Source organism: Neptunomonas concharum (assembly GCF_008630635.1).
Lineage (GTDB): Bacteria > Pseudomonadota > Gammaproteobacteria > Pseudomonadales > Balneatricaceae > Neptunomonas > Neptunomonas concharum.
In genome coordinates this window covers 2852501-2909207 of record NZ_CP043869.1, presented here as the reverse complement: position 1 = coordinate 2909207, position 56707 = coordinate 2852501, and the positions used below count along the sequence as shown (strand labels likewise).

The following is a 56707-nucleotide window of genomic DNA, read 5'->3' as shown; positions in this document are numbered from 1 at the left end:
GTAGCGCAAGTACCACATCTTGCCTTTTACTTCACGGTTCTCTACTTCAAGGTCTGAGATGGCGGTATGTAATTTTGGATCCCAGTTAACTAAACGCTTACCACGATATATGAGGCCGTCATCATAGAGGCGGATAAAGACTTCCTGTACCGCGTGGTAAAAGCCTGAGTCCATTGTAAAGCGTTCGCTTGGCCAGTCGACGGAGTTACCTAGACGGCGCATCTGACTAGTGATGGTACCGCCAGATTCTTCTTTCCACTCCCAGATTTTCTCGATGAATGCCTCACGTCCTAAGTCGTGGCGAGTTTGCTGCGTTTCAGCGGCTAGCTTACGCTCTACGACCATTTGAGTAGCGATACCTGCGTGGTCTGTACCTACCTGCCATAATGTGTTTTTCCCCTGCATACGTTTGTAGCGGGTCAGGGCGTCCATAATGGTGTGCTGGAAAGCATGGCCCATGTGCAAACTGCCGGTGACATTTGGCGGCGGAATCATAATGCAGTAAGCATCGCCTTCACCGGAGGGGGCAAAGTAGTTATTCTCTTCCCAGGTTTTGTACCAGGATTTCTCAATGTCATGGGGCTGGTAGGTAGTTTCCATCGTATTCTGTATCTCTTGGCACGGTTAGATGAAGCGCAAAATCGTCTTTAGTGTGACGGCCAGTAAAAACTGTTAATTATACCCATTCAGGACGAGTCAAAGAAAGCTATCGGGCGGGTCTATTGCGCATATCGTGCATGTTTGTGTGGTATCCAGCTGCTTGATAGGTTTTGAAGCGCTCGCGGGTAGTACGCAAGACCTCGGGATCTTGAGTAATGATCTCTGCGATTCGGTTAAACTCTTCAAGGGATGCGGGGGTGTTGAGCGATAAATTGATCAATAAGTCGGGCTGTTTAGGCGCGTGTGATGCTTGCCAACCTATCTGGATAGGCGCTTTGGATTCGGATGTTGTATTGGCTAAGTTATTTGGCAAAAAACTTTCTGACCCTGCTTGCCATAAGCGTTCGCTGATGGTTTCTGCGTTGTGCTCGTCAGTTGCAAGAATATAGAGGCGATGTCCCGCGCTAAGAGCGCGGGTTGCCAGTTTGCCGAGGAAACGGTAGCGGCTGTCTTCATCTGCACTGGGCAGAATATAAAAGTCGGCTTGGATCATTCTTCGTCGTCAACAATCTCATCAGCGGCTTGATTGAGCAGGTATTGGGTTAGCAAAGGTACGCAACGGCCTGTTGCTCCTTTCTCTTTACCGCCACTGATCCATGCCGTTCCTGCGATATCCAAGTGAGCCCAACGGTAGGATTTTGTGAAACGTGATAGGAAGCAAGCGGCAGTGATTGTGCCAGCCGCAGGGCCGCCGATGTTCGCCATATCTGCAAAGTTGCTATCCAGCAACTCTTGATAGTCATCCCATAGTGGTAAACGCCAAGCACGATCGTTAGCGTAATCGCCTGCCAGTGTCAGTTCGCTGGCAAGCTCATCATCATTGGAGAGCATACCCGAAACCACACGTCCTAGCGCAACGATGCAAGCACCCGTTAAGGTGGCGATATCCACTACTGTTTTTGGCTTGAAGCGCTCAACGTAGGTAAGGGCGTCACAGAGCACTAGTCGGCCTTCGGCATCCGTGTTGAGTATTTCGACCGTTTGCCCAGATAGTGTGGTGACAATGTCCCCAGGTTTGGTTGCATTACCGCCAGGCATATTCTCAGCCGCGGCAATCACACCGATAACATTGATGGGTAGGTCCATTTCAGCAACAGCATTCATAGTGCCCACAACTGAGGCAGCGCCACACATGTCGTATTTCATTTCATCCATGTTGGCACCAGGTTTCAAAGAGATGCCACCGGTATCGAAGGTGATTCCTTTTCCTACTAATACATGAGGCTGAGCATCCGCTTCGCCACCGTTGTATTTGATAACGATTAATTGCGATGGTTGATCACTTCCTCGCCCGACCGACAGCAGGGAGCCCATACCTAGGTGCTCCATTGCATCTTCGTCCAGAATCTCGCAAGTGACTGAGTCATACTCGTTGGCTAATTCGCGAGCTTGCTGAGAAAGGTAGCTTGGCGTGCAGATATTACCTGGCAGGTTACCGAGGTCGCGGGCTACATTGACACCATTGGCGATGGCTGTGCCATCAACCAGTGCGCCTTCACCTTCTTCGGTAACGTCATCCGCTAAGTGGATCGCTAAGTTACTGATAGCATAAGGATCGGCTTTTTTGCTTTTAGTTTGGTCGTATTGGTAAAGCTCAGCGGTTGCGATCTCCACCATTTGTCGAACCTGTCGGTAAGTGTCAGCATGGTCTGATGCTAAGCCATCAAGAGCAATCGTGATATTTTTAAGGCCAAGGGCTTTGGTCGTACTCAGAATCGCTTTGATGATCTTGCTGTGGTTACGGTCATGGCGCTCATCTGATTTTCCAAGGCCCACAAGAAGAATGCGCTTAGCCGTAATACCATCGATGCGTTGCAGTAAAAGCGTTTCTGCGGTTTTGCCTTTAATGTCACCGGTCGCTACCAAATCATTGATATAACCTTGGCTTGCTTGATCCAGTGCTTGTGCAGAAGGGCTTAAAATAGCATCTGCTTCGATACCGACGACGAGACACTCTGTTTCCAGCGATGCAACTGCACCATTAACAATTTCAAAATCCATGATGGCTCCGAACAAGACATTAGAACTGGTTTAATAGATAATGCCGTGCGAAGTTATCGGCATCAATCGTTGTTGGCACTATAAACTATTTACACCTTTGATGCCTAAATCCTTATTGAATTTACAGGTTGGTCTGTTTTGATTATTTTTCGCTACCTGTCTCGCCAGATTTTGGCCAGTACTTTGGCAGTCAGCGCGGTATTGACCCTGATTATCGTCAGTGGGCGCTTTATCAAATTTTTATCCTATGCGGCCGCAGGCGAGCTGTCGCCAGAGTTTGTATTCCAGTCGGTTGCATACCGTATACCGGGTATGTTGGTCTTGATACTTCCCTTAGGTTTGTTTCTTGGGGTGTTGCTGGCTTATGGGCGTATGTACCTTGAAAGTGAAATGGCGGTATTAAAGGCCAGTGGTGTGAGTACCCGAAAGTTGGGCATGTTTGCACTAGGGCCTGCTGTGTTCATTGGTTTAATCATTGCTTTGCTGAGTTTTTATATCTCTCCGTTGTGTTGGAAGCAGGTGGAAGTGATCTATGCAAAGCAGGCTGAAAAGAGTGAATTCGATTCTCTAGCAGCTGGGCGTTTCCAAACGTTAGGTGGTCAGAGAACGACGTATACCAGTGGTGTTAAGCAAGGACAGGGAGAGTTGGATTTTATCTTTGTGTCTGAGCGGGATAAAAAAACTGGACAGCTTAGAGTCGTGATAGCTGAGTCTGGAAAGCAAGTGATTACTAACCCGCAAAGCGGCGAACGCTTTGTGGTACTTAAAGATGGATTTCGCTATGAGGGTATCCCTGGAGAAGCGAAATATCGAGAAGTTGCGTTTCGGGAGTATGGCTTTTTGATGCCTCATGCGTCAGCAAATCAGAGGCCGCCTGAAATTGAGGCTATGACGATCAAAGAGCTGTTAGCAGGAAACAAAGTGTGGCATCAAACCGAGTTACATTGGCGCCTATCCATGCCCTTGTTAGCGATTATTATGGTACTTATCGCAGTACCTATGAGTAAAACAAACCCTCGGCAAGGGCGTTACGCTAAGCTAATACCTTCGATTCTGCTTTACATGCTATATCTTATGCTGCTGACCGCTGCAAAGAGTGCCATTGATGATGGAAAGTTGAGTTTGGTCTTTTTATGGCTTATTCATGCAGCGTTTTTTATGTTGGCTATGAGCCTGATGTTTGCTGATCGGTTCTGGGACAAGTTATCTGACCTACTCCCTGCAATCTCTTGGAGGAAAAAGGCCTCGTGAATCGTATAGATCGTTACATTGCCGCACAGGTATTAAGCGCGGTGTTCGTTATTATGGTGATTGTCATTGGCTTAGATTTGATCTTTGAGTTTGTCTCAGAGACTGAAGACATGAGTGATAGTTATGGGCTAGGGAGTGTCATCTATTACTTACTGTTACGTGCTCCCAGTCGTGTATATGAGTTTTTACCGTTGGCTAGTTTAGTTGGCAGCTTAGTTGGTCTGGGTGTGTTGGCGAGTAATAGTGAACTAACGGTGATGCGAGCAGCGGGTATCTCGGTGCAACGCATTGTCGTGGCTGTGTTGAAGCCCGCTTTAATATTAGCGTTTGCTGCGCTACTGCTGGGAGAGTTTGTTGTGCCTGTGACAGAGCGTCTGGCTCAAAGCTCAAGGGCATTGGCGCAGTCTGATGGTGAGGCGCTGCGTTCGCGTCATGGTGTATGGCATCGAGAGGATGATCTGTTTATTCATATTAATGCGGTGGAGCCTAATGGAAAAATTCACGGCATTACCCGTTATCAATTTGATGAAAACCGTCAGATGATCGCCGCAAGTTTTGCGCAAAGTGGCAGTTATAATGGTGAAGGTTGGATTCTTGAGAATGTGCGTCGAACGCAATTTCTTGATGATCGAACCGAAGCCGTGCAGAAGGCCCAAGAGTTATGGGTTTCAGGGCTAACACCGACACTACTCTCTGTCATTGTGATTGAGCCGGTCAACCTCTCAATTAGTGGTCTTTGGTCCTATTCAACGTATCTTCATGAGCAAGGGTTGAATACTGCACAATACTTGTTGGCTTTCTGGAGTAAGCTGCTTCAGCCTGTCGCTATTTTAGCTTTGGTGCTTGTGGCTATTTCTTTTGTATTCGGCCCGCTACGTAGCGTAACCGTCGGGCAGCGTATTATTGCCGGTGTAATCGTTGGTTTAGTGTTTAAGTTTTCCCAAGACCTGTTGGGGCCTGCTAGTACAGTGATTGGCTTTACGCCGTTATTGGCAACGGCGATACCGATTATTATCTGTTTGGTGTTAGGGGGGTGGCTTTTACGGCGAGCAGGTTAATCTTTTTTTCGCTTTGGGAGCTGAACCACGCGAGTTGAAGAAACCATGTCATGCCAAGTCATTCTTTGGTCACTAAACAGCATCCACCAATAACCCAGCCCGCCTACAGCGATAGAGATAATCGCCATGAGAAAGCGTTTAAGTGCGTGCCCCCAGCTTAAGCTATAGCCCTCGATGGTCTGGACTCTTAGGCGCCAGGCCATCATTCCAATGGTTTGCCCAGAGCGGGTCCAGAAATATCCGTTAAAAAGGAAGACGGCAAGAAATAAGGCCGATTTATAAAGTGGGCCGTCCACTGCCTCGCCATCATTGATCGCAACACCGACAGCGCTGACAGCAAACAGCACGGCGATGACGACCATTAAGTCATATACGAATGCTGCTAGGCGCTTAAAAAGGCTAGCTTGCATCACATCTGTTTGATCATATATTTTTGGCATGGTAAATCCTTGCGACTGTCACAGTTTGGTCAGCCGGTCTAGCAACTGCTTCGAGCAGAAGTCTCATTGTTTAACTTGAACAGGGGGCGGATTCGAGTGCCGAGAATACTACCTGTGAAAGCAGCAATTAGCCATAACCAGCCATGTAGACTCCCAGATACGATACCGCCAAAGTATGCCCCTATGTTGCATCCAAAAGCGATGGTTGCTCCGTAGCCTAGCATCAGACCTCCAATGCTGGCCGCTAGCCAATGTTGCCAAGGCATTCTCCATTGTATAGAGAGTTTTCCTGCTAAAGCGGCGGCCAATATAGCCCCAATAATGATGCCGATGTTCATCAGGGAGGCGGCATCTGTCATAAGAGGTTCTGTTAATGCGCTCTCGCGACCAGGTTGCATCCAATAAGTCCAGAAATCCAGTTCCAGATCTACCCCTAGCCACTCTGCCCCTTTAGCTCCCCACAAGGGGTAAGCAACAGCAACTGCCCAAGGGCGGCCAATCATAGCTAATGTGATGAAATTAAGCAGAGCCAGTGCAACGGCACCCCAAATAAAAGGCCAAGGGCCTGTTAAAAAGTACCTATAAAGAGGAGCAGAGCGTGGGATAACATCTTTATCGATATTGCCATGTCGGCGCTTTTCTACCCAAAGTGTCGCTAGGGCAATCAAAGAAAATACTCCCAGATTTAACCCGATAGCCAAGAAGGTTCCAAATTCATCGATCATGGAGATCGGTGCAAACTGGGGTAAGTTGGTCCACCACTCATAATCTTTAGTGGCCCATAGTGCACCCATGGTGAAACCTACCATACTGGGTAAGGCGCGAAGTTGACCGCCACCGATATGGTACAGGTTGCCTGAAGCACAACCATTACCTAATTGCATACCAATACCGAAAATAAAGGCTCCAACGACAACAGACCACCCCAACGGACGTACAAAGCCAGCAACTTCATTGCCAAATAGTTCCCCAGCTGACAGCATAGGAAAGAACAAGCAGACAGCGACAGCGAGCATGACCATTTGGGCTCTCAGACCTTTCCCTCTGCCGTTGATAATAAAGTTGCGCCAGGCGGTCGTGAAGCCAAAAGCCGCATGATAAAGCGCTAAACCCAGAGCCGCACCTAAAATCAGTAAGTTGGCTTCATGCCAAGAGTATTTTTGGGATAGCCAGAGTATGAGAGAAATCATCCCTGCTAACACAGCCAATATGGGCAAAAGATAGCTTTTGTTAGAGAGCGACTTGTTAGGTGGTGAAACTGATAGCGTGGTCATCAAGTTAACTTCGGCAGCGTACCAAGAAAAGGCTGGCTAATATATCACCAGTTGCCAACAAGGTTAAGTCGTCAGAAGTAACCGGAATTAAAAAAGCCCCTCTCTGATAAGTGGGGCTTTATAGGGTGATCATGCTGATAAATATACTTATTACTGGTAAGGAGCGACGTAGATTTTTTTGTACTCAGAAGCCAGTGACTTAGCCTCTGCTATCTCTGAATCCTGTAATTTCATTAACAGCCGGCTTTCGATAGATGCTGCGGTGCCATTCCCGAGTGCTGCTGAGTTGTGCATCCACGCATAAGCGATGATATCCGATGTGTGGCTGGTATCTTGACCATAGCCGTTTGAATAAAGCGTGCCTAAATAGAACATTGCTTCAGTGTGGCCCTGCTTTGCGGCTATACGATACCAACGCTCAGCTTCTACGAAGTTTTGGTCTACACCTGTACCAAAATTGTAACAACGTCCTAAATTATGCTGAGCCGAAACTAAGCTCTGATCAGCTGCCTTTTGATAGAGCTCAAAAGCTTTTGCATAATTGCGCTCTGTGCCGTAACCAAACTCATACATTTGGGCCGCACGGTTTTGAGCTTGGGCGTCACCGGCTTCCACTTTGGGTAGCAGTGTGTCCAGCTCAATTTTGTATTCTTGGTTCTTAAGGTTACGCAGGCTATTTACACTGGCAATATGGCCTTGGCGAGCGCCTCGATCATAGAGTGACTTAGCTTTTTCAATATCTTTTTCGACACCCCAACCGTTTTCATAGAGCTGGCCCATTAAGTTGGTGGCATCTAAATTGCCATCTTTGGTTAGCTCTTTCAGGTCTTTCAAAGCGGTATCGTAGTCCTGCTTTTGGATTGCACTTTGTACAGCGCTGATGCTCGCGGCCATAACATTAAACGATTGCAGTCCAAAGAGAAGGCCTGCAGCGGCCAGTAATGTTTTCTTGCTCATCTTTGATCGTGCCCCAACGGGTTTATGGGATGAATAGTGATGCCATTATACAGGTGCGCTATCAGTATATGAAATCACTAAACGGGCGCATATTTGTTATAAGGATGCTTTATTAGTTGAATCTAATGTTTTGGCATTCTACTTCATGTGACATCGCACTGCAGCATGAAAGCGTCAGAAACTTGATATCGGTTAAGTGTTAGCACAATTTTTTTAACTAATCGGCTCTTTTGGGGCTTAATAGCTCAATTAAATAGCCGTCCGGGTCTTTAACGAATGCCAGAATGGTGCCGCTAGTGCTGTTTTTCATAGGACCCGCTGGGCGAACAACGTCCCCACCTTTTTGCTGAATATGCTCGCAAGCCTTGTAGATGTCATCTACTTCAATCGCAATATGCCCATAGGCAGTGCCTAAATCATATTGATTAGTATCCCAGTTATGGGTTAATTCCAGGGCAGTATGCTCTGATTCATCACCATATCCTAGAAACGCCAGCGTAAAGCGACCCTCCGGATAGTCCCGCTTACGCAACAACGTCATGCCTAAAACATCAGTATAGAAAGCAAGTGATTGATCCAAGTTGGTTACACGGAGCATGGTATGTAGCAAGCGCATTGATAGGTACCTACGTCATTTATATTGAAACTTGGTCTAGCTAAGGTTGCTGAAAGTTCAAGAGAATGCTTTATTATATCCCATGCACGGTATTTGTCTGTGCCGTATATGAAAGGATAAGCCTATGTTTCAAGATATGACGAAAAAAATGAGTGAGTCCATGGAGCCTTTTAAAGATTTGGTAAATATTCAGACGCGAATGTTGGAGGAGCTGACTCGCCAGCAGATGGAATGTACTAAATCATGTATTGAGGCAACGATCCAGCAGACCAAAGAGTTGCAGAAATGCCAAACACCGAATGACCTGCTGACTCTGCAACAAGCTTATGCAAAAGAGTTGGAGGAGACTCTTAAAGCAGCGAGTAATGAAAACTTGAAAGCATTGCATGACGCGCGGGATGAGATCGAAAAAATAACGAAAGGCGCATTTGATGCTTTCGCATCGAAGTAATAAGCGATAAGGACATAAAGAGCAGCTGAGTGCTGCTTTTTTTGTACCTGTTTTCCTAGTAGTTGGCCCTCTATAATGGTGTCAGATTTTTAGGGAGATGCTATGAAGCGAGTAGGCATTATTTTTGGTTCTACAACAGGTAATACGGCAAAGGTCGCTTCGATGATCGCGGAGCGCTTGGGCTCTCAGGCAATTGTTCACGATATTATCGATAAAGAGCTCGATGGTTTAGATGACTATGACATCTGCCTATTTGGTATTCCAACATGGGATTTTGGGGAACTTCAAGAAGATTGGGCAGACATATGGGACAGCGTCAAAGTGTTAGCGTTGCCCGGCAAGCCTTGTGCACTCTTTGGGTTGGGTGATCAGATTGGTTATGGCGAATGGTTTTTGGATGCAATGGGCTTATTGCATGCCGAGCTGAGCAGAGCTGGTGCCGATCTTGCCGGTTATTGGCCAATTGATGGGTATGACTTTGAGGCGTCCAAAGCGCTGACGCAAGATGGTAGCCATTTTGTCGGTTTGGCCTTAGATGAAGATAGTCAGTCTTCAGAAACTGAGGCCCGAATAGATCAGTGGCTGGATCAGCTGAAAAGAGACTTTGAGATGTCATAAACCAATGTTAGCATGTATTAGTATTACCTAATGTTTAGTAATGGTTCAAAGGATGACTGAAATGAAAAAACGTGTCGTATTGAGTGTAGCTGCTGCACTTCTCATGGGAAGTACTATCGTAGGTGCAGCTGATGCAGAAGAGTCTATTGAATATCGTCAAAATGTTTTCAGTGTCATGAAATGGCACTTTGGCCCCATGGGAGGCATGGTTAAAGGGAAAATCGACTTTGATGCTGAAGATTTTTCGCGCCGCGCTGCCTTAATTGCCGCTTTAGCTAAAATGCCTAAAGAGGGTTTTGCTGAAGGTACGGACATGGGTGAAACCCGCGCCAAGTCAGAAATCTGGGAAAACAAAGAAAAATTTGATGGTGGTATGGACGCGATGGTCGAGAAGGCTGATGCGTTGGCAGAAGTTGCTAAGTCGGGCGACTTAGATCAGATCAAACCCGCATTTGGCGCATTGGCTAAAACCTGCAAAGGGTGCCACGATAACTTCCGCGAAGAGAGCAAGTAATCATTATTTTTAGTGAAAAAAGCGGGGTAAAAGCCCCGCTTTTTTATGTCATATTAACTAAACCGTAAATTGATGCACCCACTAACCCGGCTGTTAACAGCATTTTATACCAGCTAAACTTCAGTCCAGCCGAAGGAGTTAGAGCTACATTTTTCTTCCCAGTGATCATGCTTTTTACTAGATCCTCTCCTTTAACAAAACGGTGATATAACACTGCAGCAATATGAAGACCGGCGCACAGTAATAAGAGATTGAAGTTGATTTCGTGTATTTCGGTGAGCAGGTAAGCGGTTGATTCATCTACTAAAGAAAAAAGGGGGCCTTCAGTGATGATGTCATCGGTTGCGAATAAACCCGTTGCTGCTTGGATGAACACAAGTGACATGAGTACAATCGCCATCCAGCCGCCCAAAGGATTGTGACTTAGATAGTGGGGCGACTCTCCTTTAAGAAAGTCTTTCGCATAGTTAAATGTTTTACCGGGGCTCTTTATAAAGTAGCTAAAACGAGCATAGGTGCTACCATAGATTCCCCATAGCAATCGATAGAGTATCAAGCCTAGCATTGTGTAACCAACGTACATATGCCATGTCATGATATTGCCGCCTTCTTCTCCTGAATACCAAAGAAAGCCGATCCCTGCGACCAAGGACCAGTGAAATATGCGCACGGAAATATCCCACACGGTCACAGCCTGTAGAGCTGAATTTGTTGGCTTATCAGACATGATTAAACTCCATTCATCCATAAGTGTGTCAAAATGCTAAGCGCATATCCCAGAGCGATAGCCCAGCTCCATTTGAGATGACTTAAGAAAGTGTAAGTTCCTTGCGCTTGCCCCATGAGAGCAATACCCGCAGCAGAGCCTATCGATAACAATGACCCACCGACACCGGTTGTTAATGTTACCAATAGCCACTCATTTGTGTTCATAGGCGGGTTCATCGTTAATACCGCAAACATCACAGGAATGTTATCGATAATGGCCGAGAGCGCACCGATAAATGTGTTTGCCCAGACAGTGCCTAACGTGCCATATAGCGTATCCGAGAGCATAGTTAAGTAGCCCAATGTAGATAAACCACCTACACATAACACAACACCGTAAAAGAACATCAAGGTGTCCCATGAGGCTCGTTCAACGACATTAAAAATATCAAAACGGCGCACGATATCGGTGTGATCCCCCCTGACTTCTCGCATATCCTGTAAATTATCTTTGTGATGGTGGTGAATATGTCCTTTGTCTATAACCCCTTGCTCATATCGGCAGAGATAGAAACCATATAACTTTAAAATGCCAAGCCCGGTCATCATGCCCAATACCGGTGGGAGGTGAAGTGTGCTGTGAACAATCACTGAAATTGCAATCGTGATAATGAACATCAGAATTATAACGACACCACCCCGCTTGAGAGATTTTTGATGCTCCTTGTGGTACGCAGGTGGGCCTTTTTCAATCACGTAAGACATTAACAGTGCTGGTACTAGCCAATTCACGAGTGCTGGGACGAAAAGGCGGAAAAATTCCTCAAATTGCACCACGCCTTTTTGCCATACCATCAGCGTTGTAATATCTCCAAAAGGGCTAAAGGCCCCGCCAGCATTGGCGGCTACAACGATATTGATACAACCTACCGTAATGAACTTTAGGTAATTATTACCAACAGCAATGACAACGGCACCCATTAAGAGTGCTGTGGACAGGTTGTCGGCGATAGGCGAGAGAATGAAAGCGAGTGCCCCTGTAATCCAGTAAATCTGCAGAATAGAGAAGGATTTACGAACCAGCCAACTACGCAGAGCTGCAAAGACGTTCCGCTCTTCCATCATATTGATAAAGGTCATTGCCGCTAGCAGGAACAAAAATAGCTCGGCGTACTCGAGAATGTTGTGTCTTACCGCAACACCTGCTGTTTCGGTATCCCCATGCATCGCATAGCCTATACCAACTAGCAGCCAAATAAGTCCTGCGGCCACAATAATAGGTTTTGACTTGCGTAAGTGAGTGAATTCCTCTGTTAAAACAAAAAGATAGCCGATGAAGAATACGAGTAGAGATAGATAGCCAAAAACAGTACGGGTTAAATTGATCCCTTCTTGTGGCTGGTTTCCGGTAAAAGCCCAAGCAGGTGTATAAGTGATGAGCGCAATAGCAATCACAATAAAGGATAGAAGAAGCACGGACACGGAGGTGAAGTGGCGAGTAAGTTTTTTCATAAGGTTATTCTGATATATCTCATCGCTGCTGTCGATATTGTGCAGTGCAATATCGAACATTTAAACAGTTTAATGTTTCAGTGATTTAAAGCCTTGCCCGGATCGGTTAAAATATGTCCCCTTTTGAATTTGTGAGTGTTGAGCATAAACGATGGAAGTCAATCCTATCATCAATGATCTTAAAGATATTGGTCAGCGAACCGAGGCTCTTTACGGATATTTGGATTATCCCGGTAAAAAAGAGCGCCTCGAAGAGGTTGAAAGAGAGCTGGAAGATCCTGCCGTATGGAATGATCCAGAGTACGCTCAAAAGCTAGGTAAAGAACGCTCAACACTTGAAGCGGTAGTTAAAACGTTAGAGACCTTAAAGCAAGGCTCAGCAGATACCCGTGAACTCTTGGATATGGCCGTCGAAGAAGACGACGAGGATACCGTTGCGGAAGTGGTCAGCGAAGTAGAAGGGCTGATGGCGCAATTAACGCAATTGGAATTCCGTCGAATGTTTTCAGGCGAAGCGGATGAAAACAATGCTTTCCTAGACATTCAATCAGGCTCTGGTGGTACTGAGGCTCAGGATTGGGCCAATATGGTTTTGCGCATGTTCCTGCGCTGGGGCGAAGACAAAGGCTTTAAGACAGAACTGATCGAAGTTTCTGATGGGGAAGTGGCCGGTATTAAATCGGCTACGATTCGCTTTGAGGGGGAGTATGCATTTGGCTGGTTGCGTACCGAAACTGGGGTTCACCGCTTAGTACGAAAATCACCGTTTGATTCTGGTGGTCGTCGCCACACCTCCTTTTGTTCCGTGTTTGTATCACCAGAAATTGATGACAACGTAGAGATAGAGATTAACCCTGCTGACCTGCGAGTAGACGTGTATCGCGCATCAGGAGCTGGTGGACAGCACGTTAACCGAACCGAATCGGCCGTGCGTATCACCCATGCACCCTCTGGTATCGTCGTACAGAGTCAGAGCCAGCGCTCTCAGCATCAGAACAAAGATACCTGTATGAAGCAGCTGCGCGCTAAGCTCTATGAAATGGAGATGCTCAAACGTAGTGCCGCGGCCCAAGAGCTTGAAGACTCCAAAGCGGACATCGGCTGGGGAAGCCAGATTCGCTCGTACGTACTGGATGATCAGCGGATTAAAGACTTACGTACGGGTGTGCAGACCTCCAACTGCGATAAAGTACTAGATGGCGATTTGGATATGTTTATCGAAGCGAGCCTTAAAGCAGGCCTGTAAATCCGTATCTTTCTAAGAACTCATGATTTAACCATTAAAGGTTTAAAAGAAAATGTCTGATAACACTCAGCAGCAAGATGAAAACCGCTTGATTGCGGATCGCCGTGAAAAGCTTTCCGCTTTGCGTGAAGCGGGCAATGCCTTCCCTAACCAATTTCGCCGTGATGCGTATGCACAAGATCTGCAACAGCAATATGGTGATAAATCGAAGGAAGAGCTGGCTGAGGCGGAGATTAAGGTCAGCATTGCAGGTCGCGTCATGTTAAACCGAGGTGCTTTCGGGGTGCTTCAGGATATGAGTGGTCGTATCCAGTTTTATGTTAACAAAGAAGCAAGGGCGTTTGCTAAAAGCCTCGATCTAGGCGATATCATTGGTGTTACCGGTGTATTACATAAATCCGGTAAAGGCGACCTGTATGTCGACTTGGGTGAGTACCAGTTACTGACTAAAAACTTGCGCCCTTTACCCGAAAAGCATAAGGGCTTGCAGGATACAGAAACTCGCTACCGCCAGCGTTATGTTGATCTGATCACCAATGAGCAATCGCGTAAAGTATTTGAAGCGCGTTCAAAAATTGTCTCTGGGATTCGTAACTATTTAACCGAGCGACGCTTCCTTGAGGTTGAGACACCGATGCTTCAAGTGATACCAGGCGGAGCAAGCGCGCGACCCTTTATCACCCATCACAATGCACTAGACCGTGATATGTATCTACGTATTGCACCTGAGTTGTATTTGAAGCGTTTGGTTGTGGGAGGCTTTGAGCGTGTCTTTGAGATTAATCGTAACTTCCGTAACGAAGGTTTATCTACTCGTCACAACCCAGAATTCACCATGATTGAATTCTATCAGGCTTATGCTGATTACCGAGATCTGATGGACTTGACGGAAGATATGCTGCGCACGGTGGCGCAGGAAGTCATGGGCACCACGACCATAGTGAATACTGTTCGCAATGAAGAGGGTGAGATCCTTGAAACGTTTGAGTATGACTTATCGAAGCCTTTTCTGAGAATCAGTGTGTTTGATTCTATTCTCCAGTATAACCCAGATATCACCGCTGAAGCGTTAGCGGATGACCATGCTGCCCGTCAAATTGCTGAGCGTATGGATATTGACGTTAAAGATAGCTGGGGGCTCGGAAAAGTTCAGATCGAAATCTTCGAGAAAACAGTTGAGCACCGCTTAAGTCAACCGACGTTTATCACTGAGTATCCAGCAGAAGTTTCACCGCTAGCGCGTCGTAATGACGACAACCCCTTTGTGACCGATCGTTTTGAGTTCTTTGTGGCTGGCCGTGAACTGGCAAATGGTTTCTCGGAGTTAAATGACTCAGAAGATCAAGCTGAACGTTTCCAGCAGCAAGTTGCTGAGAAAGACGCCGGTGATGATGAGGCTATGCACTATGATGCGGATTATATTAATGCATTAGAATATGGCTTGCCGCCTACTGCCGGTGAGGGTATTGGTATTGACCGTCTGGTGATGTTATTTACCGACTCGCCTTCTATTCGTGATGTGATTCTGTTCCCCGCAATGCGACCGCGCGCTTAAGATAGCTGTCGATTGCTACAGAAAAGGCTGCGTTTGCAGCCTTTTTTACTTTGGTTGTGCTGTTCGGTCGCTAGCGTGTGCTCTTATGTGAAGTATGTTCTTCGGGCTTATCATCAATGTCTGATGACAACTCATCATCTATTTGATCAGCGTCATGAAGGATATCTACGATATCTGATGCAACTTCCGGAACCGCTTCGATAACGGCAGCTGCAATATCCATTGCTTGATCAGGTTGGTGTTCAGCAAAGTGGCTGACCAGTTCAGCGGCGGATTCTTGCATAGCCTCCCTATCGGCAGGGCGCATGGTTTCTTCGGACGCATTATCAAATGCTGGCTGTGGCAAATGTTTAGCGAGTTCAGCAACGATATCGGCAAGTTTTTCGGGATGGGATTCTGCTAGCCATGTGACAAGTTCACTGGCTTGCTCGGGGGCGCTGCTGGTGAGTGCTTCTGCAATCTCTAGGCTCAGATCGGGCGCTATCTTAGTGATAGAGCGGTAAAGACGGGAAATATCTACATCCTCAACCTGAGCCAGCGCAGCACATAACTCAGCGGCTTTCTCCGGTGAGCTAGAGGCGAGTTCTTTTACCATATTGACGGCAGCAGCAGGGCTACTCTCAGCAATCGTGACGGCAACTTGTGCTTCTAAGCTTAGATGCTCATCTGGGTCGTCCTCATAGATACGTGGGTCTAATTCAAAGTGGGCAGTAACAACAGAGGGCTGCTGCATAACAAAGCTTTCTTGTTCTTCGACAGGTAGTGCAGGGCGAGATTTCATTCTGTAGATCACGAAGACAAGGAGCAGAACTTCCGCGATTGCCAGAAAGCTAAATAGCGCATCATTGCCTAGATGTTTCATAGCGATTGAAGAACTCAAAGGTCCTATGATGCTACCGAGTGCGTAAATGCTAAGTAGGCCACCCATAGCGGCTGCCATTTCAGATTTTTGTACCTTATCGAAAGTCTCTGAGATACTCATTGGGTAAAGGCAAGAGAAAATACCGGTAGCAATACCGGTTGTGACCATCATCAAATAAAACCAGTTGTTGTGGGCACCAAAAGGGACGGCTAAGGTAGCAATGATGTTGCAAATCAGTAAGCCAAAAAGCACGCTCCGTCGATCAAAGCGATCGGAAAGCATACCAACAGGAAACTGCAAAAGAAAAGCACCCAATACTGCTGATGCCATGTAGAGGGATAATTTAAATCCTTCAATGCCGTAGTGGCCTGCAAAGACAGGTAACATATTGAGCATAGCGCCATAGAGCAGGCCTCCGAAGAAGCAGCTAACTACGCCAAGTGGAGAGGCAATCAGTAGTCGAGCGAATGACATCCCTTTTGTATCGTGCACGACGGGCCCTGCGCGTTTACTCATGATCAGGGGCATCAGCGCAAAACACAGCAAAATACCTGCGATAATAAAGAGATCTTGGCTAGATGGCGGGGCGAGGTTGAGTAAGAACTGACCTATAAACAAAGCGCCCATGACGACCACTTGGCTGGTGGCGAGGATGCGGCCACGTGTGTTGTCGCTGGCGGCATCGCTTAGCCAGCCATCAATCACGGCGAATGCACAAGCGATACAGAACCCCATAAGCATTCGCATTGCTCCCCATACCCACTCATTCATGGTTAAACTGCAAGCCAAAATGGCAATGGCGCTTAGGGCTGCGCTTGCGGAAAAAATGCGAATGTGACCTACACGAACAATCAATTTGCGGCTGTAAAGGCCACCGAGTAGCATCCCGACTGCATACATGGATAGAATCAAACCAATCAGGTCGGTACTCATCCCTTCTAGGCCCATGCGAACCGGTAGTAAAATACCGATCAGACCAAAACCTGCCATTAGAACAAAGCAGCTGATAAATAAGGCAATTAAGGGTAAAAGGGTGATGATCAAAATCTAATTTCCAAGTTGGATGAATCAATGCGCCACACTAAGATGCCCATCAATAGAAGTCAAATAATGTAGACCTTTGTCTAGGTTATTTGTGTCTTTCATACAGCGCCAGTCTATTATGTTAACCTCCCTTTTTTGAGGATGATGCAGCGATTATGTTAAGCGAAATTTTATGCAGGCAACGATCCTTTCCGGCAAAGCGTTGGGTCAGTATCGGTCTGCGTTGTTTTCACTTGGTGGGGATATGCGGTTTGGCTGGCGGGTACTTATTTGGTTTACCGGAGTCAAAGTGGTTTATCTATCTGCTCATTACACTAGGCAGTGGTTTTTTAATGATACTGAAAGAGGTTTATACTGATGGTATCTGGTTGCTTCAGTTACGTGGGCAGGCGATTTTCTTCAAGCTTTTGTTATTAGGTATCGGCGTTGTCTTTTTGCCGGAGCCTGATATACGCATTTTTTTGGTGGTCGTGTTTATTTCCGGCGTTGTTGCTCATGCACCTGGCAAGCTGCGCTATTATTCTATTTGGCACGGGCAAGTGCTAACCCGTGAGATGCTAACTAACCCTGAATCCGAAGTGAAAGACTGTGGAGAATCATAACGCATGAGTGCTCTAGCGCATGCGCCTACTTGGGCGCCTTATCTATCAGCTGAATTTGATGCACCTTATATGCAAGCGTTGAAGTCCTTTTTAAGACAAGAGAAGGATCAGCATAAAATTATCTATCCCCACTCAGATCATTGGTTTCATGCACTGGAGGTGACCCCTTTAGATCAGGTTAAAGTCGTTATTATTGGTCAGGATCCTTATCATCAGCCAGGGCAGGCACATGGCTTGTGCTTTTCTGTTAAGCCCGGAGTTAAAACGCCTCCGTCTTTGGTTAATATTTATAAAGAGTTAGAAACCGATTTAGGGATACCACGAGCCAATCATGGCTACCTGGAAAACTGGGCACAGCAAGGTGTTCTTTTATTGAACGCTGTATTAACCGTACAAGACTCTAATGCGGCTTCTCATCAAGGCAAAGGGTGGGAGCAATTTACAGATAAAGTGATCGAAGTGGTCAATCAAGAGTGTGAGCATGTGGTCTTTTTGCTGTGGGGAAGTTATGCACAAAAGAAAGGCGCGGTAATCGATCAGAGCCGTCACTTTGTCTTGAAGGCCCCGCATCCTTCCCCGTTAGCGGCTCACCGTGGTTTTTTTGGTTGCAAGCATTTCAGTCAAGCGAATGCTTATCTACAAAAGAAGGGCAGAGAGGCTATCAATTGGTCCTTACCTGATTTGAAGTAGATAAGAGACAGATGAAAGGGCGATAAGTTACCCCTTCATCTATCTAGGTTGAGCGCTACCGCTTTGCTTCAAATAACTCAGGGTCAAGTACGTAAGGAAGCGGCTGCATCTCCAGAGTAGGCCCTTGAGGGGTATTAAGGTGAATGGTGTGTTCATCCGCCTGCGCTTTGTTAATGACAGCCAATAATGTGATCTGTTGCTCGCCGCTCGGGGCAGCTAACAATACTGTACCTACATTCTCTTTTTCCGAGCTATGCAGGTTGCTGCCTACCTCGGGAGTGGTGTCCGTTGCTACCTTGGCAAGATACATGGGTTTTGTAAGTTTACCGCGATGTTGCAGTCGCGTGACTATTTCCTGTCCCGTGTAACAGCCTTTATTAAAGCTGACGCCTTTCAGTGCCTGAAGGTTGGTCATTTGTGGAATAAACGCTTCTTGAGTAGCTAAGCGTAGATCCGGTATGCCGGCTTGGATTTCACTAAGTAGCCAGTCTTGTGTTGTGCCAAAAGGGGCTAGCTCATGGAGCTGTTTAAGTATGGCTTCAGTCTGATCGGCTGGCAGCCAAACCTCATAGCGCTCCCCTGGGACTTTAACGACTCGAATCTGACCTGCCGAAACGACTTTGTCTGTCTCAGTGGGCACTAAATCACAAATTTTTTCGACTAAGGAGGCTGCACCGGGGCCAATCAAGCCTAAGCCGAGAATGTTATTGCTTTCATCAAGTGCTTCAGCTTTGGAAAAGACAATATATTTCCTGAGGTTCTTTAAAGCGGCTTCTGCCGATTCATGGTGTAGTCGTAACCAAAAACCACCCTCTACGCTAATAGCGCGATACAGAGCGATCATGCTACCTTTTATATTACAATGTGCACCCAAGCGGCTACCTAGCTGAACTGTTTCCGCCATGTTGCAGGTCAGCTGTCCTTGTAAGAACTTTTCTGCATCAGGCCCTATAACTGAGATGACGCGCTGTTGTACCAAAGGGACAATGCGTGTTTGACTCTCCGCTGCAGAGGTGTGCGTAATAGCATTGGATTCAGGATCAAATGTAAAACCAAAGGTTTCAGACAATGTGTTCCATGCGCTCATGGTATGGGCTTCCTGTACTATCGGGCCTAGGTCACGTTAAGGTTGCAATCTTTTCGCCGAGTTTTACAGGCGAGGTCGCTTTGATTGTATCAACCCATTCAATCGCTTCAGGTCCGAAAACGAGTATTACGGTAGAGCCGAGTTTAAAACGACCCATCTCTTGTCCTTTTTCAAGCACAATAGGTGCTTGCTCCTGCGGCAGGTAGGTTTGTCGGGTCGCTTGCTTAAGTACAGGGGCAACCTGTCCGGCCCAAACGGTTTCAATTCCCGCCACAATCATTGCGCCAACCAAAACCATAGCCATAGGGCCTGCTTCTGTATCGAAAATGGCAACCAAGCGCTCATTTCGCGCAAATAACTGGTCTACATTTTCTGCGGTGGTTTGGTTAACAGAAAATAGATCCCCAGGAACATAGATAGTTTCGCGCAATGTGCCTGTTATGGGCATATGCACTCTATGATAGTCACGGGGTGATAGGTATATGGTGGCAAAATAACCATTTTTAAAGGGGGCTGCGGTTTTCTCATCTCCACCTAAAAGGGTGGTTAGGCCGTAGCTTTGTCCCTTTGCTTGGAAGATGCGTCCATATTCGATATCGCCTAATTGACTAAACGCGCCATCGGCAGGGCTAACTACCGCTCTTTCTGTCTCATCTATTGGCCGGACGCCCGGTTTCAGTTCGCGAGTGAAAAATGCGTTGAATGAGGCATATGCCGTTGGGATTTCTTCCAGCGCTTCGCTCATATTGATTTGGTATTTTTTGGCAAACCAGCTAATAAAGCGATTTTTAACCCACGGAGCTTCACAGTCTGCAAGCTTGCCGACTATACGGGATAGCCAATGTTGAGGGACGAGATGTTGAAACAAGATAAATAGTGAAGACTTCACCAGTAACTCCTAAAAAAGTAAAAAATTATCGCTCGACGGGGGTATCAGTTAGGTTGCCCCATTCAAACCAAGAGCCATCGTAGCAACGGATATCTTTAATGCCAGCATGTAGCGCGGCTATATACGTAAGCCCTGAGCGGCGATGGGTTTGGCAGTGGGTGATAACCGTTTTCTCCATTTCGATGCCTGCTGCTTTAATCATCTGTTGAAGCTGGTGAGACGAGGCAAGTCGTGGTGGATCTTGAGAAACAAGCGTATCTGTCCACTCCAGCCAATGAGCCCCTGGAATATGCCCCCCTTTGATCGCATTGATCACTTTCTCGCCACTAAATTCGGGCGCTGAGCGTGCATCCCAGATGGATATTTGTTCGCTGTTTAGCTGATCCACTATGGCGTCTTTATCGGCAATCAGGTGGGCGTTTAGAACCAAAGGGAGCTCAACAACAGGGATGCTTAGGTTGGCTTGTTGCTCTGTAGGGTAGCCAGCGATATTCCATGCCGCTAGTTGCCCATTCAAAAATGATGCTTGATAAAGCCCAACACAATGCATACTCCAAATGAATCTTCCTGCCCATGGTCCTAATTGATCATCATAGACCACTACATGGCTACTTTCTGAGATGCCCGCTTCTGCCAGTAGTTGTTTCAACTGTAGGAGGCTCGGAAGTTTGTTAGGAATTGGAGGGCTACCACTGAGTAGTCGGTTAGGGTTTATGTTTATGGCGCCGGGTATATGCCCTAGGCGGTAATTCTCTTCTGACGAGAGGTCGATCAGGATCAAGTCTGGGTGGTTCAGCTTCTCAAATAACTGAACAGGATCAATCACCAGAGGCAACAGCATACAAATCTCTCAGATAATGGCCGGAGAGAGATCATAACGATTTGTAGGATTTACCTCAATTGCTATTCATTTTGCCATGCGTTTCAGGGCAAGCGTGGCGGCCGAACATAGGTACTTAAAGCGCTCAAAATGGAACTTGGTAAAGGGCAAGCCCTCTTCTCCAGCATCAGCATAGATGATAGCAACCGCGCCGTCTTCTCTGAAAACTGACATCAGTAAACAATCATTTTGAGGCAGGAAATTGCTGTAGGCATCCGGCATAAGCTTTTTGTACTGCGCTTTATTTTCGTTGGTCACCCAGATACAACCGGGTTTGTCACACAGTTTTTTGAAAATGCTAGGAATCTGTAAGTCAATCTCGTAGCTGGCGAAGGGATGATCGGGCTCTATTCCGACCACTTGAGCCGCTTTCATGATGTGTTTTTTCTGATTGACAACATTTAATGCTAGACGTGGAAATCCGACGCCTTGTACAAGACCTTGTGTTAGCCCCTGCAAAATATGTACGGGTTTTGTATATAAGTGATAGCCTTTTAGCATTCTTTCAGCTGTTTGGGTGAACACTAAAGAATTTTCCAGAATATCTTCCTGATGGGTTTTCAGTGGCGCTTCTTTGCTAGGCTTTACCACGGTTTTTGGTTTGGGCTTTGGTTTCTCTGGCTTAGGATATTGGCGACTTAATAGCTCCAGCTCACGATTTCCCAATTTGTAATGCCCTGTGACATCGGAGGCAATCATGAGCATTTCTGCTGCAGGAGCGAGGGTGCCGGGTACATGGTATTCTCTAGAAGCCTCAGCACATAAACGGTGGAGAAGGGCTAGCGTGGCATCATTATCCAGCCCCAAGTAGTCACTGATGATATCAGTTGTTTTTACATTACGCGTGCTACGCCAACCCCGGCTGACAATTAAGGAGAGCCAGTTTGCGAGCTTAATGGGAAAGCTGCGTTCTAGTGTCAGGTGGTTAAGTTCTCTTAACTCTTGGTCACTCAGACGAGGATCACCCAAAGCGCGTTGATGTAGTTTTGCCAGCATTCCTTTAGAAGGGGAGGTCTCAGGATTTTGAGCTTGCAAGGTCAAATCCGAAAGTCCCCAGGCTTGCGATAACCCCATCGATATTTGTTGCATGGTGCAGCCGAGAACATCATGCTCGGCTAAGGTTGGGTCGATGTTCTCTTCCCAGATTTTAATATTCACTTGGTGCATGTGAAGAGGAGCGTTAAGCCAAAGAGCCCACAAGCCAATGGAGTAAAAGAGTGATGCAAGATAAACCTCTTCTCCAAAGGGTTGGTTTTTCATGCGGTTCCATGTGAGTGCCTGATAAGCAGCATGGTGGCTGTTAGCTACAGTTCTTAAATATTGCTTTTGCTGAACGCTGGACGGGTTTAGCTTAACCGCTTGTAAGGTGTGGGCAAGTTCGATTAGTGGGTCAATCCCTAAAGAGGAAACAGCATGGTCTATGCTGGTAACGTGGGAGTTTTTTTCTGCGTGACGTACCTCTGCTGCTCTCACAACATGAAGACAAAGAACGGGATCAGACTTTACCAGTGCGGTTAAGTGGCTGATCATGGTGGAGTCTTTACCAAGTAAGGCTTTCAGCTTTTTGAGGCTGCTTGCGCGTATAGGGAAAGGTTTATCTTTGAGATAACCTACCCACGCATCTCTCCCGAAAAGTATCGAGCTTTCTTTCGATGTTTGTATTTCATCGTTTTGTTTTGCAAGGTCTTGGCGTGATTCCTGCTCTTCCATTCCTGCTCTCTGCCTCTGTTCTTATTTAACCTTGTTCTAGTAACGAGGTCAGAATTCGTTGGTAGCTCTCCATTCGGGATGCGCTGATTTTGCCTTGCTCTATGGCTTCCAGTATAGCGCAACCTGGCTCCTGTTCATGTTTGCAGTCCCGAAACTTGCAGTGTCCAAGAAAAGGGCGGAACTCTACGAAGCCTTCTAGGAGTTTTTCCGGTTGAATATGCCAAAGCGCAAACTCGCGTATACCCGGAGAATCAATCAGATCACCCCCGTTGGGGAAATGAAACAATCGAGCAGTCGTCGTTGTGTGTTTGCCTTTTCGGGTTTGCTCCGAGAGTGCTCCTACCTTTATGTCGACACCGGGAAGCAATACATTAATTAAAGATGACTTGCCCACACCCGATTGGCCTACAAAAACACTAATCTTGCCATCTAGCTCTTTCAGGAGCGCTTCCAACCCCTGAGCTTCAGTTGTTGAAGCCGTTAAAACCCGATAACCAATCGCTTCATATCTGGCGAGTAAGTCATCGATAAAAGATCGGTTCTCTTCTGTGATTAAGTCGGCCTTGTTTAAAAGCAAGACGGGTTCAATATCACTCAGTTCTGCAGCGACAAGATAACGATCAATCAAGTTGGCAAAAGGAGTAGGCTCGACTGCAAAAGTAATAATGATGCGATCAATATTGGCGGCAACCGGTTTGAGTTCACCATGGTTGGTGGGTCTGACGAGTTCACTGATGCGAGGTAGCGCAGCTACAACGACACCGTGCTCAAGACCTGCTCTCCAAACTACCCGATCCCCGGTAACCAGCTGCCCTAAATTTGTACGTAGGTGGCAGCGAATGATTTCGCCTGTTTTGTCCCCTTGCTGGGCTTCCACATCGACCTGTTTACCAAAGTGGGAGATGATCAACCCTTCCTGTTCTGGCCCCAGATCCCCGCCTTCTAATTGTTGTTCAACACGGTCATCTTTACGCGCAGCGCGTTCGGCACGTTCCTGCTGAATTTTATCAATACGCCATGCTTGGCGGCGCGTCAGTTTACGTTTTGCCATTAAAAATTACTGCCTGCTCATCTTACTGAAAGCTCACTTCGTGGTAAGGTATTCTATATGTTTGTGACAGTATAGTGCGCAACCTATTCAAATAAGAGGAATATCTATGTCGCGAAAGGATAATCTCATCTGGATTGATCTGGAAATGACCGGACTCGACCCAGAACATGATTATATTATTGAGATCGCTACGATAGTAACGGATGCTGATCTGAACGTGTTGGCGGAGGGCCCATCGCTTGTTATTCATCAGCCTGATTCTGTGCTGGATAGCATGAATGAGTGGTGTGTGAAGCAACACGGTCAATCAGGGTTGACTCAGAGGGTGAGAGAAAGTGATATATCCGAGCGCGAAGCGGAGCAGCAAACTATCGCTTTTTTGATGGAGTACGTGGATAAAGGGAGTTCGCCCATGTGCGGTAATAGTATTGGGCAGGATCGTCGCTTCTTATATCGTTATATGCCTGAATTAGAGGCGTTCTTCCATTATCGTAATTTGGACGTCAGCTCTGTAAAGGAGCTGGCTCGTCGTTGGCGGCCTGATGTATTGAGTAGTTTACGCAAGAAAGGCTCCCACCTGGCATTGGATGATATTCGGGACTCCATTGCGGAGTTACAGCACTACCGAGAGCATTTTTTTAAGTGATGCTAGTTGTGATTTGAGGCCTATTTTGGCCTCAATGATTAGTGAGAAAGGCCAACCAAGAGGTCAGAGCTTCTTTAAAGTCTTCTAAGCCACAACCGGCTTGTAGCTCTGCATCATAGGGATTCGTACCCTCAGGCAGCTCGTCTGAAAATTCGTCCTCTAGGTTTAACGCCGAAACTTCCGCACCTTGCTGGTTAATAGATAATTTGTATTCTGTCCCGATGAGGGTAAATGCTTGGCGCTGCTTTTGCTCTAATTGAGTGATGACTTCAAGCAGCTGCTTGGCCTTTAAGGGCGTATTGCATTCATCCGTAAACCATGGGGAAAAAGCTTCTGAGCCCATATCAAAACGGGCTAAAGGTTGTTCGTATTGATCAAAGGTAAATTCGTATTCCACACCAATCTCTTTTGGACTTAGGTTAGTTGAGCTATGCCTTCTGTTTCAAGATGCGTTAAATAGAGCCTCATCTCAAATTCCAGTTGATGGTATTCAGGCAACATGTGCTCGCATAGTTGATAGAAACCTTTATTGTGCGCTTTTTCTTTGAGATGAGCGAGCTCGTGAACCACTATCATGTTGAGGAAGGCGGCGGGAGCATTTTTGAAAATACTGCTGATCCTGATCTCATTTTTGCTTTTTAGTTTGCTGCCTTGAATACGTGTGACATAGCTGTGGGTCCCCAGCGCATTGTGGATGACATGAATCTTGCCGTCATACATGATTTTACTCAGTGGTGGCGAACTCTTCATATAGCGATTTTTGAGTGCCATAACATATTCCCGTAATGCTCTATCATTGCTGATGGAGTGGGTATCAGCGTGGCGTTGTTTTAAAAAATCGCCTAACTTTTTGTTTTCAATGAGCGCTAATACTTGGTGCTGTACAGTGTCGGGATAAGCTGTGAGGTATTTCAGATGTGGTGCCATAGTAAATTACTTAAACAACTTACCGCGGTTGGTAATGGTTACGCCTACAACGACAATTGCTCCGCCTATAATCATCGAAGGCAAGATAGCTTCCTTGAGTAAAAAGCTGGCAAGTAATACCCCAAAGACCGGTACAAGGTTATTGAAGATCGCTGTGCTTGATGGGCCAATAGCTTTTACACCCTGATAATACCAGACAAAACCGATGACCGTCCCAAAAGCACCTAGATATATAATGGCCACCAGATGATGCCAGTGGAAAATATAGCCCGATAGCTCTGGAGGGTTTAAAACCATCATACCAATCAGCATGATTAAACCAGATATGGCGGCGTAAGTCGTAGCGGCAAGGGGGCTGAGGCCCTTTAGGGTATATCGTCCAATAATTGTATAGGCTGCCCAGCTGAAAACTCCACCCATCATATACAGTTCGCCCAGGCCAAAGGCGCTGGATAAATCTTCAAACGCACCAAGCAAGTCCCCTCGGCTAACAATGATTGCGGCTCCGATAAAAGCTAACCCAATACCGATCCAACGAATTAAGCCTAATCGTTCCCCCATGATTGTCCCTAAAAGCAAGGCAGTAACAATAGGATTTAAAGAAACTAATAGCGCTGTCCGACTTGCAGGCAGTTCTGATAAGGCCGCGAAGAAGCATAGGTTGTATAAAAAAATACCGGTTGCCCCCAATGCGATGATGGATAAAAACTGACGCTGATTCAAAGAGGGGAAGCATCCTTCTTGCTTTCTTAGCCAAATAGATAGCAGTAGTGCAGCGATACTAAAGCGGGCGATGGCTGAAAGTATCGGTGGGAGGCTTTCTGAAAGTTGATGCCCCGCAATAAAGGTTCCTCCCCAAAGCATAGAGACGCCAGTTAGTTTCAGATAGATCGGCCAAAGGTGTGTGGATTCTGATGTAGAGGATGTTGATGTGCTCATAAGATTGTTTCTGTACCGAAAACCGATATGCTATTGGTTGTGCATAGTTATAGTAAAATGAGTAAATACTTATGACTGAAACTCAATTGGCTATTTTTGTCGAGGTGGCTGACCAGCGAAGCTTTACGGTAGCAGCGTTACGATTAGGTATTAGCCAGTCAGCGGTATCACATGCTATCGGGATGCTGGAGAAAGAGTTGGGTGTTCGGCTGTTTAGACGCTCAAAAATGGAGATATCGCTGACTGATATTGGTTCGCGATTATTGTTGCGAGCCCGCGAAGTTGGCGGGATTTTTGAATCTATTCGTCAAGAAGCTGCAGATGCGCGTGGTATGAGAACTGGCACCTTGCGCATTGGGTCTTTTGGGCCAACGGCTTCACTCAGGCTGTTACCTCCTCTACTAGATAAGTTCAAACAGCGTTACCCAGGTGTTGAGGTGCATATTGATGAGGGAGAGGATTCCGAAGTCATACAGTGGCTTCGGGATCGTCGCGTGGATCTAGGGTTTGTTGTGTTACCTGAAGAGCAGTTTGAAACACTGCATTTAGTGACTGATCAGATGGTGGCCTTGTTACCCCGCAATCATCCCCATGCTTTACAATCTTCCATCGCATTATCTGATTTATGCTCAGACCCGTTTGTATTAACGGAGGCTGGGTCGGCGAAAATCGTGATGGATCTGTTTGATAGACATCATCTGTCGCCGAGGATTCGTTATAAAAGTTCACAAATCGTTAGTACGCTTGCATATATACAGCGTGGAGAAGCGGTGACTATTCTTGCCCAGATGGCCTTGCCTGCTCAATTGGGAGAGGGGGTAGTGGCGCTGCCCCTGAACCCTCCGTTGCCTCGCCTGGTTGGACTGGCCTATCACAATCAACGTCAAATATCTCCAGTGACGCAGGCGTTTATAAAGCTTGCTGGTAAGATGGACTTTCCGTTATCTCAGTTGAATGGGTGAGATAGAGGCTATCCCGCTCCTGAGCCGCTCAATTGCCCAGTCAATATGCTCGATCACCATATCTGAGCATAAGGGGCGTTTTGCTTCTAGCTCTTCAATGGCTGCCTGGCCACCGCTGCTGTTTCCTATTGCCACCGCTAAGTTACGTAACCAGCCTTCATAACCGGTACGGCGAATGGCGGAGCCTTCGGTATTCTTTAAAAACGTCGCTTCATCCCATTTGAAAAGTGTTAATAGTGAGGCGCTATCTAGTTCATGACGAGGGTAGAAATCTGCTTCTTTGGTAAGTTTGGCAAAGCGGTTCCAGGGGCATATCAATTGGCAGTCGTCGCAACCAAAGATTCGATTGCCGATGAGAGGGCGAAGTTCTTCGGGGATGGAGCCCTTTTTTTCAATCGTCAGGTAAGAGATACAGCGTGTTGCATCTAGTACATAAGGTTTTGGAAAAGCATTGGTGGGACAAATATCAAGGCATGCGGTGCATTTCCCGCAATGTGAACGCTCAACAGGTGGATCGGTAGGCAACGGGAGATTAATAAATAGCTCACCAAGGAAAAACCAAGACCCGGCTTGGCGATTTAAAATCAGGGTGTGTTTGCCTGTCCAGCCGATACCGGCTTGTTGGGCAATAGGACGCTCCATGACAGGGGCGCTATCTACAAAAGCTCGATAGCCTAAATCCTCCACATGTTCATGAATTTTTTTTCCCAGCTCTGTTAGGCGTTTGCGTAGTGTCTTGTGGTAATCTCGTCCCAAAGTGTAGCGAGCGATATAGGCTTTATCAGGCTGTTTGAGTAGTTGTAATGCTGAAAACGCAGGTGGTGTATAGTCCATACGAACGCTGATAATGCGGCAACTCCCTGGCACCAGCTCATATGGGTACTTACGCTTACCCTCATGAGCTGCCAGATAACTCATCTCTCCATGGTAGTCCTTCTTCAGCCATGACTGCAGATCTTCGTAGGCTTGTTCTAGATTAGGATCAACAATACCGCATTGTTGAAAGCCTAGTTCGCTTGCCCAAAGGTGTATTTGTTGGGCCAGTGCTTGAAGCTGATCGGGGGATAAATCGTTTCTGTTCACGTATGGACTTGCCTGTAATGCCACTGCTTCCACTATAATGAAAGTTATCATGGCGTAATGGAAGTGTAGGTTATGAAAGTTTTACCCGGCACATTATACACGGCTGAGCAAACGCGATTACTGGATAAAACAGCAATCGATGTTGCGGGTATCCCCGGCTTTACTTTGATGAAACGGGCAGGGAGGGCTGTTTTTGCCGAAATATTAAGACGTTGGCCGGATATTAAATGTATTTCGATACTGTGTGGTGGGGGTAATAATGGCGGTGACGGCTTTGTTGTTGCTTGCTTAGCTCGCCAAAAAGGTTTGAGTGTGCAAGCACGCTATGTCGGTGATGAGCAATTTGCTGCTAACTTACGTGGCGAGGCTAGGGATGCTTGGTTGTGGGCCAGTGGTGAAGGTGTTTGTTTTTTGCCCTTTGATGAAACGGAGCCTTTGGAGGGTGCGGTTGTTGTTGATGCCTTGCTTGGTACGGGGCTAAAGGGCACTGTAAGGGGTGACTATAGTCTGGCTATTCGGAAAATTAATCGCCAATCAAACCCTGTTGTGTCGGTTGATATTCCATCAGGGCTGTGTGCAGACAGCGGTCGTATTTTAGGGTCGTCTGTTAACGCTGATGTGACGCTGACTTTTATTGGATTGAAACAAGGCCTTTTCATGCATCAGGCGGTAGAGATGGTGGGTGACTTGGTGTTTGATGGATTGCATATTCCTGAATCGGTTTATGAACAGGTGTCCGTCAACGCATTTAGGTTGGGTGTGGATGATGTGGCTGAATGTTTACCGCCTAGAAAAAGAAATAGTCATAAAGGCACTTATGGGCACCTCCTTATTGTAGGAGGGGATCACGGCATGGGCGGTGCTGCGATTATGGCAGCAGAAGCAGCCTTATCCTCAGGTGCTGGTAAAGTAACCTTGGCTACACGATCAGAACATGTGTCAGCAGCGCTTTCTCGTTGCCCAGAGGTGATGGTTAAAGCGGTGGATTCTGGGGCCGAACTTCACCCCTTATTAGAACAAGCGGATGTCGTGGTTTTTGGCCCAGGGTTGGGGCAGCGAGCTTGGGCAGACCAAATGCTGCAAGCTGTCTGGGAGAGTAAATTACCGGTAGTGGTGGATGCGGATGGCCTCAACATATTGTTGAGCAAAGGCCGAATTCATCAGTTGAAACGCAAGCATTGGGTGCTCACTCCCCATCCTGGTGAGGCGGCTCGCTTGCTTGGGATTACAACGGAACATTTACAACAAGATAGAATCGAAAGCCTCCAGCAATTACAACAATTGTGTGATGGAACCGTGGTGCTAAAGGGGGCTGGCACGTTAATCACTGATGGTGATGTATTACATCTATGTAGTGCAGGAAATCCAGGTATGGCCACAGGAGGCATGGGAGATGTGCTTTCGGGGGTGATTGGTGCATTAATGGCGCAGCAGCTCAGCCCAGTTGATGCTGCACGCGTTGGCGTATATGCTCACTCAGCAGCTGCGGATATTTGCGCCTCGGAGCACGGAGAGCGTGGGCTTCGAGCAACAGAGTTGATCCCTATAATTAGATGTGTTTTAAATGGTAAAGAGTGGCTTGTTTAATGAGTTTTTTTGCGCAAGATGAAGTGGCGATGGAGCAGTTTGGTGCAGCCTTGTTTGGTGCTCTTCCTCAGGGGGTTGTTTTCCTGCAGGGGGATTTGGGGATGGGCAAAACCACATTAAGTCGTGGTGTGCTAAGAGCCGCTGGGCATTTAGGTTCTGTCAAAAGTCCTACGTACACCTTAGTAGAGCCATACGAGCTATCATCGGGTATTATCTATCACTTTGATCTTTATCGGCTTTTAGACCCAGAAGAGCTGGAGTTTTTAGGCATTCGAGACTATTTTACAGAAGAAACCCTGTGTCTAGTTGAATGGCCGGACAAAGGAGAGGGGTTGCTTCCAAGTGCGGATTTGGTCGTAACGATTGGCCTAGCGGGCGCAGGTCGAGAGATTCAGTGGCAAGCGAATACTGCAAAAGGAAGCGCGGCGGCCGAACGTTTAGCGAGAGAATTAAGAGTCGTTTGATATTACTATGATGACCAATGTGAAAAAACGAGTAGTCCTTTTTCTCCTGTTGTGTGCAGGACTTTTTACAAGTAGTGCATGGTCGTCTGAAATTCGTAATGTTCGTATGTGGTTAGCGCCTGATAACACACGCTTGGTGTTTGATCTAACCGGCCCTGTCAGTCATAAAATCTTTACTTTAGACAACCCTGATCGCTTGGTTTTGGACATAGAGGGTGTTGCACTGTCGACAGATTTTAGCAAGTTGCGTCTCGATGGTAGTCCTATTAAGAGGTTTCGTACAGGTGCGACCGGTAACGAGCTAAGGGTGGTGCTAGAGCTGAATGAAAAAGTGCGTCCGCGCAGCTTTGAATTAAAGCCCAACGATCAATTTGGCCATCGTTTGGTGGTCGACCTCTTTAATATTGAGAAAGAGACTCCGGTAAAAACGGTAGCGCCTCCTGAAGGGCAAAATAAGCTTCGTGATATTGTGATCGCCATTGATGCTGGCCATGGTGGAGAAGACCCCGGTGCAATTGGGCCTAGAGGTGTGCGTGAAAAAGATGTTGTACTGGAGATTGCCAAAGAGGTTAAGCGTCTGATTGATAAAGAGGCGGGCTTTAAGGCGGAGCTTGTCAGAACGGGGGATTACTACGTAAGTTTGCGTGGAAGGACAGTCAAGGCGCGTAAGAAAAAAGCCGATCTATTTATCTCAATCCATGCGGATGCATTTAAAGATGCCCGCGCTAAAGGCGCTTCCGTCTGGGTACTGTCCAACCGTGGAGCCACCAGTGAAATGGGGCGCTGGTTGGCACAAAAAGAGAACAGCGCTGACTTCGCTGGTGGCGTCAGTTTAGAAGATAAAGACGAAGTGTTGGCTGGAGTGTTGCTTGATATGACAATGACAGCCAGTCGGGTTGATAGCTTACAAGTTGGCAGCCTTATACATAAAAATATTGATAAGTTTGCCAAGATGCACAAGTCGCATGTGGAGAGGGCGGGCTTTATGGTGCTTAAATCACCGGATATTCCGTCAATTCTGGTAGAAACCGGCTTTATTTCAAACCCTGAAGAAGCGCGCTTGCTGAGCACTCGTAACTACCGTCAAAAAATGGCTAAAGCGATCTATGATGGTGTGCGGGCGCACTTTTGGAATAAACCACCTGCTTACACCTACGTAGCCTATAAAAAAAGTGGCGGATTTAATCTGGCAGGGCAGCGTACTTACAAAGTGGAGAGAGGTGATACACTGTCGGTTATCGCCTCGCGCCATAAGGTGTCTTTGGCCGGTTTGCGCAAGGTTAATTCCATCCAAGGTGATAAAATTCGCGTTGGTCAAGTTTTACGTATTCCTGCTAGTTAGCACCTGATTACGCACATAAAAGAGATTTCATGTCCCGCATACAGTTACTGTCCCCTCGTCTTGCTAACCAAATCGCCGCTGGTGAGGTTGTTGAACGTCCCGCATCTGTGGTTAAAGAGTTGCTGGAAAATGCCTTAGATGCCGGTTCTCAGCGTCTTGAGTTAGATGTCGAGCAAGGGGGTATTAAACTGATTCGTATACGAGATGATGGTGACGGTATTGAAAAAGAGGATCTACCTCTTGCGTTGAGCCGACATGCTACCTCCAAAATTTATGAGTTGGAGGACTTGGAGTCTGTTGTTAGTTTAGGATTTCGAGGGGAAGCGCTTGCCAGTATTAGCTCGGTGTCTCGTTTAACATTAACCTCTCGAAGAGTGGGCTCAGAGCACGCGTGGCAAGTTCAGACTGAAGGGCGTGATATGGAAGCGCAATTATCTCCTGCAGCGCATCCGCAAGGTTCTACGGTCGAAGTGCGAGATCTTTTTTTTAATACACCTGCCAGACGAAAGTTTCTCAAAACTGAAAATACAGAATTTAAGCACTTGGAAGAGATCGTAAAACGGTTAGCTTTAAGTCGTTTTGATGTGGCTTTTCAGTTAAAACATAACGGGCGTGTTATTCATCAACTTAAGCCTGCTACGCAGCAGGCTGAACAGGAGCGGCGCGTTGCCTCTGTATGCGGACCTGCGTTTATTGAGCAATCTCTGCGGGTTGATGTTCACGCTGAAGCATCTGGTTTGTCGTTGAAAGGTTGGATTGGTTTGCCTACTTTCTCGCGAAGTCAGGCGGATCTTCAGTACTTTTTTGTTAACGGTCGTATGATTCGCGATAAAGTTGTCACCCATGCGGTAAGGCAAGCCTATGCCGATGTACTTTTTCATGGGCGTCATCCGGCTTATGTGTTGTATTTGGATCTCGATCCCGCGCTGGTAGATGTCAATGTGCACCCGACTAAACATGAAGTGCGCTTTCGTGAAAGTCGTCTGGTCCATGATTTCATCTATCGCTCTATTCATCGTGTAATCGGTGAGGTTAGGCCTGAGGCTAACAGTGTTCCGGCCTTGCAAAGTTTGGCATCTGAGCCTGCACCGTCGGTGTCGTCTCATTTTCAGCAACAGCCGATGATGTTGCAAAATTATCCTACCCGCCCGGCTGTTACGGGTGTTAGAGAACAGTTATCCAGTTATGGGGCTTTGCACCCGTCCAGCGAATCTTCATCAAACGTAGATATCTTTGCAGGGCAAGGGGGGGGGCAGGAGGAGCTGCCGCCTCTGGGGTACGCAATTGCACAATTACATGGTGTCTATGTACTGGCGCAAAATGCAGCAGGTTTGGTTCTGGTTGATATGCATGCTGCTCACGAGCGCATTGTTTATGAACGGCTTAAGCAATCCCGTGCCGAAGAAAGTGTGCGAAGCCAGCCCCTGTTGGTGCCTGTTAGCGTCTCATTGAGTGCTCGAGAGGCAGACGCTGCCGATGAATATGATGCGGTGTTTAAGCAGTTAGGGTTTGAATTGGCCAGAATGGGTGAGGAGACACTGGTGATTCGCCAAGTGCCAGTGACGCTTGCGAAAGCGAATGTTGAGCAGCTTTTGCGGGATGTGCTGTCCGATATGCTTATGTTTGGCTCAAGCCGTCGAATTGAAGAGCATATGAATGAGCTGTTAGCGACTATGGCCTGTCACGGTGCTGTTCGTGCTAACCGGCAACTTACGCTGCCAGAGATGAACGCCTTGCTCCGGGATATGGAGGCTACAGAGCGTAGTGGCCAGTGTAATCATGGGCGTCCAACGTGGACTCAGTTAAGTATGAATGAGTTAGATAAGCTTTTTATGAGGGGCCAGTAAATGACCCACTCAACATTGCCTCCTGCTATTTTCTTAATGGGCCCAACCGCAGCGGGTAAGACCGATTTAGCGATGCGCCTTACTGAAGAGTTACCCTGTGACATCATTAGTGTGGATTCTGCACTTATTTACAAAGGCATGGATATCGGGACCGCCAAACCGGATCGTAGTACTTTGGAGAAGTATCCTCATCGGTTAGTGGATATTTTAGATCCGGCAGAAAGTTATTCGGCTGCTCAGTTTCGCCAAGATGCATTGAGCGAAATGGAAGCGATCAGCCGTACTGGACGGATCCCATTATTGGTGGGCGGAACGATGATGTACTACAACGCACTGATTAAAGGGTTAGCTCCCTTGCCAGAAGCGGATGCTGACGTGAGAGCTCGATTATTAGCATGGGCCGAACAGGAAGGATGGCCTGCGTTACATAAGCGTCTGTCTGAAGTTGATCCCGTATCCGCCGAGCGTCTGGCTCCGAATGACTCCCAAAGGCTACAAAGAGCGTTAGAGGTATATGAACTAACTGGGCGTTCGTTAACGGAGCTTTGGGCTGAGCAGAAAAGTCACTCATTGCCGTATAACGTGATCAACTTGGCAGTCATGCCAGAAGAGCGGCGAACACTGCATGAACGCATTGCGTTACGCTACCAAATGATGCTCGATGCAGGCTTTGTGGAAGAGGTTAAATGCCTTTATGATCGGGGTGATTTACATACAGGCTTGCCTTCTGTTCGTTGTGTGGGCTATCGACAAGTGTGGTCTTATTTGGAAGGAGAATGGGACTACGAAACCATGATTGAAAAAGGCATTGTTGCAACTCGACAGTTAGCTAAGCGTCAAATTACATGGTTACGCAGTTGGGAAAATCTCAACTGGTTAGTGCCCGAAGACACAGATATTCTTAAACATAGCTTGAAATTGATCGATGCAGCCATTATATAATGCATCTACTTATATTTTTTGGTGCTATGCACAAAAATAGGTCATGGCTGTTAGTATTACCGGACCAAACATAATAATGAATAATTATCAGGAAGGAGTTTCCAATGTCAAAAGGGCAATCATTACAAGACCCTTATTTAAACGTTCTGCGTAAAGAACGTGTTCCCGTGTCCATTTTCTTGGTTAATGGTATTAAATTGCAGGGTCAGATCGAATCTTTCGATCAATTTGTTATCCTGCTAAAAAATACGGTCAGCCAAATGGTCTACAAACACGCCATTTCAACGGTTGTGCCAGCGCGCCCGGTAAAATTACCGCAGCCTGATGAGACTCAACCTGACTGAGGTATTTACTGATTGTTTTTTGAACGTCCAGAGTCTGGTGAAAAGGCCATACTCGTTCATATGGATATGCGCGACGAGGCTATCCAAGAATCACCACGCGAGCTCGAAGAGCTCGCTTTAACCGCCGGAGCTGATCCTGTAGAGTTTTTAACAGGCAGTTGTCAAAAGATCACCTCTAAGTTTTTTATTGGGACAGGCAAATTAGATGAGTTGAAGCAGTTGGTTCAGATGCATCAAGCTGAATTGGTTATTTTTAATCATGCTTTATCACCTGCCCAAGAACGTAATATCGAACGAGAAATCCAGTGTCGAGTACTTGATAGAACAGGCTTGATATTAGATATTTTTGCGCAGCGTGCTCGTACTCATGAGGGTAAGTTGCAGGTGGAGCTTGCTCAGCTTGAGCATATGTCTACTCGATTAGTGCGAGGCTGGACGCATTTAGAGCGCCAAAAAGGTGGTATTGGTCTGCGAGGACCAGGCGAAAGCCAGCTTGAAACCGACCGTCGCCTGCTACGTGCGCGCATTAAAATGATTCATTCGCGCCTTGAAAAGGTACGTAAGCAGCGTGAGCAAGGCCGTCGTTCTCGACAACGCGCTGAGGTTCCTACGATTTCCCTTGTTGGTTATACCAATGCAGGTAAATCTACCCTTTTTAATAAACTGACTTCAGCTGAGGTCTATGTAGCGAACCAGCTGTTTGCAACATTGGACCCTACGCTACGACGTGTTGATTTGGAGGATGTAGGGCCAGCTATCTTTGCTGACACGGTTGGGTTTATTCGTCATCTGCCGCATAAATTGGTCGAATCGTTTCGAGCAACGCTGCAAGAGACGACGGACGCTACCTTGTTGTTGCATGTGATCGACGCCCATGATGAAGAGCGTCAAGGGCATATCGATGAAGTAGAAAATGTACTGAAAGAGATTGGTGCAGAAGATGTTCCCTTGCTACAGGTGTACAATAAGATAGATATGATGCCGGGGCAGCTGGCAAGGATAGATCGCAATAACGATGGAGAGCCGGTTAAGGTTTGGCTTTCAGCTGCAACGGGCGAAGGCTCAGCACTGCTTTTGCAAGCGATAAGTGAGCGTTTGTCGGATGATATCTTCCATGAGACGCTATCCTTGAAGCCTAAGGAAGGTCAGTTAAGGGCTCATCTGTATGCGCAAGGCGCTGTACTAAGTGAGCGAGTCGATGAACACGGCGATATGCATCTGGAAGTAAGATTACAGCGTAAAGACTTACTACAGATGCTAAGCCGGTTGGGTATGCCGACTGAACAATATAGGATTGCTGAGGTCTATTAAGACCTTATCCTCAAACGAATTTTAATTTTAACGGAGATGGGTATGGCTTGGAATGAGCCTGGCGGTAATGGCGATAACCAGGATCCTTGGGGTGGTGGTGATAACAACCGAAGCCGCAAGGGCAACCGTGGTAACGATCAGGGGCCGCCGGATCTTGATGAGGCGCTACGTAAGCTTCAGGATAAACTAAACGATATCTTTGGCGGCACTGGCCAAAAACGTGGTGGCGGTGATGGAAGCGGTGGTTCATCCAGCTCAGGCGGTGGAGCCTTTGTCTGGGTAGCGGTCGTTGTTGCACTGCTTGTTTGGGCGGGTATGGGTGTTTACACGGTCGACCAACAAGAGCGTGGTGTCGTACTCAGGTTGGGTAAATTCTATGAAACGGTCAATCCGGGTCTGCAATGGAACCCTCCTTTAATTGACGAAGTTATGATTGTGAATACGACGCGAGTGCGTACGCATGATCACCAAGCGTTAATGTTGACTGAGGATGAAAACATCGTCGACGTTGCAATGAGTACGCAGTATGTGGTTTCTGACCCGAAAGCGTATCAGTTAAATGTGCGTGATCCAGACGGCAGTTTGTCTCATGCGGCAGAGTCTGCTTTGAGGCATGTGGTCGGCTCTTCAGAGATGCACTCCATCTTAACGGAAGGTCGTGAAAGCTTGGCAGTGGATGTTCAGGCACGTTTGCAAAGCTACATGGTCGATTACAAAACCGGTATATCTATCACGCAGGTCAATATTAAGAATGCTCAGGCACCTAGTCAGGTACAGGACGCATTTGATGATGTTATCAAGGCGCGAGAAGATGAACAGCGTGTGAAAAACCAAGCGCAATCCTATGCTAATGGTATCGTTCCTGAGGCGCGTGGTACCGCCCAGCGTATGCTTGAAGAAGCGAGTGCTTATCGTGAGCAGGTCGTATCAAAAGCAGAAGGTGAATCTAAGCGATTCTTGGCTTTATTAGCTGAGTATGAAAAAGCACCGGATGTAACCCGCGAACGTCTTTATTTGGATACCATGCAAGATGTGTTGGCTAAGAACCCTAAAGTGCTCATGGACGTTGAAGGTGGCAATAATATGATGTATTTGCCAATTGACAAGCTAATACAGGGTGGTAATGAGCGCCAAAGTACTTCTTCAGTTGCGCCACGTAACTTGCGATTGGATGACCAGTCCTTGAGGAATGTGACTAATCAGGTGATCGATCAAATTCGTCAGCAACAAACCAGTTCAACCCGCAGGGAGGGTAGACAATGAGTGGTAAGTCGTTATTTACCGTCATTCTGGCGGGATTCATTGTGCTAGTTGCCTCTAAATCGGTTTATATCGTTAAAGAGACCGAGCGAGCGGTGAAACTGCAGTTTGGTGAGATTGTTGAGCCTGATATCAAGCCAGGCTGGCATGTGAAGATCCCATTCGTTAACACGATCCGTAAGTTTGATGGACGTGTGTTGACGTTAGATGGGCGTCCGCAGGCTTTTTTAACCATAGAAAAGAAACGATTGATTGTTGATGCGTTCATTAAATGGAAGATCAATAGCGTAGAAACCTACTACACGGCAACATCGGGTGACGAATTCCGTGCAGCAGACCTACTTTCTACACGTGTTGAGAATGAGTTACGTAACCAGTTTGGTGCACGTACTTTGAACGAGGTAGTATCGGGTGAGCGAGAGCAGGTTATGACGGACGCTATTAAGCGTTTGAATCAAGTTGCAGAAAGCGAGCTAGGTATCAGGATCGTTGATGTCCGGGTTAAACGTGTCGAGCTGCCACCAGAGGTGTCTAACTCAGTGTATGAGCGTATGCGCACAGAGCGTGAGCGTGAAGCACGTGAACTGCGTTCTCGCGGTTTTGAGCTTGCCGAAGGTATTCGCGCAGATGCTGATCGCCAGAAAACAGTTATTGTGGCGGAAGCTTATCGTGAAGCTGAAGGTCTTCGTGGTGAGGGTGATGCACAAGCAGCGGCTATCTATGCAGATGCGTACAGTCGAGATTCGGAGTTCTACTCTTTTACGCGTAGCTTAAGGGCTTACACTGAGTCTTTCGGTAATGGTGGCGATGTAATGTTACTTAAGCCAGACAGTGAGTTCTTTAGGTATCTGAGTAACTCCAAAGGTGATCAATAGCATAAAGTTGTAGCAAAAAGCGCTATTGAGCTGCACTTTGTTACAGTTTCCATGTTAAAATCTCTCAAACCGGGTTCGTCCCGGTTTTTTTGTGTTTTTGTGGTTGTCGTTTATGTCTCCTGAGTTCTGGTATGAGTTAGCGATCGCTTTTTGTTTAGTGTTGGTACTAGAAGGTATTTTGCCCTTTTTGTATCCCCAGCGCTGGCGAAGAATGGTCGAGCAGTTGGCGAGAACCGACGATCACGTTTTAAGAATAATCGGATTGATGAGTATGTTGGCTGGTGTGATTGGGCTTTACATCATTCATTAATGGTTGATACGAATAGTACGGAGTTAGATATGGCATTGGCTGATCGCTGGTTACTTCCTGATGGCGTTAAAGAGATGTTGCCACCACATGCTCATCAGGTAGAAGCGCTACGTCGTAAATTGCTGGATCTATATGACAGCTGGGGCTACGAATTAGTGATGCCACCCTTGATGGAGCATCTCGAATCGTTAATGACCGGCGTTGGTAAAGACCTGGATCTCACAACATTTAAACTGGTAGATCAGCTGACAGGACATACGCTGGGCATCAGGGCTGATATCACCCCTCAAGTAGCGCGGATTGATGCGCATCGTATGCATGTGCAGGGGGCTAACCGTCTATGCTATTGCGGTTCGGTGCTACATACTTATCCGGCTAATATGCTGGCATCAAGAAATCCTTTGCAGGTGGGTGCTGAGTTATATGGCCACGCGGGTATCGAAAGTGATATCGAAGTCATCTCTCTGATGATTGAAACTCTCTATGTGTCAGGTTTGAAAGATGAGTTAAGTTTAGATCTTGGGCATGTAGGTATATTTCAAGGCTTGATCGAAGAGGCTAGATTAGATCCGGCAGTGACTGCTCAATATATGGAGCTGCTGCAGCGTAAAGCGCTTCCAGAGTTAGATCAGTTTCTTAATGAGTTAGAGGCTGATGCTAGGCTTATCGATAAGCTGGCTGAGCTGCCTAAACTGAATGGGGGCATGGAAGTTTTAGTACGTGCCCGCAGGTTATTCGGTGAGTCTCACTCAATGATCACTGATGCTGTTACGTATTTGGAACGCTTGGCTGAAATGCTTCAGCGTCGCTACCCAAGTATTGATCTTTATTTTGATTTGGGCGAGTTGCGCGGCTACAACTACCATACGGGCGTTGTTTTTTCCGCGCTAACGCCGGTCTTTGGTCAGGCCGTCGCTAAAGGTGGTCGCTATGATGCGATCGGTAAAGATTTTGGTCGAGCGCGCCCTGCGACAGGGTTTAGTGCAGATTTGAAAACGTTGGCAAGCCTTGCATCAGGCGATCAGAAGTTGCGTTCAGCGATTCTGGCTCCGGCTGACGATGATATGGCCTTAATGGCTATGATGCAGAATCTACGCTCTCAAGGTGAGAGAGTGGTTCAACAGTTACCAGGTGATGCTGCGCAAAACGCAGTGGCTTTCAATCGGAAACTGGTCAAACAGGGTGAAGAGTGGGTCGTTGCGGCTCTGTAATCACATACGATTAACGTTAATAAACTAGAGACAACAATGGGCAAGAACGTAGTTGTTTTAGGCACTCAATGGGGCGATGAAGGCAAGGGTAAAATTGTCGATTTGCTTACTGAGCGAGTATCCGCTGTAGCGCGCTTTCAAGGCGGGCATAATGCTGGGCATACACTAGTAATTGATGGGCAAAAAACAGTCCTTCATTTGATTCCTTCAGGTATTTTGCGTGATAACGTACTCTGCCTAATCGGTAATGGTGTGGTTTTATCACCTGAAGCCTTATTGAAAGAGATGAGAGGTTTGGAGGAGGCTGGTGTTCCAGTGCGTGAGCGCTTGCGTCTAAGCCCAGCTTGTCCTTTGATTCTTCCCTACCATGTCGCTTTGGATCAGGCGCGTGAACTGGCAAGAGGTAATGCCAAGATAGGTACAACAGGTCGAGGTATTGGGCCGGCCTATGAAGATAAAGTGGCGCGTCGAGGTCTGCGTTTGGCGGATCTGATGAATGCGGAGCGCTTTGAATCCAAACTTCGTGAAGTCATGGCCTATCACAACTTTACCCTGAAAAATTACTATCAGGTTGAAGAGGTTGATGTGGAAGCTGTTTTGGCAGAAGCTCTGGAAATGGCGGAAGAGTTGCGTCCTCTGGTTGCAGATGTAACTGCGATATTGCATGAGAAGCGCAAGCAGGGTGATAGTATCATGTTTGAGGGGGCTCAAGGCTCTTTGTTGGATATTGACCATGGTACGTACCCTTATGTAACCTCTTCTAACACTACTGCAGGTGGTACTTCCACTGGATCTGGGTTTGGCCCTCTTTATCTGGATTATATCTTGGGTATTACTAAGGCTTATACAACGCGTGTAGGCGGAGGTCCTTTCCCAACAGAGTTAGGTTGTGAAGTGGGGCAGCGCTTGGCTGAGAGAGGGCATGAGTTCGGAGCTACCACGGGGCGTGCTCGTCGTTGTGGTTGGTTTGATGCTGTTGCCCTTAAGCATGCGATTCAGATTAACTCCGTTTCCGGTATCTGTTTAACAAAGCTTGATGTATTAGATGGGCTTGAGACAATCCGGATTTGTGTAGGTTATCGTGATCCTGAAGGGAATCTGGTTGAAACATTAACAGGTAGCGAAGACTATGAAATGGTCGAACCTATTTATGTTGATGTGCCGGGTTGGAGTGACTCAACGGTGGGTGCGAAGACTCTTGAAGAGTTACCTCAGGCAGCGCGTGACTATATCACTCGTCTTGAAGAATTGATTGAGGCGCCAATCGATATTATATCTACAGGTCCTGATCGTGTTGAAACAATAGTGTTGCGGGACCCATTTGAAGCTTAATGCTTCATTGGGTTGGCACTGCATAAAAAAAACCGGCTAATGCCGGTTTTTTTATGCAGATTAAATTAACCTTCTACAGCGGGTCTGATGGATTGAAGCAGTGCCTTAAAGATTTTAGGGTTACCTGCGACGGTATTACCTGAGGTTCGAAAATTGTTACCGCCACTAAAGTCGCCGATTAATCCGCCAGCTTCTTGAATCAGTAATGCGCCTGCCTCTAGGGTGTCAGTACTTAGGTTGATTTGTAAAAAGCCGTCCATTCGCCCAGCAGCAGTGTAGGCCATATTCAATGCAGCAGAACCGCCGTTGTGAAGCATGCCGTCTGCGGCTTGGATATTACAAAGAAACTTTTTGAAAGTATCGAAGTGAGCTTTTTCTTTTTTGGTGTTTAAGAAGCTGGTGCCGACAATAGCCTGTTCCAGCGTGCGCTTATTGCTGACGCGTATGCGCCTACCGTTGAGTTGGGCCCCTTGCCCACGGCTTGCTGTAAACTCCTCGCCCGTGAGTGGGTTGAGAATCAGTGCGTGTTCAACCCGTCCCTTCTGAATGGCAGATAGGCAGACAGCAAAAGCGGGTAAGCCATTGCTAAAGTTTGACACGCTGTCAATTGGGTTGATGTGCCAAGTGATGTCGCCTTTCTCTTCCAGGGCTGGAAAGTCGCCTGAATACTCACCGCGCAATGCGTGGGCGGGATAGGCTTTTTGAATAGTGTAAGCAATCGTTTGTTCTGCTTTAATTGCTGTCTCTTTCAAAAAGTCGGTCACGCTGGACTGTTCTGATTTGATCAGATCAAGGCGCTCGGCGGCGCGTGCGATCTGTTCTCCTGAGAGTCGCGCGGCCCTCAAAGCGATATTTAGCATGGGTTGCATTGGATAATGTGCTCAGTAGTCAACCAAAACGGTAATTATACAAAAGGTGGGGCTCTGACAGAATACCTGAAGGGCAATCTGTTAAACTATTAGTCTGTTTTTATGTGAAGAATGTTATGAATCTTGAAAATATTCGTATTGTTTTGGTAAATACGACCCATCCGGGCAATATTGGCGCTGTAGCGCGTGCGATGAAAAACATGGGTTTGAGTCAGCTTTACTTGGTCGAGCCTAAGCTCTTTCCTTCCAGTGAGGCTGATGCTAGGGCGTCCGGTGCGACAGATATTTTGGCTTCTGCAACGGTAACCTTGACGCTTGAAGAGGCTGTGGCAGATGCCAGTCTGGTAGTTGGCACAAGCGCGAGAGGCAGGCATATACCTTGGCCAATTATGGATCCTCATCAGCTGGCGGGTGTGGTTGCAAGTGCTGGGCAGCAGCAGGTGGCAATTGTTTTTGGTCGTGAGGATCGTGGGCTTACGAATGAGGAGCTGCAAATTTGTCATCATCATGTGCACATTCCTTCAGTGGAGTCCTTTAGTTCATTGAATGTGGCAGCAGCAGTTCAGGTGGTGGCTTATGAATTGAGAATGGCTTTTTTGCGTCAATCTGATGCGGCAAAGCAGGCGCCACAGTGGGGGACTCCATGGGATATAGAACTGGCTGAGCACCGTGAATTGGAGTTGATGTTTGAGCACTTGGAATCTGTTTTGGTTGAAGTGGAGTTTCTTGATCCTGAGAACCCGCGTCAATTAATGCCGCGTCTGAGGCGTCTTCTGCAAAGAGCTATGCCTGATAAGGTTGAGGTCAATGTGCTTCGCGGTATTCTAACAAGTGTCCAGAAAAAATCCCGTTCTCGCTAAAGTTGTGTGTCTGTTTGGGACGCATTCTATTTTAAATGCTAGAATAAGGGCCTTGGAAATTAATATCCGACAAAATTGCTTGGTTATATACTTGACTGATTTTGTAGGTTAATGCATACTCTGTCTATAAATGATTAACAGTGGCAGAGAGTTTATGAGGCTAACAACAAAAGGGCGTTATGCTGTTACGGCAATGCTTGATTTAGCTCTTCATGAAGGGCGGGGTCCTATCAGTCTGGCGGATATATCGGAGCGGCAAGGGATCTCTTTGTCCTACCTTGAGCAGTTGTTTGCTAAGTTGCGCAGGAATGATCTTGTTAAGAGTGTACGAGGCCCGGGCGGTGGTTACCAGCTTAACCATGAGCAGTGCGCGATTAGTGTGGCTCAGGTTATCGATGCGGTAAATGAGTCTGTTGAAGCAACGGGTTGTGATCGGCAAGGGGACTGCCAAAGTGGCGAAACTTGTTTGACGCACCATTTGTGGTGTGACCTTAGTAACCAAATACACGCATTTTTGAATGGTATCTCGCTGGCTGATTTGGTGGCGAGAAATGATGTTCGTGAAGTAGCAGCAAGGCAGGATAGACGTCAGACCGGTAAGGTTTTTCTGACCTCTGTAGACTCTCTTTTGAATGATAAAGCTGCTGTATAAACACGCTGGAGCGAAGTAATGAAATTACCGATCTATTTTGATTATTCTGCGACTACCCCGGTTGATCCGCGCGTGGCCGAAAAAATGGTTGAGTGTCTAACGTTGGAAGGGAACTTTGGTAACCCGGCGTCTCGCTCCCATCTGTTTGGTTGGAAAGCTGAAGAAGCAGTTGAAACGGCGCGCAGACAGGTCGCTGATTTAGTGAATGCAGACCCTCGTGAGATCGTTTGGACATCGGGCGCTACTGAGTCTGATAATTTAGCGGTTAAAGGTGTAGCTCACTTTTATCAGAAAAAAGGCAAGCATATTATTACTTCGAAAATCGAGCATAAGGCGGTGTTAGACCCTTGTCGCCAGTTGGAGCGAGAAGGCTTTGAAGTGACCTATCTTGATCCTGATTCTGATGGTTTGATTAGTCCTGAAAAAGTGGCTGAGGCTTTCCGTGACGATACAATTCTTGTTTCGCTTATGCATGTGAATAACGAGATTGGCACTATTACTGATATTGAAGCTATTGGTGAAATGACGCGTGAAAGAGGCATCATTTTCCATGTTGATGCGGCTCAAAGTGCCGGAAAGGTTGATATTGACTTGTCTCGTTTAAAAGTGGATTTGATGTCTTTTAGCGCGCACAAAGCCTATGGGCCTAAAGGTATTGGTGCGTTGTATGTGCGCCGTAAACCACGTATTCGTTTAGAGGCAATGATGCATGGCGGTGGTCATGAAAGAGGTATGCGTTCGGGTACGCTGCCGACTCATCAGATTGTTGGAATGGGTGAAGCTTTTCATTTAGCTAAAATGGAGCTGGCGGCTGATAACCAGAAAATGTTGGCTTTGCGGGATCGCTTGTGGGCTGGTCTCAAAGATATGGAAGAAGTTCATGTCAATGGCTCCTTTGATCAGCGTGTGCCAGCTAACTTAAATGTTAGTTTTGCCTTTGTTGAAGGTGAATCTTTGTTGATGTCGCTTAAAGATTTAGCAGTTTCTTCGGGGTCTGCTTGTACATCCGCAAGCCTTGAGCCTTCTTATGTACTGCGCGCATTGGGTTTGAGTGATGAGTTGGCGCATAGTTCTATTCGTTTCTCTTTTGGGCGCTTTACCACTAATGAAGAGATCGATTTTGCGATCGAGCAGATTAAAGTAGCAGTGCATAAGCTGCGAGAGTTGTCGCCTTTGTGGGATATGTACAAAGACGGTGTGGATTTAAGCAAGGTGGAATGGGTTCATCATTAATTACCTAGCTCAGAATGGTTGGAGGTTAGCATGGCTTATAGTGAAGAAGTAATCGATCATTACGAAAATCCGCGTAACGTCGGTAAAATGGATGATTCAGACTCGCATGTGGGTACGGGCATGGTTGGTGCGCCAGCATGTGGTGATGTTATGCGCTTGCAGATTAAAGTAAGCGATGACGGTATTATTGAGGATGCAAAGTTTAAGACCTACGGGTGTGGCTCAGCTATCGCTTCCAGCTCACTGGTAACTGAGTGGGTAAAAGGGATGACACTGGAGCAGGCTGCTGGCTTAAAGAATACGCAGATTGCTGATCAGCTCGCTTTGCCTCCTGTAAAAATTCACTGCTCTGTACTTGCAGAAGATGCAATTAAAGCAGCGATTGATGACTACAAGAAAAAGCAGTCATAACTGGCTGCAAGTTACGCTGGTCAGGCTATAGCATGACCAGCAAGGTGATGATATGGCTATTACAATGACCCCGGCTGCAGCAGAGCATGTCGCTCGATTCATTGAGAAACGAGGTTCAGGATTTGGCATTCGCATTGGTGTAAGGACATCAGGTTGTTCTGGTATGGCGTATGTGCTGGAATTTGTTGATCAAAAGGATGAGGATGATCAAGTTTTTAGTGCAGATAAAGGCGTCAATATTGTTATTGATCCTAAAAGCTTGGCTTACCTGGATGGTACTGAGTTGGACTTCGTAAAAGAAGGTCTTAATGAAGGCTTTAAGTTCAACAATCCTAACGTGCGTAGTGAGTGCGGTTGCGGCGAAAGTTTTAATGTTTAAACAAGAAGTGATGTCTTGCTAAATGGATATCCAACTAAACTATTTTGCTTTTCTAGGCTTGCCCGAGTCTTATGATATCGACATGGGTAAGCTTTCTCAGTGCTATTTAGACCTTCAAAAAACGCTGCACCCTGATCGCTTTGCTCATAAGTCTGAACGTGAAAAGCGAATGTCTGTCCAATATACAGCCTACCTGAATGAAGCGGTTTCTACCTTGAAATCTCCCTTGGGACGCGCTCAGTATCTCCTTCATTTAAAGGGGGTTGATACTATTAGTGAGTCGTCTGTTCAGTTAGATCCTGCGTTTTTGTTTGAGCAGATGTCACTTCGTGAAAGGCTTGAGGATATTAAGCAGCTTGAAGACCCCTTTGATGCCTTGGATACGTTATCCGATGAGGTAAAAGGGCTCTTTAATAGTTACCAGTCTGGTTTTAAGGAAGCTTATGAACAAGGCGGTTCGGCTTTGGAGGAGGCGGCAAGCTGGGTGCGTAAGATGCAGTTTGCAGCAAAGCTTCAGGCTGAAGTTGAGCGTGTTGAGAGTGAACTTGATTAATAGGTATATGATTTAATTATGGCTTTACTGCAAATTGCTGAACCCGGTCAAAGTTCTGTCCCTCATCAGCATCGCCTAGCGGTTGGTATTGATTTGGGCACTACAAACTCTCTGGTCGCAACAGTTAGAAGTGGAGAGGCGTCTGTCTTGCCAGATAAGGCGGGTGAGTATCTGTTGCCATCTGTTGTGAGATATCTTCAGGAAGGTGGCGTTGCTGTTGGTAATGACGCACGCGCTCATGCGGCTTCAGATCCTTACAACACTATTGTTTCGGTTAAACGTCTGATGGGGCGTGGCATTGGTGATGTGACTGCCTTTAGGGATACGCTACCTTATGAGTTTGAGTCTGCTGAAGCAGGTATGCCTTTTATTCGTACGGTGTCGGGTGCAAAGAGCCCTGTTGAGGTTTCAGCTGAGATATTAAAAGTGTTGTTAGAGCGGGCTGAAGAAACCCTTCAGGGGGAATTGGTGGGGGCCGTTATTACTGTGCCTGCCTATTTTGATGAAGCTCAGCGCCAAGCGACAAAAGATGCAGCTACGTTGGCCAATATTAACGTACTTCGTCTGCTCAGTGAGCCAACGGCGGCGGCTGTTGCCTACGGTTTGGATCAAAAGGACGATGGTATCATCCTAGTGTTTGATCTGGGTGGGGGCACATTTGATGTTTCTGTCCTGAGGTTGAATAAAGGTGTATTTGAAGTGCTCGCTACCGGCGGGGATAGTGCGCTGGGTGGCGACGACTTTGATGGCGTTGTAGCGGAGTGGCTTGCTGAGCAGGTAGATATTCGCGCGCAAATGACAGCGGGGCTGTCGCGTCAGTTTATGGAGCAGGCTAGAGCAGTTAAAGAGGCGCTAACCACGGCAAACGAAGCGTGGGCAACGTTTGAAATTGCAGGTCAAGAGAGATCTGTCTCGGTTTCGAGAACGCGCTTTGATGAATTGATCGGGCCTTTGGTCAACAAAACCGTTCGTGCATGTAAGAAGGTTGTTAAAGATGCTGGGCTTGCGTTAACAGATATTCAGGACGTGGTGCTTGTTGGCGGTTCAACTCGTGTTCCGAAGGTGCGTGAGCAGGTTGAGGTGTTGTTTGGTAAAAAACCGCATGTGGATATTGATCCTGATCGTGTTGTGGCGATAGGAGCGGCTATTCAAGCGGATGTACTCGCCGGAAATAAGCCTGACTCAGAAATGCTGCTCCTTGATGTAATCCCTTTGTCCTTGGGCTTGGAGACGATGGGTGGGTTGGTAGAAAAAGTTATTCATCGTAATTCACCTATCCCGGTGGCTAGAGCACAAGAATTTACGACCTATCAAGATGGGCAGACAGCAATGGCTATTCATATCTTGCAAGGGGAGCGTGAGTTGGTTGAAGACTGTCGCTCCTTGTCGCGCTTTGTGTTGCATGGTATACCGCCGATGGCTGCAGGCGCTGCGAAGATTCGTGTTACTTTTCAGGTGGATGCGGATGGTTTGTTAGGGGTTGAGGCGAAAGAGTTATCGACTGGTGTGGAGAGTAGTATTCAAGTTAAGCCGTCATATGGCTTAAACGATACGCAGATTGCAGACATGTTACGTGCATCTTATACCTCTGCTGATGAAGATAAAGAAAAGCGAGCGCTGCGCGAACAGCAGGTAGAGGCTGAGCGTTTATTGATTGCCTTAGATCAGGCGTTGTCCGTAGATAAAGCGTTGCTAACAAAAGATGAATATACGCAGCTCAATGCTGAAATGGATATTCTGCGTCAACTTAAGGGCTCTGGCTCGTCTCGTGATATAGAGCAAGGTGTAGAGCGTTTAGCTAAAGTTAGTGATGAATTCGCATCTCGCAGAATGGATGCCAGCATTCGTAAAGCACTCACTGGACATAGTATTCAAGAAATTGAGGAGGGCTCGTAAGTGCCGCAAATAATTTTTCTACCCCATGATGAACTTTGTCCCGAAGGGAAAGTCATTGATGTGGAGGCGGGTGTAACTATCTGTGATGCAGCCTTAGAACATGGTATTGAAATTGAGCATGCCTGTGAAAAATCCTGTGCTTGTACTACTTGTCATGTCATTGTGAGAGAGGGGTTTAGCTCTCTAGAAGACTCCGATGAGCTTGAGGATGATATGTTGGATAAGGCTTGGGGATTAGAGCCTGAATCTCGTTTGAGCTGTCAGGCCTGTGTTGCTGATGCTGATTTAGTTGTGGAAATTCCGCGTTATACGATCAACCAGGTTTCAGAACGTCACTAAGCATTGTTTTTGTGGAGGCTGTTGTGAGTTTGAAGTGGACAGATGTGTATGACATTGCCATTGGGCTGGCAGAGAAATATCCTCAGCAGGACCCCATAAAAATTAGTTTCCCTGATCTCTATCAGCAGGTAATGGAACTGGATGAGTTTGATGATGATCCAAACCGATGCGGAGAAAAGATTTTGGAAGCGATCCAAATGGCGTGGATCGAAGAAGTTGAATAATAACAGCCCGGTTTTCCCGGGCTGTTTTTTTGGCGTGTTGTGACGGGAGGCTCCCTTCGCGTATAATGGCGCGTTTTTCGAAAATGACCTTCTTAGGGGATCTATAAAGATGGCGATTGAACGCACACTATCTATTATCAAGCCAGATGCTGTGGCTAAAAACGTAATTGGCGAAATCGAGTCTCGCTTTGAAAAAGCTGGCCTTAAAATCGTTGAAATGCAAATGAAGCAGTTGTCTCAGGCGGATGCTGAAGGCTTCTATGCTGAGCATAAAGAGCGTCCTTTCTTTGCTGATCTTGTTGCTTTTATGACATCTGGTCCTGTGGTTGTTCAGGTGCTGGAAGGTGAAGGCGCTATCTTGAAAAACCGTGATTTAATGGGGGCTACTAACCCTAAAGAAGCAGCTGAAGGTACGATCCGTCGTGACTTCGCTGAGTCTATTGACGCGAATGCTGTTCACGGTTCTGACTCGGCAGCTTCTGCTGAGCGCGAAATTGCTTACTTCTTCGGTAAGTAATCTTTGCTGGTGCACAAGAGACTCTTTTGTGCACCAAACAATTCTTGTAGGTAATCACTAATGACTGACTCCATTACTAAAACCAATTTACTAGGTATGTCGCCTGAGCAGCTACAGACCTTTTTTGCTGAACTGGGCGAAAAAAGTTTTCGTGCGACCCAGGTATTGAAATGGATTCATCAGCTTGGCGCTGAAAGCTTTGATGATATGACCAATATCAGTAAAGCTTTACGTGAAAAACTGAATCAGGTGGCGGAAATTCGTGAACCTGAAGTTGTGATGCAAGATATCTCAAAAGATGGAACACGAAAGTGGGTTATTCGTGTAGATGGAGGTTCCTGTGTAGAGAGTGTTCTGATCCCAGAGGGGGATCGGGCTACTTTGTGCATCTCATCCCAAGTAGGTTGTTCGTTGGACTGCAGTTTTTGTTCTACAGGCAAGCAGGGATTTAATCGGAATCTTTCAGCTGCTGAAGTGATCGGTCAGGTGCGCATAGCGATCAAGTCCTTCGGTCCAATGGATCCTGCAGGCCCTCGTCGAGTGACTAATGTTGTACTGATGGGTATGGGCGAGCCGCTCATGAATTTTGATAATGTGGTTAGCGCTGTCCGCCTTATGATGGAAGATAACGCATACGGCTTGTCAAAACGAAGAGTTACTTTGAGTACAGCAGGTGTTGTGCCCGCCATTGATAAATTAAAAGAAGTAACAGATGTTTCGCTGGCGATCTCTCTCCATGCACCTAATGATGAGCTAAGAGATCAGCTGGTTCCAATTAATAAGCGTTACCCGATTAAGGAATTAATTGCAGCTTGTAATCGATATCTGGATAACCTCAATGATAGACGTGTTATAACTATAGAATATACCTTGATTGATGGTGTGAATGATTTGCCTGCACATGCGAGGGAACTCGGAAAGTTGCTTAAACAGGTGCCCTGTAAACTAAACCTGATACCGTTTAATCCTTTTCCTAATTCAGGGTATCAGCGTCCATCGGAAGAGAGTATTCAGCGTTTCAAGCAGTTGATGTTAAAGGCGGGTGTGTTGACCACAGTACGTCGCACCCGGGGTGATGAAATTGATGCGGCTTGTGGGCAGTTGGTGGGGCAAGTGGAAGATCGCACCAGACGTAGTCAAAAATATATACCGTTGGCAGAAGAGAGTGTTGTGCAAGTAATAAAACCTGTATGACGCTCATAAAGGAGGCCATGTGAAATATCATCATAGGATTATCAGTGTTTTAATGTTTGCGGCTGTCGGCGTATTATCAGGCTGTAGTGGGATGCAAACAGAGTCTGTTGCTATCAACAAAAATACGGTCTCTTCTGAGTCTGCTTTGCAGGCCTATACGACGTTAGGGCTTCAATACCTGCAAGGTCGAGATACAGTAAGCGCAAAGGCTGCGGTGCAGAAGGCGCTGGATATTAACGAAGATTACGCACCGGCATATAATGCGCTGGCGCTTATATTTCAAGTGGAGTCGGAACTGGAACTAGCGGAGCAGTACTATAAGAAAGCAATAGCTTTAGACGGCTCGTCGGCAATGTTTCATAATAACTATGGTGCTTTTTTGTTCTCTCAAGAACGCTACAAAGAAGCGTGTGAACAGTTAGCAACAGCTACGCAAGACCCGTTTTATAGCAATCGTGCCCAAACGTTTGAGAATTTAGGACGCTGCTACTTGGAGATTCAACAGGTAGAACCGGCGATGCACGCATTTGAACGCTCCTTGAAGAGTGGAGGGGCACGCCCAGTACCCTTAGTGGCGTTAGCTGATTTACACCTTGCTAAAGGTGATCTACCAATGGCTGATCGTTACTTTACCCAGTTCACAGAGATGATTAATGCCAAGCGTGTTAATCACTCTGCAAAAAGTTTGTGGGTGGGTATTAAGTTAGCACGAGAGAAAGGTAAGTCTAGCTCTGCTGCAACGTATGCTTTGTTGCTTAAAAATTTATTTCCTGAATCTGATGAGTACAAACAGTATAAGGAGTCAGCCCGGTGAGTAGTATGCCAGATGAGAGTATTGAACAAGACTCCAACAGGTTTCCCGGAGAACGTTTGGTTATAGCGCGAGAGGCCCAAGGTTACAGCCAGCAAGCTATTGCAGAAGAGCTGCACCTGCCTGTCCGCTATATACAATGGATTGAAGAAGGTGCGTTTGAAAAGTTACCAAGCTTGGTATTTGCAAGAGGCTATGTGCGAAGCTATGCGAAGGTAGTGCACACGGATGCCGAGCCTATTATCAGTGCTTTTGATTGTATTTATGGCGGCTCCTGCCAAAAAAACAATATAAAGTCGGTTTCCAAAGTACAGCAGCAAGTAAAACTGGGTGATCCGGTGATGCGCTGGTCTGGTTGGTTTTTTTTAGTGCTGGTGATTGCGGCTGTTGTGTGGTGGTGGAAAACACAATATGGTCTAGCGCCCCCTGCCGAGCCTGTTGCCGCAATGACCCCAGCGCTCTCCGTTGAGACTGCAGATGGAAATACGCTAATCTTGCCTCAATTGGTAGATGAGCCTGAAGTGACTGATGCTCAGCCGGCCGATGCTTTGCTAGAGGAAGAAGAGCCTAAATATTTAAGCGATGAAGAGGCTGCACAACTTCAGAGTCAGTTGGCTGCTGAGGATGCTGAAATTTCTAGTGAAGTGCAGGATGAGGGTTCCGAAGTGCTTCCCATAGAGGAGGAGAACGAGGTCGCTGATACGAGTTCAGCTGAAGTAGCCAAGTTAGAGGGATTGAATATCCTATTCTCCGGTGAGTGTTGGGTTACCGTCAAAAACGCTAATGGCCGGACCTTGTTTAATAACGCAAAACGAAAAGGTCAAACGCTTGAGCTTAAAGGCCAAGAACCATTAAGTATATTGATTGGGCGAGTGTCGAGTGTTGAAAGTATTAGTTATAACAGCAAAGTGATCGATTTGGCGCCATTTACTAATAAGAATGTAGCTAAATTGACTTTGCCGTAAGTTAGAAGAGAGAGTTGTAAGTTTGGCTAAAGTAAAAGCAATCCGAGGAATGAATGATATTCTTCCTGAAGCAACACCTGCATGGCAATATTTAGAACGCCAAGTAACAGCTGTATTGTCCTCTTATGGCTACAGTGAAATTCGTATGCCGATTGTAGAACAAACAGAACTGTTCAAACGCTCTATTGGTGAAGTTACGGATATTGTAGAAAAAGAGATGTACACCTTTGAGGATCGTAACGGGGAGAGCTTAACTTTACGACCTGAAGGTACAGCTGGTTGCGTACGCGCGGGTGAAGAGCACGGGTTGCTTTTTAATCAAACGCAACGGTTATGGTATCAAGGGCCGATGTTTCGATATGAAAAGCCCCAAAAAGGGCGTTATCGTCAATTTCACCAAATTGGCGTTGAAACATTTGGTATGTCGTCTGCCGATATTGATGCCGAAGTTATTATGCTTAGTGCGCGTTTATGGAAGCGCCTTGGTATTTTAGATGCAGTAACCTTGCAGTTGAATTCGCTTGGTAGTAACGAAAGCCGTCAGCGTTTCAAAGAGGATCTAGTTACCTATTTAAACGAATTTAGTGATCAACTTGATGAAGATAGTCAGCGTCGTTTAGGAACGAACCCGCTTCGTATTTTGGATAGCAAAAGTGAAACGACGCAGGCAATCTTGCAAAATGCGCCTGTACTGTCTGACTATCTAGATGATGATTCAAAAGAGCACTTTGCGCGTTTAACGGCACTGTTGGATCAAGCCGGCATCCGCTACACCCTTAATCCACGATTGGTCAGAGGGCTAGACTACTACTGTAAGACTGTATTTGAATGGGTTACAGATAAACTTGGCGCACAAGGTACGGTTTGTGCGGGTGGGCGCTATGATGGGCTTGTTCAGCAGTTAGGCGGTAAGGCTACACCAGCGGTCGGTTTTGCCATGGGTGTGGAGCGCTTGGTGCTACTGCTGGAAACGCTGGATGCGATCCCTTCTTCAGAGAAGGGGCATTTTGATCTCTACTTGGCGGCAGAACACAAAGATGTCCAAAATGAGGCCCTGTGCTTTGCCGAGCACCTACGTGATGAGTTACCTAATTTGAGGGTGAGGACTCACTGCGCAGGTTTGAAAAATATAAACAATAAGGCGCGCCAAACCGGGGCTCCTTTAGTGGTAATGCTAAAATTATCAGACTCTGTGGTAAGTGCTACGTTATGGGCTGATGATGAAGTGTATACTAACGTTAATTTATCTGAGTTAGTGCAGTTGATTGCTAAGAAGCAACCGCACGCCTAATACATTGTGATAGCTGGAGATTGACTGTGTCTGAAATGCGTACTGAAGAAGAGCAGGTTGAAGCGCTAAAAAACTGGTGGAAAGAAAATGGCAAGTCACTGGTAATTGCAATAGCTATTGCATTGAGTGGTGTGTTTGGTTGGAAAACTTGGCAACAAAAGCAACACAATGATGCTGAGGCCGCTTCAGTGGCCTATCAGAATCTCATCGATGCGGTGGAGATAGGTGTTAGTCAAAGTTCGGCTGATGAGTTAAGTACAAGTCAGCACCTTGCTGATCAGTTGAAGACAGAGCATGAGTCGACAGAGTATGCCCGTTTTGCGGCATTGTTGATGGCAAAAGTGGCTGTTCAGCAGGAAAAGTATGATGTTGCTCTAGCTGAACTGGACTGGATATTAAATCATAACCCTACCGAAGAGATGCGCCAAATTGCTTATATGCGCAAAGCGCGTATATACCAGGCAACGGATGAATTTGAAAAAGGTTTGGAGGCGTTAGGTAATGTTACTGCTGGCGAGTTTCAAAGCTCCGCCAATGAGTTGAAAGGTGACCTGCTACGCTCTGCAGGGCGTATGACAGAAGCAAGAGCTGCTTACCAGAAAGCACTATCAGAGTCTTCGCAAGTGCGTCCTCTGTTGACTATTAAACTTGAAGATTTGGCTGTTTCAAACGAGGGATAAGGTTATGTTACGCCGCTTTACTTTTGTTGCTTTTATGGGAATGGCGCTTGCTGGGTGTGGGTTCTGGGGAGGTTCGGATGAGGTTAAACCCAATGAACTTGTCGATTTCACTTCAGAAAAACAAGTGGTCGTTCGCTGGTCTGCTGATGTGGGTAATGGCCCAGGTGATAAATTTCACCAAGTGGTTCCATCTATAATTGATGGCCGAGTTTTTGCTATGTCGGCAGATGGAAAGGTAGCGGCATTTGATGAAGAAACCGGCAGTAAATTGTGGTCTGTAGAGTTGGAGCAGTCCTTGCTCGCAGGTGTTGGCGCTGGCAGCGGTAAGGCTGTGGTTGTAACAGAAGCTGGCGTTGTGATTAGTTTGGATGCGACGACGGGCGAGGAGTTGTGGCGATCACAATTAACCTCAGAAGTAGCCTCAGAACCTCAATTAAATAACGAATTGGTCGTTGTTCAGCTGATTAATGGCAAAATTATCGCTTTAGAAGGCGACAGTGGAGAAGTGCGTTGGTCTTATGATACGACATTGCCACGGCTGACGCTCAGAGGCACAAGCTCTCCTCTCGTTGCCCTCGATGTTACATTGGCGGGTTTGGACAACGGTAAGTTTGTCGCTTTAGATAACACCGATGGCGGAGTGCTTTGGGAACAGAGTATTTCTATCCCTGAGGGGCGTTCAGAGTTGGAGCGCATGACCGATGTTGATGGGAAACCGTTATTGTTTGAGAATGTTATCTATATCCCCAGCTTTCAGGGGCAGCTTGTAGCGATTAACCCATTTAACGCACAGACGCTATGGGCGAAAAAAATGTCCAGCTATCGGAGTTTAGCAGCAGGCTTTGGCAATATTTATGTCAGCGAAGCGAACGATCATGTTCAGGCTCTTGATAGCCGTAGTGCCGCTAGCGTTTGGAAACAGTCTCAATTAGAGAATCGTCAAATAAACTCTCCTGCCGTGATTGGTAATACGGTTGCTGTTGGTGATCGCGAAGGTTTTATCCACTTCATGTCGCAAATTGACGGTCACTTTGTGGCGCGGTTCGATGCAGGTTCTGGGCTCACTGGCGATATGAAATCTAAAGATGAAGTCTTGTACGTGCTAACGGATGCGGGACGTCTTTTTGCGCTAACACTTAACTAGTTAGCCGTTTTAATTTTAGTGGCACTACTCTACTGAGGTGCCACACATTTATTTGGTAATCGATAATGCTACCTGTTATTGCTCTCGTTGGGCGCCCTAATGTAGGAAAGTCTACGCTTTTTAATCGCCTGACTAAGTCTCGTGATGCGCTTGTTGCCGATATGCCAGGTGTAACGCGTGACCGCAAATATGGAGAAGGAAAGACGGGAGATCGAGCATACATTGTCATCGATACTGGCGGCATAACAGGTGATGAGCAGGGTATTGATTTTGAAATGGCTCGGCAGTCCTTGCAGGCGATTGAGGAAGCTGATGCTGTTTTCTTTATCGTTGATGGGCGTTCCGGCTTAATCCCTGCTGATGAAATGATCGCTGACCATCTTCGTCGCTCAGGAAAAACAGCTTATCTGGTCGTCAATAAGACAGATGGGACAGATCCCGATGTCGCGATGTCTGATTTCCATACCTTGGGTTTAGGTGAGCCTATTCCTATAGCGGCTGCCCACAATAGAGGCGTTCGCTCCCTTATCGATACCTCCTTGGCAGACTTTCCTGATGCTGATGACATAGATAGCCGTACTTCCACCGGGGTTAGGATTGCAATTGTTGGACGCCCCAATGTGGGTAAGTCGACATTGGTCAACCGTCTTCTAGGTGAAGAAAGGGTGGTTGTTTATGATGAGGCCGGAACAACACGAGATAGTATCTATATACCGTATGAGCGAGAAGGGCAGGCTTATACATTGATTGATACGGCCGGTGTTAGACGTCGTAAAAATGTCCGTGAAGTCATTGAGAAATTCTCTATCATCAAAACATTGCAGGCTATTAAAGATGCCAATGTGGTTGTTCTCGTTATTGATGCGAGACAAGGTGTCACCGATCAAGACCTACATATGCTGGGTTTTGTTATGGATACGGGGCGAGCTTTGGTTGTTGCGCTCAATAAATGGGATGGTATGGATGAAGAGCAAAAAAAGGCAGTAAAAGAGCAAATCCAGCGTCGCTTGGAATTCGCAGCGTTTGCCCGCTTTCATTTTATCTCAGCCTTGCATGGTAGTGGCGTCGGCGATATGTATGCTTCTATCAATGAGGCCTATGATTGTGCCATGGCTAAGTGGGCGACTAATCGCCTAACGCTGTTGTTAGAAGACATCGTTGCAGATCATCAGCCACCTCAGGTAGCAGGGCGTCGAATCAAACTACGTTATGCCCACCAAGGAGGCTCAAATCCGCCGATTATTGTTGTTCATGGTAATCAAACGGATCAGCTCCCCAATTCCTATAAACGCTACCTGCAAAATAAGTTTACAAAAGTGCTTAAGATTCGTGGTACGCCTGTGCGCTTTGAATTTAAAACGGGCGATAACCCTTTTGCCGGGAAGCGCAACTTGCTAACAGCGAGACAAAAAGCGAAGAAAGAGCGCCTCAAAAAACATATTAAAGATATGAAAAAGCAGGCAGTCAAAAAAGCACGTAAAAAATGAGCCTAAAAGAGGCTGCTCGAAAACCGATAGGCGTATTTGACTCGGGTGTTGGAGGTTTATCTGTTCTTAATGAGCTGAGAGCACAATTACCCGGGGAGGATCTGATCTATTTAGGGGATACAGCGCGCGTTCCCTATGGTACAA

Annotated in this window: 61 protein-coding genes (2 of these 61 cut by a window edge); 41 read left to right on the top strand and 20 right to left on the bottom strand. The window is 46.7% G+C overall.

The features are described from left to right. The 3 genes from F0U83_RS13800 to F0U83_RS13790 form a co-directional block, all read right to left on the bottom strand. Window positions 1-600, bottom strand: partial view of a valine--tRNA ligase gene (locus F0U83_RS13800; protein WP_138987823.1) — the 5' portion only. The gene continues 2256 nt to the left of window position 1, outside the view; the window shows 600 of its 2856 coding nt (coding positions 1-600); the start codon lies at window positions 598-600; its stop codon lies beyond the left edge, outside the window. Window positions 601-706: 106 nt separating this feature from the next. Further along, window positions 707-1153: a DNA polymerase III subunit chi gene (locus F0U83_RS13795; RefSeq protein WP_138987822.1), complete on the bottom strand. Its 447-nt coding sequence runs from the start codon at window positions 1151-1153 to the stop codon at window positions 707-709. Further along, window positions 1150-2661 carry a leucyl aminopeptidase gene (locus tag F0U83_RS13790; RefSeq protein WP_138987821.1) on the bottom strand — a complete coding sequence of 504 codons (1512 nt, stop codon included), beginning with the start codon at window positions 2659-2661 and terminating at the stop codon, window positions 1150-1152. The genes F0U83_RS13795 and F0U83_RS13790 overlap by 4 nt, the downstream gene beginning before the upstream one ends. A 138-nt stretch (window positions 2662-2799) precedes the next feature. Here F0U83_RS13790 and lptF point away from each other — a divergent pair, with 138 nt between their 5' ends. After that, a complete protein-coding gene (gene lptF, locus F0U83_RS13785) occupies window positions 2800-3912 on the top strand; it encodes an LPS export ABC transporter permease LptF (protein ID WP_138987820.1) in 1113 nt (370 codons plus the stop codon). Beyond that, a complete protein-coding gene (lptG, locus tag F0U83_RS13780; RefSeq protein ID WP_138987819.1) occupies window positions 3909-4970 on the top strand; it encodes an LPS export ABC transporter permease LptG in 1062 nt (353 codons plus the stop codon). The genes lptF and lptG overlap by 4 nt, the downstream gene beginning before the upstream one ends. Here the strand turns inward: lptG and F0U83_RS13775 are convergent. The 4 genes from F0U83_RS13775 to gloA form a co-directional block, all read right to left on the bottom strand. Then, on the bottom strand, window positions 4967-5410 hold the full coding sequence (locus tag F0U83_RS13775; protein ID WP_138987818.1) for an RDD family protein: 444 nt from the start codon (window positions 5408-5410) through the stop codon (window positions 4967-4969). The genes lptG and F0U83_RS13775 overlap by 4 nt on opposite strands. Window positions 5411-5448: 38 nt before the next feature. Beyond that, window positions 5449-6684 carry a YeeE/YedE family protein gene (locus tag F0U83_RS13770; protein WP_138987817.1) on the bottom strand — a complete coding sequence of 412 codons (1236 nt, stop codon included), beginning with the start codon at window positions 6682-6684 and terminating at the stop codon, window positions 5449-5451. A 150-nt stretch (window positions 6685-6834) separates the two neighbouring features. Beyond that, entirely contained in the window at window positions 6835-7641 is an 807-nt protein-coding gene (locus F0U83_RS13765; protein WP_138987816.1) for a tetratricopeptide repeat protein, read from the bottom strand. 217 nt (window positions 7642-7858) lie between these two features. Continuing rightward, complete coding sequence (gloA, locus tag F0U83_RS13760) at window positions 7859-8257, bottom strand: lactoylglutathione lyase (protein ID WP_138987815.1); 399 nt, start codon at window positions 8255-8257, stop codon at window positions 7859-7861. Window positions 8258-8381: 124 nt separating this feature from the next. Between gloA and F0U83_RS13755 the strand changes: the two genes are divergently transcribed. The 3 genes from F0U83_RS13755 to F0U83_RS13745 all read left to right on the top strand — a co-directional run bounded on the left by F0U83_RS13755 (window position 8382) and on the right by F0U83_RS13745 (window position 9840). After that, window positions 8382-8708 (top strand): phasin family protein, encoded by a 327-nt coding sequence (locus F0U83_RS13755; RefSeq protein WP_138987814.1) that lies wholly within the window; start codon window positions 8382-8384, stop codon window positions 8706-8708. A gap of 102 nt (window positions 8709-8810) precedes the next feature. Next, window positions 8811-9326, top strand: a complete 516-nt coding sequence (locus F0U83_RS13750; RefSeq protein ID WP_138987813.1) for a flavodoxin — start codon at window positions 8811-8813, stop codon at window positions 9324-9326. Between the two features lie 61 nt (window positions 9327-9387). Further along, a complete protein-coding gene (locus tag F0U83_RS13745; protein WP_170221826.1) occupies window positions 9388-9840 on the top strand; it encodes a c-type cytochrome in 453 nt (150 codons plus the stop codon). A gap of 43 nt (window positions 9841-9883) precedes the next feature. Here F0U83_RS13745 and F0U83_RS13740 read toward each other — a convergent pair whose 3' ends face one another. After that, window positions 9884-10567, bottom strand: coding sequence for a cytochrome b/b6 domain-containing protein (locus F0U83_RS13740; RefSeq protein ID WP_170221825.1), 684 nt, complete (start codon window positions 10565-10567; stop codon window positions 9884-9886). A gap of 2 nt (window positions 10568-10569) precedes the next feature. Beyond that, window positions 10570-12060, bottom strand: a complete 1491-nt coding sequence (gene nhaD / locus F0U83_RS13735; protein WP_138987810.1) for a sodium:proton antiporter NhaD — start codon at window positions 12058-12060, stop codon at window positions 10570-10572. A gap of 151 nt (window positions 12061-12211) precedes the next feature. Here nhaD and prfB point away from each other — a divergent pair, with 151 nt between their 5' ends. Continuing rightward, the gene (prfB, locus tag F0U83_RS13730; RefSeq protein WP_138987809.1) at window positions 12212-13306 is read left to right on the top strand and encodes a peptide chain release factor 2; all 1095 of its coding nucleotides are present in this window, start codon (window positions 12212-12214) and stop codon (window positions 13304-13306) included. 52 nt (window positions 13307-13358) lie between these two features. Continuing rightward, a complete protein-coding gene (lysS, locus tag F0U83_RS13725; protein WP_138987808.1) occupies window positions 13359-14861 on the top strand; it encodes a lysine--tRNA ligase in 1503 nt (500 codons plus the stop codon). 70 nt (window positions 14862-14931) lie between these two features. On the opposite strand, the gene F0U83_RS13720 is transcribed toward lysS, so the two are convergent. Then, a complete protein-coding gene (locus tag F0U83_RS13720; RefSeq protein ID WP_138987807.1) occupies window positions 14932-16767 on the bottom strand; it encodes an MFS transporter in 1836 nt (611 codons plus the stop codon). Between the two features lie 155 nt (window positions 16768-16922). On the opposite strand from F0U83_RS13720, the gene F0U83_RS13715 reads away from it, so the two are divergent. Then, window positions 16923-17369 (top strand): hypothetical protein, encoded by a 447-nt coding sequence (locus F0U83_RS13715; protein WP_138987806.1) that lies wholly within the window; start codon window positions 16923-16925, stop codon window positions 17367-17369. 3 nt (window positions 17370-17372) lie between these two features. Then, a complete protein-coding gene (gene ung, locus F0U83_RS13710) occupies window positions 17373-18059 on the top strand; it encodes a uracil-DNA glycosylase (RefSeq protein ID WP_138987805.1) in 687 nt (228 codons plus the stop codon). A gap of 55 nt (window positions 18060-18114) precedes the next feature. Here the strand turns inward: ung and ygfZ are convergent, their stop codons facing one another. The 5 genes from ygfZ to rsgA all read right to left on the bottom strand — a co-directional run bounded on the left by ygfZ (window position 18115) and on the right by rsgA (window position 23676). Then, window positions 18115-19146 (bottom strand): CAF17-like 4Fe-4S cluster assembly/insertion protein YgfZ, encoded by a 1032-nt coding sequence (gene ygfZ, locus F0U83_RS13705; RefSeq protein WP_138987804.1) that lies wholly within the window; start codon window positions 19144-19146, stop codon window positions 18115-18117. Between the two features lie 31 nt (window positions 19147-19177). Then, window positions 19178-20035: an archaetidylserine decarboxylase gene (gene asd / locus F0U83_RS13700; RefSeq protein WP_138987803.1), complete on the bottom strand. Its 858-nt coding sequence runs from the start codon at window positions 20033-20035 to the stop codon at window positions 19178-19180. Between the two features lie 25 nt (window positions 20036-20060). Continuing rightward, window positions 20061-20876, bottom strand: a complete 816-nt coding sequence (locus F0U83_RS13695; RefSeq protein ID WP_138987802.1) for a sulfurtransferase — start codon at window positions 20874-20876, stop codon at window positions 20061-20063. Window positions 20877-20942: 66 nt separating this feature from the next. Continuing rightward, complete coding sequence (locus tag F0U83_RS13690) at window positions 20943-22625, bottom strand: HDOD domain-containing protein (protein ID WP_138987801.1); 1683 nt, start codon at window positions 22623-22625, stop codon at window positions 20943-20945. Between the two features lie 25 nt (window positions 22626-22650). Continuing rightward, window positions 22651-23676: a small ribosomal subunit biogenesis GTPase RsgA gene (gene rsgA / locus F0U83_RS13685; protein ID WP_138987800.1), complete on the bottom strand. Its 1026-nt coding sequence runs from the start codon at window positions 23674-23676 to the stop codon at window positions 22651-22653. Between the two features lie 106 nt (window positions 23677-23782). Between rsgA and orn the strand changes: the two genes are divergently transcribed. Next, complete coding sequence (gene orn / locus F0U83_RS13680; protein WP_138987799.1) at window positions 23783-24322, top strand: oligoribonuclease; 540 nt, start codon at window positions 23783-23785, stop codon at window positions 24320-24322. A 31-nt stretch (window positions 24323-24353) separates the two neighbouring features. Here orn and F0U83_RS13675 read toward each other — a convergent pair whose 3' ends face one another. Genes F0U83_RS13675 through F0U83_RS13665 form a run of 3 tightly spaced genes read right to left on the bottom strand, consistent with a single transcriptional unit; the run spans window position 24354 to window position 26188 of the window. Then, window positions 24354-24719, bottom strand: coding sequence for a YacL family protein (locus tag F0U83_RS13675; protein WP_170221823.1), 366 nt, complete (start codon window positions 24717-24719; stop codon window positions 24354-24356). Window positions 24720-24736: 17 nt separating this feature from the next. Then, entirely contained in the window at window positions 24737-25249 is a 513-nt protein-coding gene (locus F0U83_RS13670; RefSeq protein ID WP_138987797.1) for a M48 family metallopeptidase, read from the bottom strand. Window positions 25250-25255: 6 nt separating this feature from the next. After that, window positions 25256-26188, bottom strand: coding sequence for a DMT family transporter (locus F0U83_RS13665; RefSeq protein ID WP_138987796.1), 933 nt, complete (start codon window positions 26186-26188; stop codon window positions 25256-25258). A gap of 71 nt (window positions 26189-26259) precedes the next feature. Here F0U83_RS13665 and F0U83_RS13660 point away from each other — a divergent pair, with 71 nt between their 5' ends. Beyond that, entirely contained in the window at window positions 26260-27150 is an 891-nt protein-coding gene (locus F0U83_RS13660; RefSeq protein ID WP_138987795.1) for a LysR family transcriptional regulator, read from the top strand. On the opposite strand, the gene queG is transcribed toward F0U83_RS13660, so the two are convergent. Then, entirely contained in the window at window positions 27130-28233 is a 1104-nt protein-coding gene (gene queG / locus F0U83_RS13655; RefSeq protein WP_246077781.1) for a tRNA epoxyqueuosine(34) reductase QueG, read from the bottom strand. The two genes, F0U83_RS13660 and queG, sit on opposite strands and share 21 nt — an antisense overlap. A 72-nt stretch (window positions 28234-28305) precedes the next feature. Here queG and F0U83_RS13650 point away from each other — a divergent pair, with 72 nt between their 5' ends. The 12 genes from F0U83_RS13650 (at window position 28306) to F0U83_RS13595 (ending at window position 41058) form a co-directional block, all read left to right on the top strand. Continuing rightward, complete coding sequence (locus F0U83_RS13650) at window positions 28306-29820, top strand: NAD(P)H-hydrate dehydratase (protein ID WP_138987793.1); 1515 nt, start codon at window positions 28306-28308, stop codon at window positions 29818-29820. Continuing rightward, window positions 29820-30284, top strand: coding sequence for a tRNA (adenosine(37)-N6)-threonylcarbamoyltransferase complex ATPase subunit type 1 TsaE (gene tsaE, locus F0U83_RS13645; protein ID WP_138987792.1), 465 nt, complete (start codon window positions 29820-29822; stop codon window positions 30282-30284). The genes F0U83_RS13650 and tsaE overlap by 1 nt, the downstream gene beginning before the upstream one ends. Window positions 30285-30294: 10 nt before the next feature. Beyond that, window positions 30295-31626 carry an N-acetylmuramoyl-L-alanine amidase gene (locus F0U83_RS13640; RefSeq protein WP_246077797.1) on the top strand — a complete coding sequence of 444 codons (1332 nt, stop codon included), beginning with the start codon at window positions 30295-30297 and terminating at the stop codon, window positions 31624-31626. 29 nt (window positions 31627-31655) lie between these two features. Then, on the top strand, window positions 31656-33473 hold the full coding sequence (gene mutL / locus F0U83_RS13635; protein WP_138987790.1) for a DNA mismatch repair endonuclease MutL: 1818 nt from the start codon (window positions 31656-31658) through the stop codon (window positions 33471-33473). Next, window positions 33474-34415, top strand: a complete 942-nt coding sequence (miaA, locus tag F0U83_RS13630) for a tRNA (adenosine(37)-N6)-dimethylallyltransferase MiaA (protein WP_138987789.1) — start codon at window positions 33474-33476, stop codon at window positions 34413-34415. It abuts the gene before it with no gap. A 104-nt stretch (window positions 34416-34519) separates the two neighbouring features. Further along, window positions 34520-34759: an RNA chaperone Hfq gene (gene hfq, locus F0U83_RS13625; protein WP_138987788.1), complete on the top strand. Its 240-nt coding sequence runs from the start codon at window positions 34520-34522 to the stop codon at window positions 34757-34759. A gap of 12 nt (window positions 34760-34771) precedes the next feature. Next, window positions 34772-36070, top strand: coding sequence for a ribosome rescue GTPase HflX (gene hflX, locus F0U83_RS13620; RefSeq protein ID WP_138987787.1), 1299 nt, complete (start codon window positions 34772-34774; stop codon window positions 36068-36070). Between the two features lie 42 nt (window positions 36071-36112). Beyond that, window positions 36113-37333: an FtsH protease activity modulator HflK gene (gene hflK / locus F0U83_RS13615; RefSeq protein WP_138987786.1), complete on the top strand. Its 1221-nt coding sequence runs from the start codon at window positions 36113-36115 to the stop codon at window positions 37331-37333. Continuing rightward, window positions 37330-38205 carry a protease modulator HflC gene (hflC, locus tag F0U83_RS13610; protein WP_138987785.1) on the top strand — a complete coding sequence of 292 codons (876 nt, stop codon included), beginning with the start codon at window positions 37330-37332 and terminating at the stop codon, window positions 38203-38205. Before hflK ends, hflC begins: the two co-directional genes overlap by 4 nt. Window positions 38206-38317: 112 nt before the next feature. Continuing rightward, window positions 38318-38515, top strand: a complete 198-nt coding sequence (locus F0U83_RS13605) for a DUF2065 domain-containing protein (protein WP_138987784.1) — start codon at window positions 38318-38320, stop codon at window positions 38513-38515. Between the two features lie 29 nt (window positions 38516-38544). Continuing rightward, entirely contained in the window at window positions 38545-39726 is a 1182-nt protein-coding gene (locus F0U83_RS13600) for an ATP phosphoribosyltransferase regulatory subunit (RefSeq protein WP_138987783.1), read from the top strand. A 36-nt stretch (window positions 39727-39762) separates the two neighbouring features. Further along, the gene (locus F0U83_RS13595) at window positions 39763-41058 is read left to right on the top strand and encodes an adenylosuccinate synthase (protein WP_138987782.1); all 1296 of its coding nucleotides are present in this window, start codon (window positions 39763-39765) and stop codon (window positions 41056-41058) included. Between the two features lie 65 nt (window positions 41059-41123). On the opposite strand, the gene F0U83_RS13590 is transcribed toward F0U83_RS13595, so the two are convergent. After that, window positions 41124-41927: an inositol monophosphatase family protein gene (locus F0U83_RS13590; RefSeq protein ID WP_138987781.1), complete on the bottom strand. Its 804-nt coding sequence runs from the start codon at window positions 41925-41927 to the stop codon at window positions 41124-41126. Between the two features lie 116 nt (window positions 41928-42043). Between F0U83_RS13590 and F0U83_RS13585 the strand changes: the two genes are divergently transcribed. From F0U83_RS13585 to murI, 18 genes are all read left to right on the top strand, one after another. Further along, window positions 42044-42787 carry an RNA methyltransferase gene (locus tag F0U83_RS13585; protein WP_138987780.1) on the top strand — a complete coding sequence of 248 codons (744 nt, stop codon included), beginning with the start codon at window positions 42044-42046 and terminating at the stop codon, window positions 42785-42787. A 154-nt stretch (window positions 42788-42941) separates the two neighbouring features. Then, window positions 42942-43439 (top strand): Fe-S cluster assembly transcriptional regulator IscR, encoded by a 498-nt coding sequence (iscR, locus tag F0U83_RS13580; protein ID WP_138987779.1) that lies wholly within the window; start codon window positions 42942-42944, stop codon window positions 43437-43439. An 18-nt stretch (window positions 43440-43457) separates the two neighbouring features. Continuing rightward, window positions 43458-44672, top strand: a complete 1215-nt coding sequence (locus F0U83_RS13575) for an IscS subfamily cysteine desulfurase (protein ID WP_138987778.1) — start codon at window positions 43458-43460, stop codon at window positions 44670-44672. 30 nt (window positions 44673-44702) lie between these two features. After that, window positions 44703-45083 (top strand): Fe-S cluster assembly scaffold IscU, encoded by a 381-nt coding sequence (gene iscU, locus F0U83_RS13570; RefSeq protein ID WP_138987777.1) that lies wholly within the window; start codon window positions 44703-44705, stop codon window positions 45081-45083. 52 nt (window positions 45084-45135) lie between these two features. After that, window positions 45136-45462 (top strand): iron-sulfur cluster assembly protein IscA, encoded by a 327-nt coding sequence (gene iscA, locus F0U83_RS13565; protein ID WP_138987776.1) that lies wholly within the window; start codon window positions 45136-45138, stop codon window positions 45460-45462. A 22-nt stretch (window positions 45463-45484) separates the two neighbouring features. Further along, complete coding sequence (gene hscB, locus F0U83_RS13560) at window positions 45485-46015, top strand: Fe-S protein assembly co-chaperone HscB (RefSeq protein WP_138987775.1); 531 nt, start codon at window positions 45485-45487, stop codon at window positions 46013-46015. 18 nt (window positions 46016-46033) lie between these two features. After that, a complete protein-coding gene (gene hscA, locus F0U83_RS13555; RefSeq protein ID WP_138987774.1) occupies window positions 46034-47911 on the top strand; it encodes a Fe-S protein assembly chaperone HscA in 1878 nt (625 codons plus the stop codon). Beyond that, the gene (gene fdx, locus F0U83_RS13550) at window positions 47912-48250 is read left to right on the top strand and encodes an ISC system 2Fe-2S type ferredoxin (RefSeq protein ID WP_138987773.1); all 339 of its coding nucleotides are present in this window, start codon (window positions 47912-47914) and stop codon (window positions 48248-48250) included. A 23-nt stretch (window positions 48251-48273) separates the two neighbouring features. Continuing rightward, window positions 48274-48474, top strand: coding sequence for a Fe-S cluster assembly protein IscX (gene iscX, locus F0U83_RS13545; RefSeq protein ID WP_211343677.1), 201 nt, complete (start codon window positions 48274-48276; stop codon window positions 48472-48474). Window positions 48475-48583: 109 nt separating this feature from the next. Next, window positions 48584-48991 (top strand): nucleoside-diphosphate kinase, encoded by a 408-nt coding sequence (ndk, locus tag F0U83_RS13540; RefSeq protein ID WP_138987772.1) that lies wholly within the window; start codon window positions 48584-48586, stop codon window positions 48989-48991. Between the two features lie 60 nt (window positions 48992-49051). Next, window positions 49052-50185: a dual-specificity RNA methyltransferase RlmN gene (gene rlmN / locus F0U83_RS13535; RefSeq protein WP_138987771.1), complete on the top strand. Its 1134-nt coding sequence runs from the start codon at window positions 49052-49054 to the stop codon at window positions 50183-50185. A 19-nt stretch (window positions 50186-50204) separates the two neighbouring features. Continuing rightward, a complete protein-coding gene (gene pilW / locus F0U83_RS13530) occupies window positions 50205-50999 on the top strand; it encodes a type IV pilus biogenesis/stability protein PilW (RefSeq protein WP_246077779.1) in 795 nt (264 codons plus the stop codon). Between the two features lie 5 nt (window positions 51000-51004). Next, window positions 51005-51961, top strand: coding sequence for a RodZ domain-containing protein (locus F0U83_RS13525; RefSeq protein ID WP_246077795.1), 957 nt, complete (start codon window positions 51005-51007; stop codon window positions 51959-51961). Between the two features lie 22 nt (window positions 51962-51983). Beyond that, window positions 51984-53252: a histidine--tRNA ligase gene (hisS, locus tag F0U83_RS13520; protein WP_138987769.1), complete on the top strand. Its 1269-nt coding sequence runs from the start codon at window positions 51984-51986 to the stop codon at window positions 53250-53252. A gap of 35 nt (window positions 53253-53287) precedes the next feature. Then, complete coding sequence (locus F0U83_RS13515; RefSeq protein ID WP_138987986.1) at window positions 53288-53932, top strand: YfgM family protein; 645 nt, start codon at window positions 53288-53290, stop codon at window positions 53930-53932. A gap of 4 nt (window positions 53933-53936) precedes the next feature. Further along, on the top strand, window positions 53937-55076 hold the full coding sequence (gene bamB, locus F0U83_RS13510) for an outer membrane protein assembly factor BamB (protein WP_138987768.1): 1140 nt from the start codon (window positions 53937-53939) through the stop codon (window positions 55074-55076). A gap of 65 nt (window positions 55077-55141) precedes the next feature. Next, window positions 55142-56563, top strand: coding sequence for a ribosome biogenesis GTPase Der (der, locus tag F0U83_RS13505; protein ID WP_138987767.1), 1422 nt, complete (start codon window positions 55142-55144; stop codon window positions 56561-56563). Then, window positions 56560-56707: the 5' portion of a glutamate racemase gene (murI, locus tag F0U83_RS13500; protein ID WP_138987766.1), read on the top strand. 722 nt of this gene lie beyond the right edge of the window; 148 of the gene's 870 nt are visible here — the first part of the coding sequence; its start codon is at window positions 56560-56562; the stop codon falls past the right edge of the window. Before der ends, murI begins: the two co-directional genes overlap by 4 nt.

Bases quoted from the DNA above. Each gene is read 5' to 3' on its own strand.
- F0U83_RS13775 (WP_138987818.1), bottom strand. From the start codon at position 5,410: ATGCCAAAAATATATGATCAAACAGATGTGATGCAAGCTAGCCTTTTT.
- bamB (WP_138987768.1), top strand. From the start codon at position 53,937: ATGTTACGCCGCTTTACTTTTGTTGCTTTTATGGGAATGGCGCTTGCT.
- F0U83_RS13740 (WP_170221825.1), bottom strand. From the start codon at position 10,567: ATGTCTGATAAGCCAACAAATTCAGCTCTACAGGCTGTGACCGTGTGG.
- F0U83_RS13695 (WP_138987802.1), bottom strand. From the start codon at position 20,876: ATGCTGTTGCCTCTGGTGATTGATCCTGTTCAGTTATTTGAGAAGCTG.
- miaA (WP_138987789.1), top strand. From the start codon at position 33,474: ATGACCCACTCAACATTGCCTCCTGCTATTTTCTTAATGGGCCCAACC.
- gloA (WP_138987815.1), bottom strand. From the start codon at position 8,257: ATGCGCTTGCTACATACCATGCTCCGTGTAACCAACTTGGATCAATCA.
- hflK (WP_138987786.1), top strand. From the start codon at position 36,113: ATGGCTTGGAATGAGCCTGGCGGTAATGGCGATAACCAGGATCCTTGG.
- nhaD (WP_138987810.1), bottom strand. From the start codon at position 12,060: ATGAAAAAACTTACTCGCCACTTCACCTCCGTGTCCGTGCTTCTTCTA.
- rlmN (WP_138987771.1), top strand. From the start codon at position 49,052: ATGACTGACTCCATTACTAAAACCAATTTACTAGGTATGTCGCCTGAG.
- ygfZ (WP_138987804.1), bottom strand. From the start codon at position 19,146: ATGAGCGCATGGAACACATTGTCTGAAACCTTTGGTTTTACATTTGAT.
- iscU (WP_138987777.1), top strand. From the start codon at position 44,703: ATGGCTTATAGTGAAGAAGTAATCGATCATTACGAAAATCCGCGTAAC.
- ndk (WP_138987772.1), top strand. From the start codon at position 48,584: ATGGCGATTGAACGCACACTATCTATTATCAAGCCAGATGCTGTGGCT.
- F0U83_RS13665 (WP_138987796.1), bottom strand. From the start codon at position 26,188: ATGAGCACATCAACATCCTCTACATCAGAATCCACACACCTTTGGCCG.
- lysS (WP_138987808.1), top strand. From the start codon at position 13,359: ATGTCTGATAACACTCAGCAGCAAGATGAAAACCGCTTGATTGCGGAT.
- hfq (WP_138987788.1), top strand. From the start codon at position 34,520: ATGTCAAAAGGGCAATCATTACAAGACCCTTATTTAAACGTTCTGCGT.
- tsaE (WP_138987792.1), top strand. From the start codon at position 29,820: ATGAGTTTTTTTGCGCAAGATGAAGTGGCGATGGAGCAGTTTGGTGCA.
- F0U83_RS13770 (WP_138987817.1), bottom strand. From the start codon at position 6,684: ATGACCACGCTATCAGTTTCACCACCTAACAAGTCGCTCTCTAACAAA.
- F0U83_RS13715 (WP_138987806.1), top strand. From the start codon at position 16,923: ATGTTAAGCGAAATTTTATGCAGGCAACGATCCTTTCCGGCAAAGCGT.
- rsgA (WP_138987800.1), bottom strand. From the start codon at position 23,676: ATGGCAAAACGTAAACTGACGCGCCGCCAAGCATGGCGTATTGATAAA.
- F0U83_RS13585 (WP_138987780.1), top strand. From the start codon at position 42,044: ATGAATCTTGAAAATATTCGTATTGTTTTGGTAAATACGACCCATCCG.
- F0U83_RS13755 (WP_138987814.1), top strand. From the start codon at position 8,382: ATGTTTCAAGATATGACGAAAAAAATGAGTGAGTCCATGGAGCCTTTT.
- ung (WP_138987805.1), top strand. From the start codon at position 17,373: ATGAGTGCTCTAGCGCATGCGCCTACTTGGGCGCCTTATCTATCAGCT.
- F0U83_RS13765 (WP_138987816.1), bottom strand. From the start codon at position 7,641: ATGAGCAAGAAAACATTACTGGCCGCTGCAGGCCTTCTCTTTGGACTG.
- hflC (WP_138987785.1), top strand. From the start codon at position 37,330: ATGAGTGGTAAGTCGTTATTTACCGTCATTCTGGCGGGATTCATTGTG.
- F0U83_RS13575 (WP_138987778.1), top strand. From the start codon at position 43,458: ATGAAATTACCGATCTATTTTGATTATTCTGCGACTACCCCGGTTGAT.
- iscA (WP_138987776.1), top strand. From the start codon at position 45,136: ATGGCTATTACAATGACCCCGGCTGCAGCAGAGCATGTCGCTCGATTC.
- F0U83_RS13640 (WP_246077797.1), top strand. From the start codon at position 30,295: ATGACCAATGTGAAAAAACGAGTAGTCCTTTTTCTCCTGTTGTGTGCA.
- F0U83_RS13660 (WP_138987795.1), top strand. From the start codon at position 26,260: ATGACTGAAACTCAATTGGCTATTTTTGTCGAGGTGGCTGACCAGCGA.
- hscA (WP_138987774.1), top strand. From the start codon at position 46,034: ATGGCTTTACTGCAAATTGCTGAACCCGGTCAAAGTTCTGTCCCTCAT.
- F0U83_RS13750 (WP_138987813.1), top strand. From the start codon at position 8,811: ATGAAGCGAGTAGGCATTATTTTTGGTTCTACAACAGGTAATACGGCA.
- iscR (WP_138987779.1), top strand. From the start codon at position 42,942: ATGAGGCTAACAACAAAAGGGCGTTATGCTGTTACGGCAATGCTTGAT.
- mutL (WP_138987790.1), top strand. From the start codon at position 31,656: ATGTCCCGCATACAGTTACTGTCCCCTCGTCTTGCTAACCAAATCGCC.
- hscB (WP_138987775.1), top strand. From the start codon at position 45,485: ATGGATATCCAACTAAACTATTTTGCTTTTCTAGGCTTGCCCGAGTCT.
- F0U83_RS13790 (WP_138987821.1), bottom strand. From the start codon at position 2,661: ATGGATTTTGAAATTGTTAATGGTGCAGTTGCATCGCTGGAAACAGAG.
- F0U83_RS13690 (WP_138987801.1), bottom strand. From the start codon at position 22,625: ATGGAAGAGCAGGAATCACGCCAAGACCTTGCAAAACAAAACGATGAA.
- F0U83_RS13600 (WP_138987783.1), top strand. From the start codon at position 38,545: ATGGCATTGGCTGATCGCTGGTTACTTCCTGATGGCGTTAAAGAGATG.
- F0U83_RS13590 (WP_138987781.1), bottom strand. From the start codon at position 41,927: ATGCAACCCATGCTAAATATCGCTTTGAGGGCCGCGCGACTCTCAGGA.
- der (WP_138987767.1), top strand. From the start codon at position 55,142: ATGCTACCTGTTATTGCTCTCGTTGGGCGCCCTAATGTAGGAAAGTCT.
- prfB (WP_138987809.1), top strand. From the start codon at position 12,212: ATGGAAGTCAATCCTATCATCAATGATCTTAAAGATATTGGTCAGCGA.
- F0U83_RS13605 (WP_138987784.1), top strand. From the start codon at position 38,318: ATGTCTCCTGAGTTCTGGTATGAGTTAGCGATCGCTTTTTGTTTAGTG.
- F0U83_RS13650 (WP_138987793.1), top strand. From the start codon at position 28,306: ATGAAAGTTTTACCCGGCACATTATACACGGCTGAGCAAACGCGATTA.
- F0U83_RS13795 (WP_138987822.1), bottom strand. From the start codon at position 1,153: ATGATCCAAGCCGACTTTTATATTCTGCCCAGTGCAGATGAAGACAGC.
- F0U83_RS13595 (WP_138987782.1), top strand. From the start codon at position 39,763: ATGGGCAAGAACGTAGTTGTTTTAGGCACTCAATGGGGCGATGAAGGC.
- orn (WP_138987799.1), top strand. From the start codon at position 23,783: ATGTCGCGAAAGGATAATCTCATCTGGATTGATCTGGAAATGACCGGA.
- F0U83_RS13745 (WP_170221826.1), top strand. From the start codon at position 9,388: ATGAAAAAACGTGTCGTATTGAGTGTAGCTGCTGCACTTCTCATGGGA.
- F0U83_RS13670 (WP_138987797.1), bottom strand. From the start codon at position 25,249: ATGGCACCACATCTGAAATACCTCACAGCTTATCCCGACACTGTACAG.
- F0U83_RS13525 (WP_246077795.1), top strand. From the start codon at position 51,005: ATGCCAGATGAGAGTATTGAACAAGACTCCAACAGGTTTCCCGGAGAA.
- F0U83_RS13515 (WP_138987986.1), top strand. From the start codon at position 53,288: ATGCGTACTGAAGAAGAGCAGGTTGAAGCGCTAAAAAACTGGTGGAAA.